Genomic DNA, 47,035 nt, shown 5'->3' on the forward strand with positions numbered 1-47,035 from the left:
ATAACTGGAAAGCTCAAGTTGCAGAAACGACCGAACAGGCCATTCACTTACTCGAGACACGCAGCGAAAGCTACGCACCAATTGTGGTTTCTTGTCTAACATCATCCTCAATCGACAAACAATGTGAGCAAATATCAGCGTTAAAGGCTCACTCTCCAAGTTTAAAAGCAATCGCTATCTGCAACCAACCACCAAGCCGCAACTTATCACTCATTAAGCAAACCTTTTGGGATTATTACCACCTGCCTATTGATACAGAATGGCTTTGTCGAAATTTAGGGCATGCGTATGGCATGGTAGACACCAAGCAAACTAAACCTACCTCGTGCCATGAATGTCAATTGGTAGGGCAATCCAGAACCATCCAACAACTTAAAAAGAAGATAGCCAAGATCGCTAACAACGATTTTCCAGTGCTGATTCAAGGGGAAACCGGAACAGGAAAAAGCCTATGTGCGCGTTTAATACATGAGGCCTCAGCCCGCAGTCAAAAACCTTTCATAGCTGTAAATTGTGGCGCAATTCCACAATCCCTGATTCACTCAGAGTTATTTGGCTTTGAAAAAGGCTCGTTCACGGGTGCAAACAAACGCTACGTCGGACACGTGGAAAGAGCGAATGGTGGCACGCTATTTTTGGATGAGATCGGCGACCTTGAACTGTCGCTGCAAACCTACTTACTCCACTTTCTAGAAAATAACTTGATAGAGCGACTCGGCAGTAACAACCAATTGCCCGTAGATTGCCGTGTGATTTTCGCCACCAACGTCAATATCGAACAAGCCGTTGCTGCGGGTAAATTTCGAAAGGATCTCTTTCATCGCATCAATGTACTTCCATTAGACCTAGTACCACTCAATGATCACAAAGAAGACATTGAGGATTTGGTTCGATTTGAACTGAAGCACAATTACGCATCCAAAACCAAACTGCCTAGTGACACCCTTGAGCAAATGAAACAGTACCATTGGCCAGGCAATGTCAGAGAATTATTCAACTGCATAAAAAGAGCGATTGTTCTTTCTAACTCAAGCGCCCTCTCTACTCGTCATATGGGAATTCAATTAAAAGACGCGTCGCCCGATACTGAGAGTGACGCACGACTGTCTTCAAAAAATGTTCGTCGAGTGATTCAGCAACACCACTACAATATTTCCCAATCCGCTAAAGCATTGTCTATTTCCCGAACAACCTTATACAAGCTGATTAAAAAACATCAGATAGTAATTTAAGTCGCCTAACTAGCTAACTAAATAACTAATAACTAATAACTAATAAAGCAGCCTAACAAACTAGGCTGCTTTGGAGTTTAGTTGTACTCAACTAATGAAAGTACTTATGGCTCAGGAACAGTAAATGGACAAACATCACAGGTTGCAATGTTCGATGTTTCCATAAATGCTTGTTGCAAGAACAGCGAGTCAAACGTTGCTGTCACTTGATTAGATAGCATTCCTGCAGTTCCGGTTGGTAACACATTTGGCGCATAAGTTTTACTTACTTGTGTACACACTTGGCCAATCGCATCACCAAAGTTCGGTATCCACTCTCCTTCACCTGTTTTACAAGCAAACAGCTCAGGGTCGGCACTTAATGCACTACACATATTACCAGCACCACATGTGGTCACATCCTCAAGATCATCACAAGGTAAAGCAAAGTCGAGGTAATAACTGCTGTTGACTACTTCAGTAGGTAAATCAGAACGGCTCAGAGAGTCATCCTTAGAATCCACCAGCGATTCAATGGCCAATGGGATATCACCAGTATTACATATTTCAACATCATAGGTTTTCTTAAGCACAACTTGACCGCCATCAACCTCTAAGAAGCTATTACACACCTTAGAAATTTCAACCATCGGGCTCAAGTCTATTGGTGGACAATTGTAGGCCACTGGCGCTTGAGCATTCACGATAAGCCCATCAAGATCCACCGCACCATCTATCACGCCGACGGCACCGTTATTTACAGACAGATAATTCCCCATGATTGCGAATGACTCACCGACACTCCACACTTCATCGCCGTTACCAACCACTGGAAGCGCACCTAAGATTGGTGACTCAGATAAAAAGGCCACTTCGTAGTCACCATTGGTGCCTAACGAACCAGGGCCAGTGTTGGTGACCGTCACGGTGTAATCTATGTTGAACATACCATCAACCGTAAAGCTGGTTGTGTTACAAGTCGCCGCTATATTGATGCTACATAAACTGAATGAACCGACAACGAAGTCAGCCAAAGATGCATCAATCGAACGAGAAGCTCGTGACTCCACTAAGAAGCTGCTGAAACAAGGAATATCCTCAATACCAAACTCATCATTCAACAGAGCTGACAAGTTTAATCGACCTTCCACAAAGCTTTCTGTCGGAATAGAGGTTGTTTCACCCGTTTTCGCGAGATAGTCCCAACCTTGTACATTGGGTAGAGCAATTGCCCCGATAGAATCATCATTTGAAATCGCACAGATCTTCTCGACACCGACAGCACCACTGCCACATCTTGCACCAACGAAGTCATTCGATTTAGGGTCACCGTCCGTTTGGAAAATTCTCGTCATGTTGTCGGTGACATCACCATTATTTAAATCCCACTGCAACACTTCTATATACGGATTACCGCCACTTGCTTGTGGGAATGAAATCAGCACAAGGATGTCTCCATTGATATGCTGTCCAACAAAGTCGCCCTTAGTTTTCCCATCCGGCAATCCTACTTGGTCTTGTAAGAACCAGAAGCCAATGTACATATCACCATTGTTCGCATATCGGTCTGCACCAAAGTAAATCAGCAAGTCACCTTCGCTTTCAAAAGCAGCGGCATACGCATTGGTAAAGTCATCTTTTGGTTGTGGTGACGCGGTACGAAATGCCCAATCTGTAATGTCGGAATCATCTTTTGACCCACCCTTCCAAAAGATTTGGTCGATACCATTACGGTCTTTTTGGAAAAATTCTGCAATCCCAACCATGCTGTTAGGATCATTTACGTCATCCCAATCGATAGCACTATTATCACTGGTCGCGTTACCATCGAGTTCCATCACATCAACAGTAGCCCACGCCAACTGGGGGCTACTAAACAACAAAAGCACACTAAGTAAATAATTTATAACCTTCATGTTCTCTCTCCATTTGTTCATACTTATGCTTTTAGGGTTTTCTGCCTGCCCAAATTAGAGAAAATCCTTTGGCAATTCGTAGGTTCGATAGAGCATATTCCAAGCCAAGTTCAACTAATTGATTTGATTGATGTTTATATATTGAAGGCACACCTTTATTGGACGCTTTGTTATCCTTTGTCCATAAACCCGAGATTTAACCAAACAATCAAGGACTTAAAAGGATGAACAAAGTGTCTACGTCAGACATTTTTTTAGCTTTGATACGAGGAGAGTGATCTTTAAAAGGTACAATCACGTAGCCATTGCTAGATTATTGAATAACAAGCGATTGAATTGACGGGTGCCGACTTAACGGGTAACTGAAGGTTCACTCGTGAAATGATAGGCGAACAGACGATGACACAACTTACGATATTTTACGATGGGACATGTCCATTGTGCGCAAAGGAGATGGCGGCACTTGCAAAGCATGATGTCGAGAATAAGATTCAAACCATCGATATCTACAGTGAAGCCTTTTCAGACTACCCTCAGATTGATGCCGACGCAGCCAACACCGTTTTGCATGCACTGGATGAGAATGGAAAACTGCTGCTAGGTTTAGACGTGACCTACCAAGCGTGGCGCTTAGTAGGAAAAGGTTGGCTATACGCCCCTTTACGTTGGCCGATATTCAAGCCAGTGGCCGATTGGTGTTATTTACGATTTGCCAAGAACCGATATAAAGTCTCTTTTTGGTTAACCGGAAAGTCGCGCTGCGATGGTAACAGCTGCACAAAATAGCGCTTGGTTAAGACATACCACTCGCGACTTTGTAATACACCACACCAAACAGCGCAGCAAAAACTAAAACGGTAACCGCGACTTTTAACCAAATAAACTTCATGTTTTGTCCTTTAAATTCTGTTTACTGTTTCGCGAGACAAGTTACCACAACAAAACATTCGGTTGGGTAATGATTTATAGAACTTTGTAGTCATACCAATCACAGTAAGTAAGTGGTCAAAAATAGCGCAGGGAAAAAGCTGGAGAACAAGGCGGCTCTTTTCGACAAGAAGTTTCGATAAGTAGTTATTCTACAATCAAAAAATCTAACGACGTTATCGAGATTTTTAACAAGCTAGGGTGAACAGTTATTTACTACGATTGGTATCAATCTTGATAACTAGAGAGAACCTTTATGTCGGCAAAAGAAAGAAATTTACCTACCCATCGTATTTCAAGATTCAGTAAGTTCGCCTCGCTGGCAACAAGGGTCGCGGGTAATGTGCTGACGGAAGGCACCAAGCAAATAGCACAAGGCAACAGGCCGAAAGCAAAAGACTTAATGCTGACGCCGCAGAACATTGCTCGCCTGACTGACCAACTCGCACACTTGCGCGGTGCAGCGATGAAACTCGGCCAAATGTTGTCAATGGACGCTGGCGATGTCCTCGAACCTGATCTCGCCGACATTCTTTCCCGCCTACGCTCAGACGCCGACCCACTGCCGACAAAGCAGCTCAACCAAGTGTTAGAAAGCTCACTCGGCATCAACTGGAAAGCCGAATTTCTTTCCTTCAACTTTAAACCGATCGCCAGTGCGTCCATCGGACAAGTTCACCAAGCCTACAGTGATGCGGGAGACAAACTTGCCATAAAAGTCCAATACCCAGGCATTCGAAAAAGCATCGACAGTGATGTAGACAACGTAGGTACATTGCTGAACATCGTTGGTTTGATTCCCAAGTCTGTCGATTACAAAGGCTTATTAGAAGAGGCAAAAAAACAGCTCCATGATGAAGCCGACTATGCTCGCGAGGCTGACTATGCGACTCGTTATCACAATGCATTAAAAGAACATTCTCACTTCGTTGTACCTAAAATTCACCCTCAAATGTCTTCAGAATCAGTGCTCGCAATGGACTTCATTGAAGGCGTCTCGATAGAGCAAATAGAAGGTTACGATCAAAGCACCCGTGATTTTGTAATGCACAGCTTGCTCGAACTTCTGTTCAGAGAGTTATTCGACTTCAAGATGGTGCAAACCGATCCCAACTTCGCCAATTACTTGTATGTGGAACAAACACGACAGATTGGCTTGTTGGATTTCGGTGCCACCCGTGAATACAGCGACCGCTTCAGTGATGGTTATCGAATGGCTTTCACATCTGTAGTTAATCATAATGAGCAGGGGTTAAACAAAGCCCTAGAGCAAATTGGATTTTTTAGCGAGACCATCCTCCCAGACCAACGCCAAGCGATTCTCAACTTAGTGACAATGGCCTGTGAACCCATGCTTGTCGATGAAGATTACGACTTCAAAACCAGTGGTTTGGCCCAACGGCTTCGTGAAGCAGGAACCATACTCAGCATGGAGCAAGAGTATTGGCACACACCACCAGCCGATGCCCTATTCCTTCACCGTAAAATCGGTGGCATGTACCTGCTAGCATCTCGCCTTGGAGCCAAGGTCAATATCAGGCGCTTGGTGGAACCCTATTTGCTAAGCGACAGCTGATACTGGAGCGATTCTGGTCTTTAAAGTGATCATTTCAAGTCGCTGAACAGTAATAACAGTTACGCCAACTAAAATGAGTCAGACTTATGAAACATTCACTGCTGTGCTCCACCGCCCTAATCGCGAGCCTAACAAGTCCATTCGCTTTTTCAGCAAGCTGCCCTGAGATACTCAACGGTAAACAACGGCTGTTAAATTCAAACGAAGAAATTGAGCTGTGTGAAGAGTTCCAAGGTAAGACTTTATTAATCGTGAATACGGCAAGCCAATGCGGTTTCACGCCTCAGTTCGAGCAACTAGAGCAGCTTCACCAAACGTATAAAGATGAAGGGTTCACGGTTGTTGGTTTCCCAAGTAATGATTTTCGCCAAGACAGAGGAAGCGAGAAGCAATCCGCAAAAATCTGCTACCTAGATTATGGCGTCACCTTTCCAATGATGGCGCGCGCGTCACTCTCTGGGCCAAACGCAAATCCAGTCTTTGCCGAAATCCAACAACAAGCCGGTATCAAACCGAAATGGAATTTCTACAAGTTCTTGGTCAGCAAAGAAGGCAAAGTGATAGCAACCTTCCCGAGTTCTACATCGCCAACCAGTAGCACCCTCAAAAATGCAATAGAGCAGCAGTTATGAGGTTAGATTACATGGAGACAACTCAAACACGCAACACCATGGCCAAGCTCGGTTATATGGGTTTAATCCCCTTTTTATTCGGCCTACTGTTATCACTCACCGACAGGCAATTCTTTAGCTTGAGCGGCGAAACACTCTTCATCACCTACAGCGTGGTTATCTTGAGCTTTTTGTCGGGCATCTTGTGGGGCAATGGGATAGAGAACTTCGAAAGCCAATCCAGCAACAAGGCTCTGTTTCTTAGCAATGTTATTGTGTTGGCAGCGTGGCTAGCGGTGCTACTCGGTGAGCAACAAGAGTTCCTCACCACTCTGATTCTGATCTTAGGCTACATTGCGGTTTGGCGAGCGGAAAGGTCAATGAGAGAAGAGAATCAAAGTGAAGGCCCCGACGGCTACTTTGATATGCGAACCCGACTGACCTCTAGTGTCGTATTAATGCACGGTATCGTGATGTTGACCTAGGCGTGCGTACGCCCATATTTAAACCGGCATCAAGATGCGGGCTCTAGATAGGCACTCTCTTCTTTAATGGCACCAAAACCATCGACAAATACAACTCACAAACCAGTCAATTCCTACTGACGACTCACCAATAAATTCGCACCAGACAAGGCAAGAAACACAGAACATGCTTTATTGAAACGCTTGGCCATCTGAGGTTTTGAAAACCAATGCCGTAGATATAAGCCAAAGGCTGCATAGATAGAAATTGCGAGCATTTCTAATACAAGAAACGTACTTCCCAAAACAAAGAATTGAGTATTTACGTTCGCAGAAACATCGACAAATTGAGGAAGGAATGCAGTGAAAATGAGTATCGCTTTTGGATTGCCCGCAGCGAGTGCGAACTCTTGTTTAACAAGACCAAACCAGTTCTTATTTCGCTCGATATCCGCGACCGGGCTGGCTTGAGATCGCCATAGGTTAAACGCGATCCACAACAGATACATTGCACCAAATAATTTGATCAGGAAAAACAGCGTTTCAGAAGTATAAAGCACAACCGCTAAACCAGATGCAGCCAAAGCAATCATGCCGGAAAAAGCAAGGATTCTTCCTAGACCAGCGACAAAGGAGGCCTGAAATCCGTAACAACGAGCGTTGTTCATTGATAACAAATTGTTTGGGCCCGGTGTCATGTTGAGCGCGAAACAAGCGGGGATGAATAGCATTAACTTCCAGATTTCCATTTTTCGTCCTTGTTAAAAACTTCGTAAATATTTAATCAATGAACGAATGCAGAAAGCTCTGTATTTACCGCTTCACATGCCGCAATTTTAATTAATCATTACTCGACAATATAATGCTCTTCGTCTGGTTCAATCAAATTCTCTGCAATACCAATTTCGCCCGCGATGAAAATCGCACTCGCTATCGTTTCTAATGTTTTATTCGGCTCTCTATCCGGTACTTCGCCCACTTCAGGAACGGGCTGCGATCGCGAGATTGAATTACAAACGACACTTTCACAAACGATATTGTGTTGTTCCTGTTGAGAAACTTCAGGTGGCTTAAAATCCGGTGAATTGAAGTCGGGAGCAGTAATACCCTCATTTGAAAACTCAGAGGCGCTGTATGAGGCAGCTGAAAACAGAGAGAGGAGCAGCATCCACTTATTCATATATCTTTCCATAGTTAGTATTCACTAGATTTATAAATACTATCTAATTAAAACAATTATGAACAGTGTTTTATTGTTAATAATTCATATTTCCCTAGACGCTTATCAGAATACCCTCGCTCTAGGTGAAATCGGTTCAACTTACGTGGGAATGTTTGCCTAACGTGAGCTTATCGAGCAACGCTTGTGGAACAGGAATAACAGAGTATCGAACAAAGGCGACTAACGTCACTATTGCCACAAAACTGCCTAAAACAAAGTCATGAACATCAACCAGCACCCAACCAAGAAGCTGGTCACTGGTAATCGCAAGTATGGCGATACTCACCGCAGCCATCCATTTACGATGTTCATAAGGCAAGTACTCCATCTTTTGACTCACGATATAGAGCAGTGACAGTCTCACGGCATAAGTGCCACAAAGCACCACCACAACGCCCCACACTCCATAACTCGGTGTAACAACAAAATAACCAATCGCAGCTAGAATCGCACACCCGCCTTGTATCCACATTTGCGATTGGCTTGAGTGACCGCTGAAACAACCAAGGTTGAGGTAATCTCCAGCGTTCTTAATCACACCAATCGCCAAGAGTGCTACAACAATCGTGCCTGCATATTGATAACTGCTTGGCAAAATCAATGTAATAAAACCAGGTACAGTAAGGATCATCAAACAACCCAATACAATGGCCAGATTAACACCGACTAGCGCTCTGTCCGCACACTCTTTCTTACCATCAGGTTGTTGCAACATGGCCACTCGATTTGGAAACCACCACAGAGCATAAGGCTGCAGTAGCAAGCCAAGCAGCAATGCAAACTTGCCACTGACCGCATAGATTGCAAGTTCTTCAACACCAACAAAGCTTGCCATCACCCAACGGTCTAGCCCTGTAATCATGTAAATCGAAGCGCCACCAACTAACGTGGGCAATCCAAATTTTAGGATCTTAGCGGAGTATTTGAGGCTGCCAAATGAGCCCATCTCCTGCCTTTGATAACGCAGTAAACACAGCATCAACAACACACTCGAAACAGCGGCAGATATTAGTACACCATCAATGCCATAACCTGCTTCAAGCAATGCAAACGTCATAGCAGCTTGCACACTCGCCTTCATTACATTTAGCATACAAAAGCGCTTAGCCATCGCATTCATTCGCATCAATGTTAGCGGGATAGAAATCGCACCATCTAACATGGTCGGTATTAGCAAAAGTAGGATTTGATAAGGTTGAAACTCGACGGGCAACATCAGTAACAACAACGGCATACTAAGAGCAATTAAAGCCCCTCCTAGCACACAGGCCAAGACACTCAACGTGAAACAGTTCGAGACCAGCTTTCTTTTTTCTTCACCCTCAGCAACGCCAACATATCGATACATGGCTTCAACAATGCCAAAGCTAAATAATATCGTCCCGATGTCAGCCAACAAGACGATGGCTTCTAAAGAACCGTATTCAGCCAACGTCATCTTATGGGTGATATAGGGGATCATCACCAGCGAGATCCCTTTCATCATCACAATGCCAATGGCGTAATAGGCAGACTGTTTTAGTGACCCCATAGCAGACACCTATTCCTTACAATGCAGGCATTAGGAAACTCTTACAGTCTCCAAGAAGATGTCGTAACGTTCGTTTTTGCGGAGCCAAAACTAACGAGCGAATACTGTATGAAATGGCCAATCGGTTTTGTTGTAAGCCTCTGTAATAGTCAGCGTAGCCTTCCAGTATTCTCGCCTTTGCGATTTTGAAGCTAGAAGTGGGTAGATTCCATCGTTGACTGTCATTTTGGTAATGTTGAAGAATGGTTTCTATAGATTGCAAATTTCTCAATTTAAGACTTTCAGTTTGGGTTACTGAACTCGCTCTCATCAAGTAACCAACCTGCACCGAGTTCAACACACCGATCTGATGGTTTTCACTCATTCGAAGCCACAGTTCCCAATCTTCCCCATACTTGATGTCAGCATTGAAACTGTCTGTTTGAGAAAACACATCTGCTTTCACCATGACCGTTGATGTTCCAATCACATTGTTTTCAATGATGAACTCCAACGGGTTTTCGATATTGATGAACAGCTCGTCTTGATCTTGAAACTGCGACCAGTAACTAAAGCAATCGACTATCACTTGGTAATCTTCCGTCAGGTGTTCGTAGTTAGTAAAGCTCATCGAGAGATCTGGGTAACGTTGATGAAATTCGAGTTGGCGCTCAATTTTTTCTGGAAACCAGAAGTCGTCCGCGTCTAAAAAAGCGATGTATTCTCCGGTCGCCTTTTCAATCCCTAGGTTTCTAGCTTGAGGCGCGCCAACACCCAAAGTTGATAATTTAATGATGCGTTCATCATGGATTGACGCGAGATACGTCGACGTTCCATCGTTGCTGTTGTCGTCAATAATGATCAACTCCACGTCTTGATGTGTCTGCTGCAGTACGCTGCCAATTGCCTTCGGCAGGTAATCCAAACAATTATAGGTAGGAATAACAACACTTACTTTAGCCATAATGACGCCCTCAGATTTATACGTTATATGGCTGACGTTGCATGTTCTATGCCGAGAGCGTCTTGCTACGAAATCAGCTCTATATCAGTCACCTACACGCCGATTCTCAAAATGACGACCAAACACAGATATTCAAAAAAACTGCACCTCCAATTTGATTATCAATTTGAGAAAACGAGCGACTTCTTTAGGGATAACCTTCAGAAAGCCCTCTAAAGCTAAGATTCGATCTTGGTTCGTATCTTGCTTTATTGGTTATTAACTTGGCTTGATAGCTTTAGTCATATGGATTTGAGGAGTAAGGAATGAAGAAAGTAGCATTTGTGGCACCAACCTACCCTGTACTCAGTGAGACCTTCATTCAAACAGAAGTCGACTCTGTGAAAGCGTGTGGGCACGATGTTTGTGTAATGACGTTCAAAATTGAAAACAGTGAAAAACAGTTCGACTACGACATTGTCCAAATAGGTAAAAACGTTCGGAAGGGTAAAGTCGCTAGCATTAACTGGATAGGGTTCATCAAGGCTGTCTCATTTATTTCTAAGCAAACCAGCATGCCCAAAAAGTCACTGTTCGCTTATGGGTTTAAATTAGCGCTGCAACTCGCGGAAAACGACGTCGAACACGTTCACGCGCATTTCTGTCAGCACACTACAGCACACACCATCGTCGCGGCAAAACTGCTGAATATCACCTGCTCGTTCGTTGCTCATGGTCATGATGTTTATGAGTTCGCTTATGACATTGAACATAAAATTTCATCGAGTGATTTTGTGGTTGCAGTGTGTAAAGACATGCTTGCTGACTTCAACACCATGGCGAAAGGAAACATTAAACTCTTGCATTGCGGAGTGAATACCAAACAATTCCAACTCAACCCAAAAACCGAAACGAAGCAACTTCGCTTTGTTTTCCTTGGCCGATTAGTGGAGCAAAAAGGTATCCACCATCTTATTGATGCATTGGCGCCGATTGCCGAACCTCTCGACATTCATCTCGATATCATCGGTACTGGCGATTTAGAGCAACAATTAAAATTGCAGGTCAAAGAGCAAGGGCTCACTCGAAACGTGACCTTTCTTGGCGCTAAACCTCACGAGTGGGTGAAAGAGAAACTATCGAACTATGACAGCCTAATCGCGCCCTTCTGTTTTTCCGAAACTGGGTGTGTGGATACAGGACCACTGGTTTTAAAAGAAGCGATGGCCGTGGGAACACCCGTCATTACCACCAACATCATGGGATGCAAAGAGATCGTCTCACCAGAGACGGGGTTTGTAGTCAGCGAAAAAAACGTTGAGGAATTAAGAGAAGCGATTGAGCGTTTTGCACAGCTAAGCAGTAACGATAAAACATCGATGGGGTTAAAGGCACGTGAGAGAGTGAAAGACAGTTTTAATTCGATCAAACAAGCTCAGCAATTATCTCGTTGGATAGAGAACCCGGCTCAATAAGGACTAACTCAGACAGCTAAGCATCATACTAACTACTCAGCACCATTAAAAACTAAGCACCATAAGAAAACGGAGCACCACAAAAACAAAAGAGCGCTACATCCATTTGAAATGTAACGCTCAACTTAGCACTGCCTAATGATGGCGACTTATGCTTTCAGTGACTTTCATTAGCTTTTCATTAAGAAGCCTAGCTAACCTGCTCGAAGTGCCAAAATAGACTCAAGATCTTCGATGTCACGATATTGAGCTAGCTCCTGCTCTTTCGATGAAATAGCCACAATCGACATTCTATCGGCCAATTCGTTACCTTCAATACCAACGTGTCCGTTCACATGGTAGATGGTGATTTTTGAAGCCAGTTCTTGGTAGAGAGCATACGCAGGCTTAATAATATCGAGGTTTTTGATCTCGCCGCCCGACTTAGTCCAGCCCTTTTTCTCCCAACCCGTTGCCCACTTAGTAATACAATCAATTGAGTACTTAGAGTCACAATAAATCGCTACAGAGAGACCCGCGTTTAGCTTCTCTTTTGCGAGCAAAAACGCCTGTTTAAGGCCATGTAACTCAGCGGTATTATTGGTTCCAACAGGTTGATACAAGCCATACCACAATTCGGTTAATTGGTTGTTTTGGTATACCGCTAAACCCGTCCCCGCTTCACCAGGGTTTGGTTCACACGCACCATCGGTAAAGATCTTGATATCAAAAGGCATATCTGTGATTTGCTGCTCCGAAAGAGGCGGCACCTTAGCTTTCGTCGCCTTCCCCGCAGAGCTTGGCTTTGTAGCCGAAGAACCTGACACAGACGACGTTTTACCACCGAAAGCAGACTCGGCCTCGCCTAGTGTTGGAAACGATTTATATCTCGCACCAGCAAAACCATCAACTTGCGACTTACACTCATTCCAAGTAGTAAAAATACCCGGTGTACGACCTTTCCAAACCACATAATACTTCTTAGCCAAACTAACTCCTTACCAAAACCTAAACACACAAATAGTGAATCAGTACATTAGATGCCACCAAGCTATACGTTGCAAGGTCTATCACTCTAAAACAGGTCTAAAAAAGCTGCGTTCATAACTCACGATGCAATCAACTTCGTCTGCAAATTCAAACGCTTTAATGCACTCAGCATCGCTCAGCGACTTAACCCGATATTCTTCGTAGGCAGTCAAACTTTCAAAGGTAAACAACGCCAATGCAATATTGTTCGCCCCTTCCGACGGTAAGAAATAACCGTTGTGTTGACCTCCGAATTTAGCGACCAGAGGAATCCACATTTTTGCGTATGCCTCAAACTCACTTACCTTTTTAGGATCAATTACATATCGAACATAACAAGTAATCATAGTTATTCAGCCCTTAAATAATAGGAGAAACACAAAGCCGAAGTTGACGTTGAAGCTCAAGAAAAAAGGTAATCAACCGCAACGAGGTTATAGAACAAAAACACGCCCATACTGACGCCAATCGTTAGCAGCACATTGCCTGTTTTCCAAATCAACAGACCTGTGACCACCGCGCCTATCAAGTATGGGTTTTCAAAGCTTGGCCAAAATGTTTGTTCAGGAGCAAATACAATCGGCCCCCAAATTGCGGTAAGCACAGCTGGGCTTGAATAGCGCAATAGACGACGCGTGGTTTGATTTAATCGAAGCGGGATTGCAGGCTCTAGAAACAGATACCGACTAAAGAAAACAATCGCTGTCATAAGTAATATCGTTAACCAGATCATCTCTATTCCCCTTCCACAATTGTCTTGTTGCCGTTGTTTCGCTCTTGGAACGATTCGCTGATAAAGCCCGCTAACATACCGGCAATCGCTGCAATCATTAGCCCACCCTCAATATTGTTAACCGACATGGCAACCGAAGTGACCAATGAAACCACCACACACACCACGACGGGTAGAGTTCGGATTAATGGGAACACCAAGGCGATAAAGGTTGCTGCGACCGCGAAATCGAGACCAATTTCATTGAGTGAAGGAATTTGGCTTCCCGCGACAATGCCAACAAAGCTCGCAATATTCCAAACGAGATAAAAACCGCCGCCTACACCCGCAGCATACCAGCGATTAAATTCTTGCTGAGACTGCCCACTACAAATCGCGAACAGCTCATCGGTGAGCCAAAATCCGAGTAATAGACGCCAACGCGCAGGAAGATGGCTGATTTTGTCACGCATCGATACGCTATACAGAAAGTGTCTAGACGTGATGAATAAGGTAGTCAACAACATGGTGCCTAGACCAATACCCGCTTTGAACATACCCGCGGCGACAAGTTGTGCTGAGCCAGCAAATAGAATAGCCGACATCGCTTGCGCTTGAAGCTGACTCAATCCTGCATCTATCGCATATGAGCCCGCTAGAATTCCCCAAGGGATTACCGCAATGCTCAAGGGCATTCCCGCTAAAACGCCCTTCCATAACTGTGTTCGTCTATCCATTGTTTCACTATCCATATAGTTCTTTTCTCTCTTCACATTGGCTATTCAATGTAAGAGGAGTTGAGTCGGTTCGATTGTACAAACTTGCTCGATTTCATGCCCCAATTCACCGTACCTTAACCGCACTTAACCGCACTTAACACAAGTTAGCCATGCCTTAGCCATGCAAGTTTAGAGCATTTTGATGTATTGCCCCGGCGTGTAACCATTGGCCTTTTTGAAATGTCGATGAAAATGGCTTTGATCATGAAAGCCACACTCTTGCGCGGTATCAGAAATGGTATGTCCTTGTTTCAATAACTTACGCGAAAGCCTTAACCGAGATTGGATTTGATACGCATGCGGCGGAAGACCAAATTCTTTCTGAAAAGAGCGCACTAAGTGAAACGGGCTCAATGCCGCTAACTTAGATAGTTCGTCTAGCGACACATCGGCTTGTGGGAAATCATCTAAAAACTCTTTCACCAACACAAGCTGGCGCTGAGTTTTCCCATCGAGTTGAGGGTTAAGCGGCGATTTTCCATGTCGACTAATCAGCTTAACCAACATCCCATACATCAAGGTCTCTCTTAACAGGCGATTGTCGGATTCATCAATCGTGTTAAAGACCAACCTCAATTGATTAGCGAGTTCAGGGTCTTCAACCACCGCTCTTGGGAAGTAAGGCGCACCGTAGTTCGGTAGGTTAAGCTCTTGAGTGATCTTGGCAAGTTGCTCTGGGAGAGGATACATGGCTCGATATGCCCAACCACCTTCAGTGGCAGAGTGACCGCTATGAACTTCGTCGGCATTGACCAGAATAATCGCATCTTGTGGTGCTATATGATGCCCGCCCGTTCGATAGAAACGCTGAGCGCCCTGCTCAATAACCCCAAGCGTATAGCCCTCATGGCTGTGGCGCGAGAAGTTCTGCTTTTCGTATTCAGCATTAAGGGTTTCAAGGCCACCGAGCTCTTCTGTGATCTTATATTCGGCCTTTTCTTTAGAGCGTTTCTTGTTCTCCATAACAATCCCCAAGCCTGTTAATTATCGAGCGACTTATCAGTCTACTCTATAGGCTCTTTCAGCTTTTGTACAAAATTGCGCTTTTGTTTGTTAATACTGTTTTTATCGTTGGCTTAATAACGCTTTCTAACTGGGAGGAAAGTCTTGGTCTATAACTAGTTGGCGAGAAATTGACAAATTAGTGGGGCAATCATGGCAATACTCTCTTCAAATCATCGGCAACAGATCTGATACACCATGAAAAATACGCTAATCCTTTTCTTTTTCCTGAGCCTAACTGGGTGCACTCATAACCAATCAAAAGCACTGAGCATGAACTCGTCATCGGTTAATTCATACCCACAATCGATGTCGAACCTGCAACTGTGCGACACCTTGTATTACGGTAGACCAAGTAACCAAACACTGGCTGCAATTGGTAGTGAGTTTAATCGAAGAGGATTATCAAAGAGTTGGTGTGATACCGAAACCAACAAGCTTTATCTAACAAAGACGATTGATTGGGTAACTGAAAAAGTCGAATACAAAGAAGATTCAGAGGAAGAAGCGTCTGCGGTGGTGCTACCTGCGAATTAAGAAAGATGAAACGTTCTTGAACAAGAAAAAGGCAAACTGCAGATAGCAAAAAGCCGCTCATTAAGAGCGGCTTTTTTAATGTGATGCTTGCAGGATAAGTCAGCATAACTCGAACCAACCATCAAAGACTTACAATACTATTTGCAGTATAAGTTCGCATAACATTGCATCGAAAGTCTGCAAATTTGAACAACGACTAAGATTCAACGTAGTAAATTTACTACGCTCCAATTAATCCTCTAGCAGACATAATCGACATGTGTGTAACAAACTTTTGGACAGAAGTCATTTAGGAAATGATGAAATGTTAGCAAATAATGGATAACTCGAAGTATTGCAAACCGCGTTATTGAATGCTAGCGCACCGGTTTACATGCGCTAGCAGGTTGTTGTGCGCCAAGAAAGCGAACGACAATCTATTCACACAGACTAGAGTCTAAAACATACGTCCGACTTGAGGATTTCAAAGCCACTTCTCTCTTTGTTGGGCATTCGACATAGCTGTTATCTCTGATTTCTTGCCTTAGCATAGAGTCAAAGTAGTGACCTAACACAGCAAAAACCAACGCTCCAAATAACATTAATTTAAGTGTTAATTTTGGTAGTTGTACATTTAAAAATATATTGAGTAGTGCCATTGGGATACAAGGAAGAAAAAAGCCAAATAGTACAAATGAAGATGTATTGTTAAAGTATCCCGATACTTTAATGATGGGCTCAATATCTACGCTTTTTACTAAATTGCTCAAGTCATAAACACCAAAAGCGCACCATAGCGTTATGGCGATAAAGAATAGCAAAGCAGAAAGCTTCTTCAGTAAGTCTGTCATATTAATCAATTAACTCTTCTACTGCTTCTTTCATTGGTTCGGTAAACTTATATTCGTCGTCTAAGTCTGAAATGTAACCACCAATCTTGAAGGCGGAATAAGCAAACAAGCCCAGCCCAACGGCAACTGGTAAAGAAAAACCAAAGAGCAACCCTAGTGCCGCACGTGAGCCGAGTAAAATACCTTGAGCGACTACACCTGCAACAACCCCCTTGACCACGTCAGCAGAATATTGACCGACAACCTCACCCAAGTTTTTTTCATCATGCAGTATGTAATCTACGGCATTGACTGCGCCACTGAAAACAAGTTCTACATAGATGTTACCTTTCACGAAATTAACATTACCTTTAACAGTATTCAGTGCGTAGCCGATTTTAAGCATTTGAGGTGTCGCTTCCTGCCAACGAATACCGAGATCTAAATATCGAGGCTTGTAGTTCTCAACCACAATATTCGTCACTCCATTGATATCGACCGCCTTAGCGGTTGCTCCCAATCCACCAAGCTCTTTGGCTACCTCATAGGCACCTTTTAAGCCCATACTTACGCCTGTGTAGTCTTTACCTGTAGAAAGCTCACCGTGAGTGTCTTTCATGAGTAAATCTAAATACTCGTTCGCTTCCTCAACAGTCATCACAGCAATGCTGACATTGGTTTGTTGAGACGTATCCCACTTATATTCTTTCGCTTGCTCTTGTAATTCCTTATTCCACTCTCTTTCAGTAAGATCGTAGGCCTGTTGTGCAGCAGCACGCTCTGCAAGAACGCGTTCTCTATCTTCAGCCCAACGTTTATAATCTTTTGCAGTATAGGTTAATTCCGCTCGGCGCTCTTGCCGGTGACGCTCCGCTCTTTCTCTTGTGGTTTCTTGTCTTTCTTCTGGAGCTACAGGAGCTGATTCATATCTCATGGGAGTCGGCTTAACTGATAAATAAAAAGGATAATAACAATATTTTCAGTAACTTATCATCCTTAACAAGATAATCCGACGATTTAACCAACTAAATAGGCAATCTAACAGGCCAAACAAGCATAATGGAGACTCAATCGTGTTGAGTTGAAATCTATCGGATAACTTTTTGTAGGGTAAAATGAACGACACAGATCTTATAGATTATTTGTTCTAGCGAATTTTGGGGCACAAACGAGTCAGACAAGCTTGAAGCTACAGTTATCACGTAAAATAGAAAATTGAGAATAATGTTTGCTGTCGGAAAGCCGCTTAGTAAAGCTTCCAACCCTGTTGGTTATCTGTCAATTTCACCGTGAAATCCGACAATAAAAAGCAACCTAAGCGCATGTTTTGTAACAATTAATTGTAGGTGCAAAAGTTGTCGTTTTTTTTAGAAAACGAATTCCGAACTGAAGGCGGTCAATACCAGCTACTATTGACCGCTGGTCGCGCGTAATGTAGTTATGGTCGTGTCTGTGTTTTAGACAAGCTAAGCTAGATCCCTTTAGATTTACCACGTAAATGTATGGTTTATAAATACTTTAAGGGGAAGAGAAGTTCATTCCGCAGGTTGCGATTCGCACACTGCGAAATGAGCGTCTAACTAGAAAAGGGGCAGATATGAGTTGTTGCAGAATCTGCAATCACTGAGCTTTCTCGTTGCTCGGGCAATTATTGCAACAGTTCAACTACCGAGGAATCCTCGATAGTTGCTTGATAAGCAATGTGCATATTTTGCACATTAGTTAGTTCTATTGCCGAAGCGACGAGATCAGAACCGGGTTGGAGCAGAGGTGATTTACGAAACAACCTGTTGGACAATTGTGAAACAGCTTGTTTCACAAAGAAATCTCATGGTGGTTTCTTGCGCTCTAAACACATCTTGGGGCAGAAGCAAGCTTGCCACATACAGTTCTTAGCTTTAAACTAACGTTGAGAGCCTCGGGTATCTCTGCTTTTTCTTGGATGTACTACTTACTGTCTGGCCAGAAGTAATTGTATCGAATTGAACTTGGCTTAATTGCAAAGCAGACCACCGAGGACATATGATAAGTCTAGGTGCTTTCCCTTCCATATACTTTGGTGATAAAACACCCGACGCTGCACACAGAATGTATTCCCTCTTCGTTTTGAATGACAAACATTCTGTAGCTGTTTACAAAGCCATAGGTATTGCCTGTGGCTTTGTCGTATCTGGGACTAAAAAACTGGTGCAACAGGCTTACACACAAATTAATCTATTGATAGTTTCTTATGCTCTAAACACGTTTAGGGGCAGAAATAATTCACGAAACAGGTTGTACCGCAATTGTGCAACAGGCTGTTTCACAATTAGAAGATTGGAGTTGTTGCAGAATTTGCAACAACTGAGTTTTTCCTCGAAACCTTAGTAATTGATACTAGAAAAGGATGTATCCGAGTATTAAGCCCACAACCATTATGATGATACTGGTTAATGTCATATTGTTGTCGACCCATTCATCAAGCTTATTCATTCGAAGTTCCTCTTTCTTTGCTAATCATGTCAAAACCATGTTCAATACCATGAGTTACTTCACGTAAGAGTGTCTTATTTGGTGAATTCAAATTAGCTATAACCCGACCAATTTCATTGCCCAAATCACAAAGCTCAATATCACCATCAGGAAGGCGATCAAGTGCTAACTTGAGGTTTGAAAGAAAAATATCTGGGTTCACCAAACCTGAACTAAGCTCATCGAAAACCTCATTTCGGTTAGCCATTAAATCATCTGTAATCCGCTCTACCTCGTCGGCGAAAGGCACCCAATCAGGCTTTGTTTCAGTCCTGGTGAGTAAATCACTGTGGGCATTATAAGGAGTAATCCCTTCTAACAGCTCTTTTTCGGTCAGCTTTTTCTTACTCATCTCATACAACCTAGCAGAAATTTTAGATAAGTTGCAGTATAGCAAAATCAGCTAGACTACCGTTAGAGTGAATGCGCTTAAACAAACTTCGCGGCATTTCCATGTTAGAAAGTGGGACGAATAAAACCGATTGTAAACAAACAAAAACCATCAAGCCTAAACATGATGGTTTTGATTATTAACTGCTTGTTCAGCAGGAAGGTTGCTTTCTTCCTGGCCTATTCTTAGCTGCCTATGCGGCAGGACACAAGGTAAGCAAGGTATTTCAAGACTATTTAGCTTTCTTAGCTGCCTATGCGGCAGGACACTGTTAACTATAGTCACTAAGCTTTTAATTCCACTGGCTTTACATCACAAAAGTCTAAAATACCCTTTTTATTATCGTGTCTGTAAGTCCTTGTTTTTACTTCTCCGAAAAAGAGCTTTAGAAAAAGGGTCAAAAACGTAACTCAGGTACTGTGCCTTTTCTTTCTTGATTGGTGGCTAAACCATAGCTATTAAAGTTTGCTGCACCACGCTCACCGACAAACTCCTTTTGTACAAACAACATATAATCTTCCCCAGATGAACCGCTGGAGATTGGTATTCGATGAAAACTATCGATGATTCGCTCTTCATTAGTGGCTGGTAACGATGGTTCAACACCAGATAGTTCGGCTCTCGCCATGCTACGTTTGATTCGACGTTTCTTGGAGCCCAGAAAACTTTTCCCAATCGTTTGATTACGGGTAAACCTCACCTCAACCGCAATGTCAGGCACCTCACAAACACTAGAGATCTCAAACAAACCTTCATTTACCATCACAGAGAAATAGGGCTGAAAAGAGAGTCCAATCATCATCTCTTTATCTTCAGCAACAAAGGCAATGGTTTGGCCAACTGTAGATTCGTTCCAGTCGGGAAAGCTCACACCTATTTTATTCATGGCTTGTCGGTTATTGACCATAAACAAGTGCATTTGAGAGATACAACGTCCTGCTAACAGCTCATAGTCGGCTTGAACAGGGGTATAACGTATACAGAAGTAGTAACGCGTCGTCATAGTCATCCTTACTTCGCTTTGGAACAATTGAAGAGACCACCTTTAATCAAGACCGACATAATAAAGTGCACGTCATTTGGGATGGTCTGAGAAGCGGTCATTGTCTCAATCCAATTCTCTGTATTTCTGACTAACTGGTAAAAGTCATTTCCATAGGAAACATGTCGCCTTGCTATAACGTACTCTCGGTCAGCTCCATACTCATTCACTCTTAAGGGTTTATCTGCGTTTTCATGCCACCAATCGTCAATCGATTGCAACGCGGCTCCAACTTTTTGACCATGAAACGCAACGGTTTCTTTTCCGTCCAATAGTTCGACAGTAGCTAACTGCTTAGTAGGAACACCATCTTCTCGGCTCTCTAAAAACTCTTGGCTTGGGTAAACCTCATCTCCCCAACCAACTCCAATTTTAGCTTTGACATCCATATAGAAATATTCGGTCGGGTCAGACAGGGCTCGCATCAAATAGGCTGTGAGCTTTTCTAGGCATTCTGCTGAAGCCTCATCCCAATGACCATACCAAGAAAGCTTTGTTGCGTTTTCTACAATCAGGGTTTGTGAATCACTGGTGGTCACTTCTATCAACAGCTTTCGACACTCTCTGTTACGCCAAAGCCAACTGCCAAGCAGGATATTTTTCGCGTATCGATGAGCGAGCTCCTGATACCCATTGAGCTCTTTATAAGTGTTAGCCAGTAACGAAAGTTTACTGCGCACTTCATCGTCACTACAGATATCAGGGGTTAGAGAATTTGCTCGAATTCGAAGGGGGAATGCACAGTAGATATCATCTACACCCGGCTTTACGTAACACTCTTCAATGAACTGAGGATTGGAGTAAGCTAAGTCTTGTGGAGCAACATTCTTTTTTACAAACTTGCCCCCTTTATAGGCTTCTGCATAACCCCCTTTTGGTGCGCGCAACCTAGTTCTATCAACTTCAAGGGGACACATCTCACCACTTTTAGAAAGATGGTAGAAATATGCTTTGCCAGCAGAGAGTGATCGAACGTAATTCAGCTGAGTGCAAAGTTCCATAAACGATTAATCCCTATAGTTTTTTATAAGAATAGTTTCGCTACTGCATTCTATCGACCAAAAGGCGTGGTTTAAAAAGTGATCTCTTCCACTAAAACGTACTTCTATGGGGTTAACTCGCTGAGCAAGTCCCATCGCATTCTCTGCATAAGCGTGACAACTAGTGATTGAGTTACCCCGTTTAGTTGGACGCTCTAACAAATGGTAGCCGATGGAAACTGGCAAGTTATCAGCGTCTTTAGTTATTAAACGTTCTAGCTCATCAAAATCACTCGGCTGGTTTTCACTTGGATATAACCATCGCCCATATGCTGGTAAACCTTTTATGACATGGAAAGCTCGCTCCTGCTAGTAAATGTCCTTAGCCACTCAATCTGCGTCGATAGCTGTGGTTGGTATAATGCCCCTCCGGCGAAAGCAACGGGAAGGGCCGTTTTAAGCGCAGTCTTAAAATCTGAAATTCGGCTGTCACTATGGACTCTAATAACTAAGTCTATTTCTAGGTCTGCCAATCGTTCACTACGAATAGTTGGTCGCTTCGCGTTAGAAACCGTTCGCGCTTTGGCGACTGAGTTGGGTTCGGTAAGCTTCGCTGTCGGTTGAATATTTTCACTTCGAACATAAAAAGAGAAACTCGAAAACTCAAACGGGGAATCACAATTAACTAGCTTATTAAACTCTCTTTGATAATGGTGCATGAACCCCCAAATAGCAGTCAAAGAAGGAGCACCACACAGATATGGGCTACTCATTGCGACCGCATCTTGCACTCTCATTGATGACAAATAGATATACTGCTCACCCGTTACCTTATCTTCATTGCCATTTGGTTTACTGATTTGTTCAAGTACCCATACGATTTGGGCTTTGACGACCTGCATAAGCTTAGGGTGATAGGCAAACTTCGCGGCATACTTGTTATTCTGAAACGTGAGATGCAAGCGACGGTTAAACTCACTAGCTAAGGAGCCTAGATCCGCTTCTGGTCGGGTCAAAAAGGCTTGAGCTAAAGTGTCATCATGTTCCAATTGCTGTTGGTTGGGGGCAGCGTCAACGATATCTCTTAACTCAATTAATGGAAGCATCCACAGGGCTATCTGCTTTCGCAATATCTTACTTCTAACCTTACGAGCGCTCTCTCTTTGCTTCTGTGTTTTTGATGGTTCTGATCCAATTAAGTGGTTTAACACCTGACAAATTTTGGCGTTAGTTACCTGATAGTCATCAAAGTAGTGGCCACTCTTTTTGCGACTTTCAGTTAACGTCCCACCCTGCGCTGGTTTGACGTCTAGCGGGTAGTTTAGGACTTTCATATGCCCACCTAAACTGCCACACAGATTCCCGATACTTGCCGAGTTTGGTAATGACGAAGATACAAAGCTGAGCTTACTTTCCTGACTTCGCGATCTCACTTCTAGCTCACTTTGAATAGCATGACTGACCACTGGTGTGACTGAAACATAATCATCCCCCCATGGAAACCGAAGTTGCTTGCTGTAAGTGCTGACACTATCGGGAAAACTATTCTCAGGGAGCTCTTCTGCCAGTGTATTTTGTAAGCGAGTAAGTGACTTAGCACTTAAACCAAATTCTTTGAGCAACCCAACCCAAATAGGGCTTTCTTGCTGTATAAGTGAAAGAATACATACGGACTGTGATTGCCAGCGGAAAGGATTCAATAACCACAATGTATGGCGATACACTGCAGAGTTATGCGCCCACCCCAAGCGTTGCTCTAATACTGCGCTTGAAATAAATGCCTCGGTTGTCACAAGAGGCTGTGCAATTATTCGCTGATCTTTAACTCGGCAGTCTGGAAACTTGAGATTATGAGTGTGGAACCATTTGATCTCATCAAGGGATGCCTCTAGGTTCTCAGCCGCTTTTAAATGCCTTTTAGCGCGGGTAATATCCAACCAATCCGAGCATCTATCCGCTTGATGGCTTGAACTGAGATTGAGCAAAATCGTTAACGCTTCTTTTTCACACCCTTCAACACAGACATCTTCCGTATAGGGCATGAACATCTTCTTTAAAGCAGACTGCTTTACTGCTTCGTCTTCAATTGTTAATAAGTCACTTAATTTCGTCATAATTACCACTCTGGCAAATACACATTTAAGCCATCACTTTCAGAGCTCATTCGAGTCAGCTTTGTCTCGATGACACTTCGTAAAGTAAACGCCGATTCATGACTCGCTATCTTTGTATGCATTCTCGGCCTAATAGCGGCTTTGATCTCACCAAACTCATACAACCGATATACCTCATCTGTGGTGCAAGAAAGCAATGTAGAAGCTTCTAAGGGGCTGAGCAGTACATCACCGATATTTCCTTTCGCGCTTGAAGGTACTGTTGCCATCAGCTGTGTAAAGTACGCTAACACCTGAGTAAGCACGATATTGTGATTCAACTGCCGACTGGGTAACTGACGGCAATCTTTAAGCAGAGCACCAAAGGCTTCATTGAAAAACATTTTCTTCCAATCTTTTACTCGAACAAGTTCTGCCTTCTCTTTCAAAGCATCGAGGTCTTGCCACAATGACATTGGCCAAGCGCCACAATATTCAATGAATGACTCAAAACTGAGGTCATCGATATCACCATAGCGATTTACATACCAAAGTAAAAAACCATAGCGCTCAGATAACGTCATTTCTGCTTTTAGTAATCCCAAGGGTTTTGAATCATTCCCTGACAACCATTGAGCAACTAATACCTCAACCTCTGGCGCATCTTCTACTGGCGAGTTTCGGAGTTCAAAACCACATTCACATTGGCTAATACTCTCGGTACTTTGGTATTCAAGTCTCGATTTACACTCAGGACAGTGATGAATCAGCTTACAGCCATGATGTTCACAAGCTTGGTGAGAGATAAATTGCCACTGCTGGCGAATGTAGGGTGCTTCATTAACACACAGAGGGCAAATAGGCGTGAAGCGTTTGCGAAGAAAAGCATAAGGGTAGTCAACACCAAATCTATGAACAGCTTTGTATTGCGGAGAAAATTGAGCTTTTGAATGTGATAACGCTAGACGCAGTGAACCAAAGTTGTTGAGCTTTAATTGGTTCTCAAGGTGAATAAGCACTCGCACCCTCATTTGGCTTGTGGTTTGAGCGTGGTAGATATTGACTTGATTTAGCTCTAAGGGGAAAGCACCAACCATCGCCTCATGCTGATCCATGGTGTCGAACCAGATATCTTCGGCGAAATGAGAAAATCGCTCGTAACCTTGCTCTTGCGATAAGCGCAACAAGAAGCTTTCGAGCGATTCGTCAGGGTAAAGTTGAATGTCCGTGTTCACATGTCACCACTAAAACTTAGAATTTCTAAGTTTTAGTATTGCCGTTAATCCGAATAATTCAAATTCTATGGAGCCAAATTGTGACTAGAAACTGTTCCCTTACTTGGCAGGAGATATATATAACCTAAAGAACCACGCACATCCTTTCTATATATAACCATTTTCTTCATGTTTCCGAGGTTCCGAACAAAACCATCGACTCTCAGACATAGCTCGGTACATAGCAGCAATTGGAGAGTTAATACTAGGGCGATTATTTGCCTTAATTTCGAAATCCTCTTGTATCACTTCTACACTGAGGTCTCGTCGATTCAAGGATATATCAACTGTATCAATTTCTGTAACGACTGCGTGTGCCACAAATAAAGCAAACTTGTCTGCGAGACCAAACTCCTTGAAATGGCTCTCTAACAGAGTCACTTCATCAGCATTCCATCCCACTGGAGGATCAACAAAAAATCTTACCTTAACCGGAGTTTCCTCTACGATTTCAGCTTTCAGCCAAAGCTCTTCATAATATTTACTAGAACTAAAGTATGGATGTAACACATGCTCTTCTTTCTTTGACAATAAAGATGCCCCCTTACCTTTATTGCACTTTGTACATGCAGGAATTAAATTTTGTGGGTCTACCGAAAAAGCTGGGTATCTAGCCTTAGGCAAATAGTGATCCAAGGTTTCAGCTTCACCTACTAAGCATATTGAACATCTTTCATCTGATGATAGTTTTATTCTGTTGTATATCGCACGACTAGCAGTACCTTTCTTAGAAAATACACCTTTATATAAGTCAACAAGGTCCCCTTTACTAACCCCTCCCCCACAGAAAGGTATTTTGTCTTGCGGGCGTGCTCTTTTTGAAGCTTTAAACTGATGCAAATCTAAAGAAGTTGCTTTTGATGAATAAGCCAGTGACTGTTTTACTAGGTCTGTTTTAGCTCGACTCAGTCTAAACTTATAAGCTAACTTAGACGCTGGCAGATCTGATAAGCATGAATCTAAACTTACACTATGAGTTTCTGATGGTAAGGGAAGCTTAATCATTTTTAGCATTCTCACGGTCGCGAATATCGACTAATATTCTAAGCAAGGTGACTCCCTCAGCTCCGATACGCCCGCCAAAAGTATTTTGGTAGATATGCTCAAACGTTCCTCCTGATTTTACAGCGTTATCAAGTACTGTTATGAAACCCGATTTCTCTACATCTAGACCAAATGCTTCTCGCGTTAAAATTCCAACATTCTCTCCGAAAGTCTCTCTTACTGGCCTAGAAACTGTCGTTTCTGTCTCACTCCTGATTACTTTCCATACACAGTTTTGGGGAATTTCTTGTAAGACAACTGGAGAATGGGTTGCGATGATAGAAACTCCGTTAACTTGATTTAACAACCAAGATAATGCTCGAATATAAGCGGCTAAAAGAGGAGGATGTAAATGACTCTCTGGTTCGTCGATTAAAACTAAGCTTTTATCGTCAACTGTCGCAATGAGATTAAGTGTACTCAATAAAACAATGGCATGCCCTGAACTCATCGGTGGAAGAATTTCAAGAAATCTTTCGCGACAAATCGTTCTAAACTTGTATTCATCGAATCCTGGATATTCGTTTATTAGTTCCACATACTCTTCATGATACTTTGTAAGATTCAATGATTTGATATTTTGGTCAAATTCCAATAACTCTATTACATACTTGAACCTAGCAAGTTTTTGTTGTTTGGGATCATAGAAACAATCCAGCATACTTTCGCATAAGTCTTCCCTCAACTCATCAAGAGTTTTGAGGGTGCCTTCTTTATCTGGGTTTTTAAGCCCTACATAAAAATAGCAAGTTCCTTTAGCTGGATTTGGCTGTTCTTTTGGAGGAGTAAAAGTATCGAACGCACTAAATGATACTGACGTTATACTACTAAAGTAATCTGAGCCTATCGGAGGTTTAGGTTCTAAATAACTATCCAAATCGATAACCTTCGAACCATCAGGAGTTGGGTTGATGATAGCCTCAACCATATTATTTAAAAAAGTAGTTTTACCAGTACCATTTTTTCCGATGATTGCATGTATATTTGTACTAGGCATTGAGTCATCAATAACATTAAACTCAAGTTGTTTTCCACCAAACATGTCACCTAGAGGTACAAATGCAAAATCATAAGGAGTGAGCTCTTTGAGCCCAGCTAATACACGACTGTATTTTCCTTTAACCGCAGCCATAGACGTATCACGCAACAATGCTGTACCAAACACATCCTGATCTTCTGCGATAGAAAGGTATTTCTGAGAGAAAACAACATCTCGAAGGGCATGAAGTAGTTTTTTTCGTAAACGATCATTCAGTTTATATAACTCTTCGTAGTATTCCGTATGCATTCCTAGCGAGAAAAAATCTGAAGGTAAGCCACCTTCAAATACATCGCCCAACTTTTCGTATGTGGCAGTTTCAACCGTTTGTCCTACGAAGCCAATTCTAACATTACCTATTTTATGAAAATCACCTTCTTCATCATGTAATGACACAGAAAATGTTGTAATAAATGAATAGTCATTCCAATTGTCGATCTCTAGATAGCAAGTACTCACTCCCTTTTGGGGAGCAAATGCATTTCGAGGTATCATTTTAAATTTCATTCGTAATTAACCCTTATAAAAAATCATGCACTCTGGCTCTCTTCAACCACAGCATTCGCATTCACTTTGCGAATCACTCCAAACAGCTCCACTACAGTTCCTTCATCGAAGAAGCCGTAGGCGCTTTCGCCGTGGTTATCAGTAAATGGTGGCTCGAAGAGTTGTGACATATCGAGAATGCCGTTATTAACTAAGTAATCGATCACTTGATCGACGAATTGAATCTGTTCCGCGTTGTAAGACTCTTCATCAAGGAAACTGCTGAATGCTTCTTTGGCTGCATTCATGTCTAAACCGATGAGTTCACGGATAAACGTGCCTAGCGGCTTCTCTTGTAAGATCTTCTCACGGTAAGCTTCCACATCACTCATACCGCTTGCATCCAGTAATAAGCCTTCTAGGACGTCTAAATCAGCTTGAGTGATGGATTTATTGCGCTTGAGCTTTTGAATCGTTAGCTGATCTTGGTGATCTTGAATATAGAGCTCAATTTTCTTGCGATACTGGGCTAAATCAACGCTTGGATTCTTGTACACATTTGTCACGTCATGGACACCTTGAACTTCATCTTCGAAGTTGGTGTACACCATCTCTTTTTTATCTTTGTCCAACGCAAACATTAGATTTCGTAACTTACGACGTAGCTCTTCAAGCGTCACTAAATGGATATCCTGCCAAAACTCTTGGGTCTGAATATCTTGGATAAGTTGCAGCTGCGCTTGTACTGCTGGAATCGTCGATTTCGCTTCAAGCTGCTCAGCAAACTCAACCACTCGTCCGCGGCTTGTTTCGGACAACATACCTTTCTCTAACAGGTCCAATTGCATGGTTAACACCAAGCTATCGAAGCGGTGTGATAAGTGATTAAGTTGCTCATCAGAATTAAACGCTTCAGCTTCAGTTGGTAGCGCAGAGATTTGGCTCTCTAGCTCTGTAAACTTGGTATCGTCAATATTGTCCCAATGATCTCTTTCTAAGAAGGGCTCTACCGCTTGGCGCTTTGGTCTTACGATAAAGTTATCGAGATTCATACCACTCACAAGGTGGTGCAACATGTCTAATTGATAACGGTTTAGCTCTGTATAGCGCTTACAGTCTTCAGGGTTTTGTTCGCGAAACTCTTCATTATTTAGCTTGTCATTGAGCAACGTACTAAATAGAACTCGTTTTTCAAATACTTGTTGAGTCACGGGTTTTGCTACACCCACAGCTATGCCTTCGGGGTTAGCATCGAAATACTCAAAGTTCTGACAGTAATCGAAGACCTTGAACGTCTTTTTGTCGTCATTTGGACCAAAGAGGTCTTTACATAAACGTGTGCCACGGCCAATCATCTGTGTGAATTTCACTTTAGAACGGATGACTTTGAAGAACACAAGGTTCACCACTTCTGGTACATCAATACCGGTATCCAACATATCCACAGAAATTGCGATACGGCAGGTTGGGTTCTTCGGATCAAACTCATCAATTTTGTTTTCGTCGCCACCGAACTCATCGATTAGGCTTTGTGCGTAGGTTTCTTTGAAGGTAATGACGCGTGCGAGCTTGCCTGCCCATTTCGGATAGTTCTTATTGAACATCTTCTCAAGAAAAACGGCGTGATCATTATTGGCTGCAAAAACGATGGTTTTACCAATGACATCGCCACCTTCAACATGGATACCACCGCGATCATCTTTACTCATTAACTGGGCAAACATTTTTTCTGCAGTATCTTCGTTAAACAAAAACTTATTCACTTCTGACGGCAACACTTCGTCACGGTCTTCGAGTTCGGCTTTATTTTCCCACTCTTCCTGCTCTTCGTCTGACAGGTCTTTATACTTCACGCCCTCACGTAAAAACTTAGTCGCAACAGAGATTTTGGTCGGTGGTACAAGGTAGCCTTGGTCATACGCTTTATCGTCTTCATAAGCGTAGGTTGGCATCCCTTTTTGTAGTTCGAAAATGCCATAAGTATCTTTTTCGACTTCATCTTTTGGTGTCGCGGTTAAGCCCACTAAGAAGCCGTCAAAATACTCAAAAATTTGGCGATACTTGGAATAGACTGAGCGGTGCGCTTCATCAACAATAATCAAATCAAAATGACCGACACCAAACGGGCGTTCATCTGAGCCACGATCCAATAGATTCTTCATGGTTGGGTAAGTAGAGAAATACAAACGGCTGTCGATGTTGTTCTTACTTTGACCTGAATCCAAAATAGAACAGCTTACACGAGGCAGTAGCTTAACGAAGTTCTTCTTAGCTTGGGTAAGCAATGCGTTACGGTCGGCAAGGAACAGAACGTTCTTAACCCAATCGTTTTTCACCAACAAATCGACAAGGCTAATCACGGTACGCGTTTTACCCGTACCCGTCGCCATAACGAATAGCCCTTTGCGCTCATGTTCTAGCTCAAAGTCCTGCAATAATTTGGTGATGGCTGACTTTTGATAGTGACGGTTGGTGATCTCGTTATTAATAACAAGATTGTTGTTAGGCATGCCGCTTTCGAAAAAGGATTTTCGGTCGGTACGACGCTTCACCATAAGCTCAAGTTCGGCTTTGGTGTAAAAGCCTTGAACTTGACGCGGCGGGTAGAAATGATCATCCCACAGATGGGTATCATAGCCATTGGTGTAGAAGATAACTGGGCGCACACCGCATTGCTCTGCTAGACAATTAGCATATAGTTCAGCTTGTCGCTTACCTTCTTCTGGACTGATGTTAGCTCGTTTTGCCTCCACCACCGCTAACGCTGTACCGTCGTCACCCCATAGAACGTAGTCAACAAACCCATTCCCATTAGGGTTAGCTTGCGAAATTGGCATACCTGATACAGGGTATTCACGGTCTCGCTTATGTTCTAGTTTCCAGCCAGCCTCATGAAGAAGTACATCGATAAGATAAGTTCGAGTTTCTTCCTCGTTATAGTCGTGCGCATCCGTGACTTTTTCAGCACTTTGCTTAGCTTGATCTATCTGTTCAAGTAATGCTTGGTTTGCCGCTTTTAACGTTTCGTTCTCTTTAAGCTGCTGTAAGTATGCCTCACGCTCGACTTTATCGTCTTGCTCTAGCTGCTTCTCTAGCTCTTTAACCCGTTTAATGCTGCTCAGAGCTTTGGTCGCCACGGTGGCATCAATCGACACTTGTTGTGGGATAAGTGCTTCATCAAACGGTAGAACCACAAACTGGTTACGATCGAACTCTCTGTTTGCAAAGGCGGGTGTATAAGTACGAATAAACCAATACAACACATGGTGCAGCTCTTTTACAGCTTGTAGGGCATCACGCTGTGGCAGCGTGATTCAAGTGTGTACCGCTTCGTTACCCACTTGAATCACCAGCTTAAGCTTGGGAAACAAGTGAGTTTCTAAATTTTGCTTAAAGTCCTTGTCATGAATAAGCGACATTAAAGTCGCATCATGACGTGGACGAGTAAGCCAATTATCAATATCAAATACGGTTTCAACCATTAGCTCCAATGCATTGCGGGCATAGAAACCAGCAATGCGCGGATCAGTTTTGATGTTGCTTTCCGCATTTTGGGCACGAGTTTGAATCTCGGCACAACGCGTGGTGTACACATCGTTGCCACCGTTAAGGGCAACATCCATAAAGCCGAAGTTGCTCGTTGAACCGTTAACCGTATCTGACATTGAATTTCCTTTTTACATCACAGCTCTTTTAAGTATGAGCTTTTAGTAATCGTTATAGGGTTAGCTCGCCTTTGAAGGCTTTTTGCATTAGGGCATTGAAGTTCTTATCTAGTTCTTTTAATTGCATCTGATTTTGCTCAATCAATACATTTACGTTTTCTATCACTTTACCAAACTCTTTCTGTAACTCCACTGGAGGACACAAAACAGGTGCATCATTGATAACTTTTTGATTAATTTTAAAAGTACCGTTCGTTGTTCTTGCCCCTCCTTCAATATGTTCACGCATAAGATCACTAGACCAGAGTGTATTAAAGTATCTGATATCTAAACATTCTAAATTTAACGTGGCAGCTATGACAGTGTCAGGAAATACTAAATCATCACGGCTCTGAGTAGGGTAGACACCTCGTCCTACAAGCTTCTTGTTGCCATTCCCTCGACATATTAAAAAGTCATTCTGAGTAACTTTCTTCGTGTTGTCTGGTTCAGAATTAAATGAGCCAACTTTACAAAATTCGTCGTTGTATCTACCTCGAGTAATTGCACTTAAGGTAAGAACTTTAAAATCAAGCTGACCACCTTTAGATGGAGAGATACCATTTCTAAGATTAACGATGAACTCCTTGAAAGATCGAACATCCCAACCCTTAGGATTTGTCACGGGATCACCAAACATATCAATAAAGACTGACTGAGCGAGGCTGTTTAGCTCTTGCTCCATCTGCTGACAGTCTTTACGCAGTTGATCGGCTTTTTCTAGCACCGCTGCGATTTGCTTTTGGGTTTCTAGTGGGGGGAGTGGGATTTGTAAGTTAGCAAAGTCATCTTTGTTAAAACCTGCTTGTGCCGCTCTAGTTCCAACAGACTTTAAAAAGCCTTGAAACTTTTCGGATACCAAAAAATAATATAGATATTTCTTATCTAACATACTTAGATCTGGAATTGTTTTAGTCAAAGCAACATTATAAGCGCCGGATAAACCAGAAAGGATCTTACCAATAGACGCACCGTATCTTGCGATTAGAATATCATCCTCCAGGCAAGTTTTAAGAGTCTTCTTCAGAGGTATAAATACCTTTTTGTCAGAGCGCTTAAAATCCTGAATCTGCAATAGCCTAATGTACCCATCTTGTGCTGTGTTTATAAATGTAGACTTAGGGGGCTGAGTGCCACCTTGGAAATCACAAACACTTAAGAACGAAACCATCGGCCAACTCATTTCAGTAACCCTTCCAAATCAGATACACCCTTCGCCATCTTGTCTTGCAAGGTTTTAATGCGTGTTAAAATGTCTTGCGGCGCATCATATTGCACTTCTTCGTACACAACTTCTTTGTAGCGATTGAGGCTTAGGTCAAAGTCGTTACTGGTAATCGCATCCACCGGCACCATAAAGCTCTGCTCTGTCTTTTTACGCGAGTATTCAGGGCTGTTGCTGTTTGGTGTGTTGTCTTCATTGGTTAGCGTGTTAAAGCGTTCAATAATATCAGCAATGTTGCTTTGCTCGTGGGTTGGCAGTTCACCATCTTTGAATAGCTGTGAGCGCTTGTCATCCAGTGAATAACCGTCAGCCAGCATATCGTAGAACCAAACTTTATCTGTACCGCCACTGTTAGTTTTGGTGAAGATAAGAATCGCAGTACTTACCCCAGCGTAGGGCTTGAATACACCAGAAGGCAGTGAAATTACCGCTTCTAATTTCTGCTTAGATACAATTTGCTCACGAATCGCTTTATGCGCTTTAGTCGAACCAAATAGCACGCCATCAGGGATGATAACCGCCGCACGACCACCCACTTTGAGCATGCGAAGAATTAGGGCTAAGAACAGCAGTTCTGATTTCTCAGTTGGCTTTTTCTTTTTCACCTCGACTTTAATGTCGTTACCGTTTTCGTCTTTTTCAATTTTGTATGTAGGCTTAGGTTGTTTGACTACAGGGTTTTTACCTAACGCTCGCAGCAAATCTGGCGCGACAATGTCAAAATCAACAGAGCCTTTAAACGGCGGGTTTGCAAGAATGAGGTTATAAGCTTCAGAGATGTTCTCGTCACCTTGGTCTTGCAAGCTGTCACGGTAATGCACGCTAGGGTTTTCAATGCCGTGAAGTAGCATGTTCATTGCGCCAATGCGTAGCATGTGTTTATCAAAGTCAAAACCAGTAAACATTTCATTATTAAAGTGCTTACGGTTATCGGGCTTGTTCACTTCTTTAGCGTGATGCTCTTCAACGTATTCAACTGCCGCCATCAAGAAGCCACACGTACCTGATGATGGGTCACAGATAGTGTCACCCACTTTTGGCTGCATCAACTCGACCATCATTTGAATGATGTTACGCGGGGTACGGAACTGACCATTCACACCCGACTGTTGCAGCTTGCTTAGTAGGTACTCGTACAGATCGCCTTTGGTATCTTTGTCATTCATGTCGATTGCACTAAGCAAATCCACTACCTGACTCAACAACTTTGAAGATGGGATCATAAAAATCGCATCTTTCATGTGCTCAGCAAAGCTACCTTCATTTTGTAGGGTTTTAATCTTTGGGAACACACGGTCGCGGACGATTTCCATCATCACATCTGGATCTTTGTCTTTAAAGTTGCTCCAGCGTAGAGCTTGCTCATCAGGCGTAAAGGTTGGGTTATTCAGTGGTAGACCTGTCGCTTGGCTGCGACGCTCAGCCGTCTTTTGCAATTCATCTAAACGACGAATGAACAGTAGGTAGGAGATCTGCTCGATAACTGAGATTGGGTTAGCGACGCCGCCTGTCCAAAACATTTCCCAAACTTGGTCGATCTGATTACGAATTTTGCCTGTTAGCATGGTGATTCTCTTTGGTAAATTGTTACCTTCTTAACAAGAAGAAAACAACTTAGTGATGTGTAGGTCTATCGCGCGATTTTATCATACATAGCCAGCTATACGTTAATGTGCATCACATTGAATTGATCATAAATAAAAGTGCTATTTTTTATTCAGTTAGATAGTATCTAGCGCATCGATTGTTGTTAAAAGTGAGTGATGATGACTAGAGGAACGCAACTCAAAATATACTTGGCGAACGGCTCTGTGACAGGTATTCGACATGCTGAAATTGTGAACTGGACAGGTCAGGCTATTGCGGTTCCTAGAGTACACATCAAAGAACTCTCTGAATGGGAAGAAACTCAGCGGCCCGGGGTTTACTTTTTATTTGGTTACAACGCAGAGAGTGGCAATAGCCTTGTTTACGTTGGAGAAGCTGAACATATTCAAAAACGCTTATCACAACATTTAGCAGGCAAAGAGTTCTGGAATGAAGCCATTTGCTTTACCAACAAAGATGAAAACTTAACGAAAGCACACGTTAAGTACCTTGAAGCTCGTTTGATCGAAATTATCTTAGAGTCAAAACGATATGACCTCGATAATGACAAGCAGCCACCGACATCTTCATTGCCCAGAGGTGAAAGAGATGCGATGGAGACTTTTATTGACAACATTCGCACTGTTATCGGTTCTTTAGGGCACAAGCTGTTGGAATCGAAGGTGTCTCAAACGAATGCTCCCTTACCAAGTGAACCAGAGAGTATGGTGCTGCAGCTCAAGGTAAAAAAAGTCAATGCTAAGGCAATGCTTACGGATGAAGGCATTGTCGTTTTGAAAGGGTCTCAGGCACTAACAATAGCTCAGCCTAGCTTATCTAAAGGCTATACGAAGCTACGTAGTAACCTAGAAGATAAGGGGATTCTAGCGTCATCAGGAGACCGCCTAGTAGCAGCCGAAGACATTCTATTTACTAGCGCCTCTCAAGCCGCCGCAGTGCTGCTTGGTTACCCTTGCAGCGGGCCCGATTACTGGAGAAGTGCTACAGGTAAAACACTGAAAGAGATTGAAGCGGAATCTATTTAGATAAATGCGGCGATAACTCTCTGTTTAAATTGGCCTAACCTCAGTTCATCAAATGCTAAAATGAACCCTGCATTATTTGAATTCATCATATCTGAAGTTTCTCCCCAACTGAGTAAGCTTGGTTGGGGTCGATTAGATTGAACGCTTTCCGATACAGTGCTTGATAGTAGGTGTTTTTCATCAATAGCACTCGGCAGATTATTCTCTTGTTTAATGTACATGCAGCTATCAGGAATATCCTGCTCAATTCTTTCAGAAAATCCAATCAAACTTTCTTCAGCAAAGGTATACAACCACGCTTCTTGGTTGGGGGAATCATTGATTCTTAAAATTCGTCCGAGCACTTGCCTGAAGTAAAGTTCCGTTTTTACCGAGCTCATATGGCAGCAAACCTGCAGCCTTGGAATATCGGTTCCTTCACTTATCATCCCAACACTGACTATCCACTGAACCGTTGAGTGACGAAAGGACTCAATCTCATTTAACGGATCATCATGGTGATAGGTCACTAAGCATGCTGATTGATTAAAGTGCTCAACAAGTCGCTTTTGAATGTCTTTAGCGTGCTTAATAGAAGATGCGACCACCAAGCCTCCGGCACTTGGGGACTCTTGCCTTATCTGCTCTAGCTTTTGGCAACCGTTATTTAATATGTAATTCATAGCTTCTTCGTTATGGATGACGCTTTGATAAGAGACATCGGATTGTTTAAGGCAATCAAGAATAGAGGCGAAGTGTTGATTGTCACTGCCAGCCTTAACACTCAGGTGTTCATTATCGATTAAAACGATTTTAGGGCGGCGGCACACTTTATCTTCAACGGCCTGTTGCAAACCGTATTGGTAATCGCAAACAACCTTGCCATCGGGGTCGGAATACTCAGCCATGACAATCGGTAGTCGGTCAGAACGCCAAGGAGTACCCGACAGCGCCAGAGTGTAACGAGCAAAACCTTGGATCTTAGAGACAATTTCTAGCCCCCATGAGTTTGACCGCCCCTCATCATCAAACGAACAATGGTGGGTCTCATCAAATATGACTAAAACTCGATATTTGCTGACGGTGTACCAAAAGTTTTCATCCAAAAAACGGACCGATTGATAGGTGTAAGACCCACCTAGAGACCCCAAGCCTCCATTAAAGGAACATTCGAGCTTCCATGAAAAGGTCTTTTGCATCCCTTCAGCAACAGTCAGAGAGGGCGAGAAGCACAGCACTAAGTCAATCATTCCTCTTTTAAATAACCGACTCGCAACCTCGGCGGCCATAACGGTTTTACCCGCTCCAGGAGTCGCTTGGCAGAAGAAGTGTGAATGCTTGTTTGAAGTGAATTTCTCGATAGCTTGGGCTGCACACTCGGCTTGCCATGCTCTTAACATTGAGGGGCCTTGCTTTGGGCGACTTGCATCCAGTTGGTTAGTGCATTAATTCTGCCTAATAGCTTGGCTGAGCGTTCTCTTGCTGCATTAAATAGCGGCTGCATATCGTGCTTGTTGTTTGGGAAACGCGTTAACAACGATTGGTATTCCTCAATCTCGCCTAGAGTAATCGCCAACTCGCCTTCATGCTGTTTCTTCTCTTGCTCTAGTGCATTTAGAGAGCACTCTGGAGTTTGAACAGCTATTGAATCGACTTTAGCTTTCCTATTTCTAGCCACTCTAGGCTCAATTGTGAGCGCTTTGAATTCGTTAGTCTGATGGTAGCGCTTGTCTCTGCGAGTCCCAATAACAGAAAGCCAACCTTTCTCCTCAAGTGATAGAAGTTGCTTATAAACATACTTTCGAGCGTCGTCCTTACTCGGGAAGGTTGAAGCACTGTTTAGCAAAGCATCCCTAGCTTCTGTGACGGAGAAGTTATCCATCCCTTTTTCAATCAATAGGTTAAACATGTGAGGGTTAATTCTGGTTACTTTCTTCATGTGACTCTTACAGGCAATAAAAACTTAGGATTGCTAAGTATACAAAAATCAGTAAAACTTAGACAATCTAAGTTATCTAAAGGTTGAAAAGAAATGTGTAAGTGCAAAAAGACAACCCCATCCCAGCGAGGCTCAAAGCTGCGCGTAAAAAAGCCAAGATCACCCAAAAAGATTTAGGGGTGAAAATTGGTATGGAGCAAAGTTCTGCGAGCGGTCGTATGAATCATTACGAGAAAGGCAGACATGTACCCGATATTGGTACGCTTGAACGTATGGCTGAAGAGTTAGATGTGCCACTAAACTACTTTTTCTGTAGGAGCGAATTGAGCGCTGAGTTAGCGTGCGCCATTGATAAGATGAGTGATGAAGAGAAGGCGGTGTTGTTGGAGAATCTGAATAAATAACAATGTGCGTATCACTGAGCTTTTAAAGGTGTCTTACTCAGCAACATATGAACTGGTAATAAATCAGTAAATGACCGACCTATTAATCGGTCTTCTTTAAATTGAGCACCTTTGTTGTACGAAGTTTCTGTTTTCAGTTCTACTAGCTTGAGTTCTGTTAACTTACACTCGAAAGGATTCTGTTTCGCATAAGGGTATTTAGTATCAAAACAAGCCGATAATAATGGTTTATCAATCGTATCCTTTGAAGATTGCAATGCATTAAGTAACGCATCTGCAAGAAAGTGCTTCAGCACACGGCATTCTCCACGACAGACTGAAAATAAAGGCAATAGAATTTCATCCCCAGTTAAGTTAGGGCGTTTTTCAAACCCCATCCTGCCAGCAAGTCCGGCAACAAAGCTTGCAAAATGCCGTTTCCCTTCTGCATCAGGAATATAACTTTTGTTATCGGCTTCGCTCAGCTTAGAAAGGTGAAAATAACTTAAGTGTCGCTTCCAGCCCAAACGAGAGTTCCATTGGTCTTCTTCAGCGAGCATAGTCGCATAGGGCATACCCACCAATACAAATGAAACTTGCGCTTCCTCACTTATCATCTTAAAAGTATTCGCTATTGTTTGTCGTTCATTAGCATCTTTGAATTCCATCAGCTCCTGAACCTCATTAACGATCACAAGCTTCACTTTTTTTTCAATTAAACTTTTGACGACTCCTTGTTCTAACGCTCCTTCTTTGTAAGGTCTCCTGCGGCGGCTAGAGGCTCGACTATCTAAGTCAATTAATAATCTTTCTAACGTATTTTGCTCACGAACTTTACTTGGGATGCGAGTTTTTAATACTGGCATTTCAGCCCATCGGCTCCCCTTAGTTGCAAACCTTGCAACATAATTATCAATCATCGCCGTCTTGCCAACACCTGTATCTCCCGTTAGCAATAATGACTCTTGTTCCCCTCCAAGAGAGCTATTCAATACCATTCGATCAAAGACGTTATAAATTTCCGTCAACTGAGGGTATTCTAAGAAACACTCTCTAAAAGATGTATATTGCTCTATTTGAAGATCACTAAGTATGTTCACTAATACCCCTCTATATCGCTGAGGTCATCACTAGCTGTACCAATATCTATTACTTCTTTTGGTACTTCACTGATAGGTTTAGGTGACGTAGTGACAATGGTACTAGGTCCTTCACTACCAACACCTCTTTGCTTTGCTATTTTTGAAGCATGAGTTGTTTTAGGAAGTGCCGATTTTTTGGACTTAGAACGACTCATACGTTCTATTGCTTCATCCATAGCCCTGTCCAAATACAATGACGCATCGGCTAATGATTCGTCTTGCTCTCCCAAACGGACTTTCAACCTTCTCAAACTGTTAATTCGTTGATGTTCATATAAAGATCGACCTTTTGTATAACCCGAATGATCGACTGCTGGGACTTTGATGTATTTTTTCTCTTCCTCAAGGTAAACGTAAATCGAGCTGATATCATTTGGGTCTGTCTTGGTTTTCACATAAGCGCTTTTTCTTGCACGACTAGAGTACTGCTTACCGTATTCTTCCAACTCATCAGATTGGTATTTGAGAGAATACAATTCAATAGCACCTCTTCTTATAGTCCGATGGTTTACAGCTCCAAGCTCAATCTTTAATTGCTCTGCTTCAGGGCCTTCACAAAAGATTATCGTTCCTTGCGACTCTGTCCATTTCTGGTAGGGAACTCTCTTGTACCTCGTGTCAGCTTTTTTATGATAAACGTCAATAAGCCACTTATGTAACAGCTCGAGAAAATCAGACACATTAATGACAGCGTCTCGCTTCGGGTTGTAGTCTTTTAACTGAGTAGGGTTGGTGAAGGTTTTTCCTGGGAAACGACTAAATAGTTTCTTGTAGAAGGTATCAAAAGACTTTTCAACACCCGCTTTTCGCCACGGTTTACCACGTTGATTATATTGAATATCTGTTACTAATGGCTTTAATGCTGACTCTAGGCTATCACTCCAAAACTCCGCACCGTTATCAACTATCAAATTTGTGATTTTTCCGTAACAAGGCCATTCAGATTTAATACTTGGGTACTTTTCTTTAATCCAATCCTTCTTAAGAACTGAATTAAGAAAAGCTGCTCGTACTGTCTCGTAGCTAGGATCTCTATAATTGACAGAAAGACCAACGATACAAGTGGAGTATCTATCATAAAGTATTGTTAAGTGTGGTCTGCCAAGAGGAAGCTCCAAATCATCATCAAGTAAAATCACAGGAGCTGTAGTGTGATCTATTTCTACATATTCCATTGGCCGCGTTGCCGGAATGATTGACCCAACAGTCTTGAACTTATTATCAGCATATCGTTTTCCATAACGAGCTAAAGCAACTTCATAGGGAGGCAGTGCATTTACACGATTGTAAAATGTCCGTTGGGAAATTGGCGCTATTTTAACTTGCGTTAGTTGTCGGTTTTCTTCAATAACTCGATATTTGTAGTACTCATAGGCGGTATTGACCGATACTCGCTCTTTGGTCATAAACTTGGTTTGAATCGCTTCTGTAACTAGATCAGATGAATCATTCTTTAGTTTTCTGTTTCCTTTTTTGCTATGCCCAGGAACAAGAGACGCTACATCTTTACCTGACTCGTAATAGAGCTTTTTCCAATCAGCAACCGTTCTGGATGACGGGACCGAAGTTTTCTTCAATAGAGCATACTCTTCCAAGAGCTTATCTAGGTTTTTGGGCGTCCAACCGCCTTTTACGCGCCTTTCCAAATAACGAATTAGATCCAAACGAAACAATGCCGTATCTTTGTTTGGCAAGTCACCAAATGCCAATTCAAGATTTTCGTCTTCTGCTAAAAATTCTGTCGGAAGCGTTTTATCATCAGCTACATCATTGTCGAAGCTATTAAATTCATCACTAAAACCAAAGAGATCATCATCACTCATTGACTAGCACCAAACAGAATTTTCTAAATCAAATTTTTTCTGATTAAAATCTGTTTGTATTTCACCTGAAGATAGCCAGCACAAAGCTGCTGTTAGTGTTTCATCTGGAGAAATTTTAAGTTGGTGTGAAAGATGATGAAGGGTCACGCTTCTATTAGCTTGAACAAACTGAAGCACATGTTTTTGAATGTCAGTGATTGTACGAATCCCTGAATAGCCATGGAGTAATTTAAGGTTACTAAGTAGAAAACCTGTTCGAATCTGCTTCTCGGTCACTAAGATAAGTTTTTTTCCATACTCAGCTTGAGCGACAAGCTGCTTTTCTTTAAACCTTGATCGAAAATCTGGTTTAAGGATCTGACTTGAATGCTTTACTTCAATCAGAGAAGGCGTATCTATGCTATCGAAAAGCTGGAAGTCTGGCGTGTAGCGGCAGTAGCGCCCATTGAAGTAGTACTCAAACCCATGTGGCTGAGATTCATATCTAACTATTTGAGGATTGTATTCAGCATGAAAACAAAAATCATACTCAAGCATGGACATTGTTCGAACAACTGAGTCATTTTTCAAACTCATGAATTTACAAATGTTGTGAACAGCTGATGATTTTTTGGTTTGGTCGTACATAGCACAAGCACTTTGTTGTAAACCTACAACAAAAAGTAGACCATGAAGACTTAAGATGCAAATAAGAAAAGAAGCCTGCAATTTATGCGAACATATATTGCAGGCTTCATAATGGGTGGAAGCCCCAGCCACATCCCGGCACACACGTCGCCTGCTGCGGCTGCTCCCTTCCAGGCCTGACCGAGTTCACAAGTTAGTGTTGCGGGAGGACCAGAGCCTCCATAGATTCTTTTTCTAAGAGGCTTGCCTCAAAGAGTGATTGGATTATTAAGCATCGCAGCAACCATTGCAAGCCCTTCCACCCTATTTTTGAACAATTGCGTTCTAAGTGCTTATCCTTTATTCAACCCATTCGCAAATCGCAGGTAAATTCGCCATTTACCTGCAGTTGAAAGGTTTGGTTACAGAAGAGCTAAATATCGATGTCTTCATTATCTTCGGTGCGAAGGATGTAGTCTGTCATCCAAGCGGTGCCCAACAAACATAACCACACCACAAAAACGGGACTAGGCACTTCGATACTTGGGGTTATCACCAAAGCCGCAAAACCGACTGTTGGCAATGTCCAACACAACAGCTTATTCCAACGGAAAGTTTTCAAGCGCGTCAGTGTTTCCATCGATGCCATGATACCCGTGACACACAAAGCAACCAAAGCGGCATAAGGTAAATCGGCCATCCATAATGGAAGTATTAAGCCTAATGACCACCAGCTGTGTCGACTGGCTGGTTTAAGATGATTTGCCGCCCACCAAATCACGATGATCGACAAGGTTTGCAGCGTGGTAACCCACGGAACGCCATCAAGCTTTCCTGCGGATTGCGTCACCATGATCCCGACTTGTAGCGTTGCGACGATCAAGCCAGAAATAATCACGACCGACAAACTGCTACGTTTTGAAAAGACCACCATCAATAGTGGGAATAACACCCATACACTGACAGAGAGCGTGATGGGTTGCAAAGGAAGGGTTAGACCGTAAGTGGTCATGGCAGCAAGCAAAGCTAAACCTGCGATACCGCCCTGCGGTAGAATCCATAATGCAGGAATGACCATTGCAAGTACTGGGATATCTCCCTCACTTAAACTGATTGCTCTCGCGCAAACAACCGCTAATAATGTGGTGATCAAGAACTGAAACGTTGAAAATACCATAGCCCTCTCCTTCTACCGATCCGTGGTACCATACCAATCGTAGTAATTAACTGGTCACCCTAGCTTGTTAAAAGCCTCGATAACCTCGTTAGATTTTTTGATTGTAGAATAACTATTTATCGAAACTTCTTATCAAAAAGAGCAGTCTTGTTCTCAAGCTTTTTCCCTGCGCTATTTTTGAACACTTACTTACTGTGATTGGTATTTATGAACTAGGAACATTTAGTATGGACCAATTTTTGCCCCAAATCTTTGCTGTGATTCACCAAATTCCATATGGGAAAGTAACAACTTATGGAGACATCGCACGTTTTTCAGGATTTCCGGGTTATGCGCGCCATGTGGGTAAAGCGCTGGGTAACCTACCAGAAGGAAGCAAACTGCCTTGGTATCGGGTGATCAATAGTAAAGGTGAGATCTCTTTGAAAGGGGATTCCTTTGATCGCCAGAAAAAGCATTTGCAAGAAGAAGGGATTGAAGTGAGTGACGCGGGAAAAGTTAAACTCAGAATATACAAATGGCAGCCCTAGAGCTGCCACTAATCGTCTATTCAACTGACTAAATTAGCTAATCAAGATGCCTTAACAGTGGCATCGATTTCGAATTAACGGACACCAACCAAACGTAGGTCTGCTTGCTGCGTGTTTTCTACGTCAGTAATCACTGACTTAATCGTGTCTGTTGTGAAACGCAGTTTGCCGTCAACGTGAATCGTTGCGCGCATGTTGTAACGGTGGTTAGCTTTAATCTTGTTGTTGTCGTAGCTCAGCTCGAATGCGAACGGAACTTGCTTACCGTCTGTGGTGAACTCTTGAGTCGCGATAACGGTCGATGGTGCGTCAGCCAGTGAGATGTCTTCTAGCGTAACAGTCACTACGGCATTCTCTGGCAATGCAATTCTTTCACGATAGCTTACTGTTCCTGAAATCACTTGAGTGTTCTCTGCAACCACTTCCTGAGAAGCACTGGTTTCTGATGTTGCTTGGCAACCTACAAGTAGGCCAAACGATACTAAAGACGTAATAAGAATTAGAGCCTTTTTCATATTCAATTTCTCTCAACATGTTTGCCGGACTCGGCAAATCTACTCACCAATTATAAGAGAGCTTTCATATTCTGTCTCGAAACCCTATGATTTATTGACAGATATCTGACTAAGCTGAATGATTAACACCATAATCTGACACCTATTTTACCAAGAGGCATGCTGGCGGTGAGTCAACCTTTAAATGAATTACTCAATTTACTTCAGCTAGAGAAACTAGAGGAAGGCCTGTTCCGCGGGCAAAGTGAGAACCTAGGTCTGCCACAGGTATACGGCGGTCAAGTATTAGGGCAAGCGCTTTCTGCTGCTCGTTATACGGTTCAAGACGACCGCAGTGTTCACTCGTTCCACAGTTACTTTCTATTTCCCGGCGACCCTGAAAAACCCATTATTTACGATGTTGAGAACCTAAGAGATGGACGCAGCTTTAGTACACGCCGCGTGAAAGCGATTCAAAATGGCCGCCCTATTTTCTATCTCACGGCTTCTTATCATGGTGATGCACCCGGCTTTGAACACCAGAATGAAATGCCAAACATCCCTGAGCCAGAGAACTTTGCATCAGAAACTGAGTTAGCGAGCCAAATTGCTGAATTTTTGCCTGAGAAACTGCGTAAGACTTTCTGTGGCGAAAAGCCAATTGAGATGCGCCCGGTAACAATAGTGAACCCGCTTAACCCTAAGAAAGCCGACCCAAAACAATACCTTTGGGTGAGAGCAAATGGCGCGATGCCAGACAACCAATTGATTCACCAATACCTGCTTGCTTACGCATCGGATTGGGGATTCTTGGTAACAGCACTTCACCCTCATGAAGTTTCTATCATGACGCCGAACTTCCAAGTAGCAACGATTGACCACTCTATCTGGTTCCACCGCCCATTCAAAATGGATGAGTGGTTGCTTTATGCGATTGAAAGCCCAACGGCAGCGAACACTCGTGGCCTAGTGCGCGGCGAAATTTTTAATCAGAAAGGTGAGCTCGTAGCGACAGCCGTTCAAGAAGGTGTGATGCGTTTTACTAAATAGCGATCAAGTAATACCAATCGTAGTAAATAACTGGTCATCCTAGCTTGTTAAAAACCTCGATAACTTCGTTAGAATTTTTGATTGTAGAATAACTACTTATCAGAAAATTCTGCCTTGTTCTCAAGCTTTTTTCCTGCGCTATTCCTGAACACTTACTTACTGTGATTGGTATAAATAGCGAATAAACGCTTTTTACAAGCTCCCAATATGTACGAGAAAAAAAGAGAGGCTAGGTTTGATACCTAGCCTCTCTTTTTAATGATGCTAACGACAAGCTGTCACGTAACAGTCCGTAATCTCTATTCAGCCTCTAGCAAGGGTTCGAATTCACCTTGTACTCGAGTTTTAATTCCATCACCAGCGTCTCGCAGTAGATTAAATGGCGATAACACCACGCCTTTCACTGCGCCTTCTGCGGCACCTTGAGCTAACTCTTTACTTTTATCTGCCAGCAAATTCGCTTGTGCCAAAATACCCGGAACTTCCGCTCGTAGCATTTCAGATTCGGCAACAACAGTGGGGATAGTTTGCTGGCGGTAAGATTTACTTTCAGCGAGCATCGGTGGCATCACATCGACACGGTATCGTTTTAATTCAGTCAATGTGGGCGGGATGACATCGGTTCTTACCTGCCCGACTTCCGTTCGGACATTTTTAACTTCATCTAATATCGCAGGGATTTTATTATCGACCGATGAAACGGTTTGATTCACTTTTTCGACGGTCTTTCTGACGTCTTCAACGGTATCTAACACCTGAGGAGCAAGCTCATTAACATGTTCAGCAAACGCTAATAGCTCTTCTACTTTTAGCCCTTTGGTAAGACCGGATAAATCTTCGATCACCTGCGGATAAGTATCAACGATTTCACCGACTTTATTGGTAAACGAATAGATGGTGTAACCCAAATAGAAAATGGCAACGGCCAGTACCAATTGGATAGCAGTAGATACTTTTGCAAACATGAATATTCCTTTTCTTTATCGCAGAGGCGAGATCTAAACTGAGAATATATCTAAACTGAAACGATAGTTAACTTTAGCTAGGTGTAGCTTAAAGAGGCAATGCCGTCGTGTACTTCAATGGCTCCATCGCAAACGTCGAGGTCACATTAGAGATACCATCAATGCTATTCACCAAGCGCTTGTAGAAATCATCAAAGCACTTCATGTCTTTCACCTGAACCTTCATCATATAATCATATTCGCCAGCCATGCGATAAAACTCCATCACTTCTGGAAATTCCGATACGGTGTTTACAAAACGACCATACCACTCATGAGAATGATCACTGGTTTTCACCAATACGAACGCTGTAAAAGCAAGTTCGAGCTTTTCAGGATTCAATAACGCCACTTTTTTTTCAATAATGCCGTTTTCTTCGAGGCGTTTAAGCCTTTTCCAACAAGGTGTTGTGGTGAGGTTGACCGCTTCTGAAATGTCGTTCAATGACAATGTGCTGTCTTCTTGTAACAGCCTTAATATTTTTTTATCTACGGCATCTATCACACTTTCACCAAATCGAATTTAAAGAGAATAATTTTCTACAATTTAAGCAAAACAAAGCAAATATGGCAAAGTTTTTCTCTCAAATTCTAGCTAAATTGGAACCATACCAATTACAAAGAATTCCTACACTCGATCAGGAGAACGCTTATGTGCACTGACCATCAATGGATTAACAACGCGATTCGTAAAATTGAAGCGGACTACCAACGCTCAGCGGATACGCACCTTATCAAGCTCGATCTACCAAGTATCGAAGGCATTGATGTTTACCTTAAAGATGAAAGCACACACCCTACAGGCTCTTTAAAGCACCGCTTAGCGCGTTCTCTGTTCTTATACGCTATCTGTAACGGTTGGGTTGGCCCAGAAACAACGATCATTGAATCTTCATCAGGCAGTACTGCAGTATCTGAAGCGTACTTCGCTCGCCTACTTGGCCTGCCGTTTATTGCAGTAATGCCAAAATGCACGGCGAAGAAGAAGATTGAGCAGATTGAATTCTACGGCGGCCAAGCGCATCTTGTTGACCGCTCAGATGAAATTTACGATGAGTCTCGTCGTTTAGCAGAAGAACTGAATGGTCACTACATGGACCAATTTACTTACGCTGAGCGCGCAACCGACTGGCGTGGTAACAACAACATCGCGAACTCCATTTTCAATCAAATGCAGATGGAAGATCACCCAGTTCCAGCTTGGGTAGTAATGAGCCCAGGTACAGGCGGTACTTCTGCAACTATCGGCCGCTTCATTCGCTACCAACAGCATGAAACTAAGCTTTGTGTTGTTGACCCTGAGAACTCGGTATTCCACGAATACTTCCAAACAGGCAATGCGAACGTGAAAGGCAGTACATTCAGCAAGATTGAAGGCATTGGTCGCCCACGAGCAGAGCCAAGCTTCATTCCTGGTGTGGTTGACGAAATGCGTAAAATTCCAGATGCAGCAAGCATCGCAACGACACATTGGTTATCTGACATTCTTGGCCGCAAGGTTGGCGCATCTACGGGTACAAATATGTACGGTGTGCTTCAACTGGCAAGCGAGATGAAAGCACGCGGTGAGACAGGTTCTATTGTGACTTTGCTATGTGACAGCGGTGAACGTTACCTAGACACTTACTTCAACGACGAGTGGGTGAACAACAACATTGGTGACCTACAACCGTACGCGGCGAAGTTAGAAGCTTTCTCGCAAACAGGTGAGTTGGCTTAACCACAGAGTAAGCACCGGCGCCAAAATTAAAAAGAGCCCTTGATGGGTAATGCCGTTCACTTAA

At 42.8% G+C, this 47,035-nt stretch carries 41 protein-coding genes, 1 other RNA gene and 2 pseudogenes (1 of these 44 running past the window's edge); 12 read left to right on the forward strand and 32 right to left on the reverse strand.

Annotated elements, in window-relative coordinates; all coding sequences use genetic code 11:
• On the forward strand, nucleotides 1-1,232 hold the 3' portion of the coding sequence (locus AB4180_RS02590; RefSeq protein ID WP_102249521.1) for a sigma-54-dependent Fis family transcriptional regulator. It extends 106 nt beyond the left edge of the window; the window shows 1,232 of its 1,338 coding nt (coding positions 107-1,338); the start codon falls outside the window, past its left edge; its stop codon occupies nucleotides 1,230-1,232.
• Nucleotides 1,233-1,336: 104 nt separating this feature from the next.
• Here AB4180_RS02590 and AB4180_RS02595 read toward each other — a convergent pair whose 3' ends face one another.
• Nucleotides 1,337-3,127 carry a hypothetical protein gene (locus AB4180_RS02595; protein ID WP_102249520.1) on the reverse strand — a complete coding sequence of 597 codons (1,791 nt, stop codon included), beginning with the start codon at nucleotides 3,125-3,127 and terminating at the stop codon, nucleotides 1,337-1,339.
• 399 nt (nucleotides 3,128-3,526) lie between these two features.
• On the opposite strand from AB4180_RS02595, the gene AB4180_RS02600 reads away from it, so the two are divergent.
• The 4 genes from AB4180_RS02600 (at nucleotide 3,527) to AB4180_RS02615 (ending at nucleotide 6,726) form a co-directional block, all read left to right on the forward strand.
• On the forward strand, nucleotides 3,527-3,913 hold the full coding sequence (locus AB4180_RS02600) for a thiol-disulfide oxidoreductase DCC family protein (RefSeq protein ID WP_102249519.1): 387 nt from the start codon (nucleotides 3,527-3,529) through the stop codon (nucleotides 3,911-3,913).
• Nucleotides 3,914-4,310: 397 nt separating this feature from the next.
• On the forward strand, nucleotides 4,311-5,630 hold the full coding sequence (locus tag AB4180_RS02605; RefSeq protein ID WP_102249518.1) for an AarF/ABC1/UbiB kinase family protein: 1,320 nt from the start codon (nucleotides 4,311-4,313) through the stop codon (nucleotides 5,628-5,630).
• Between the two features lie 86 nt (nucleotides 5,631-5,716).
• Nucleotides 5,717-6,262 (forward strand): glutathione peroxidase, encoded by a 546-nt coding sequence (locus AB4180_RS02610; protein ID WP_102249517.1) that lies wholly within the window; start codon nucleotides 5,717-5,719, stop codon nucleotides 6,260-6,262.
• Complete coding sequence (locus tag AB4180_RS02615) at nucleotides 6,259-6,726, forward strand: DUF3429 domain-containing protein (RefSeq protein WP_102249516.1); 468 nt, start codon at nucleotides 6,259-6,261, stop codon at nucleotides 6,724-6,726. Before AB4180_RS02610 ends, AB4180_RS02615 begins: the two co-directional genes overlap by 4 nt.
• Before the next feature lie 113 nt (nucleotides 6,727-6,839).
• Here the strand turns inward: AB4180_RS02615 and AB4180_RS02620 are convergent, their stop codons facing one another.
• From AB4180_RS02620 to AB4180_RS02635, 4 genes are all read right to left on the reverse strand, one after another.
• Nucleotides 6,840-7,454, reverse strand: coding sequence for a LysE family translocator (locus AB4180_RS02620; RefSeq protein WP_017104159.1), 615 nt, complete (start codon nucleotides 7,452-7,454; stop codon nucleotides 6,840-6,842).
• Nucleotides 7,455-7,552: 98 nt separating this feature from the next.
• Nucleotides 7,553-7,885 carry a hypothetical protein gene (locus AB4180_RS02625; protein ID WP_029223143.1) on the reverse strand — a complete coding sequence of 111 codons (333 nt, stop codon included), beginning with the start codon at nucleotides 7,883-7,885 and terminating at the stop codon, nucleotides 7,553-7,555.
• A 136-nt stretch (nucleotides 7,886-8,021) separates the two neighbouring features.
• Entirely contained in the window at nucleotides 8,022-9,458 is a 1,437-nt protein-coding gene (locus tag AB4180_RS02630) for a lipopolysaccharide biosynthesis protein (RefSeq protein ID WP_102249515.1), read from the reverse strand.
• Between the two features lie 16 nt (nucleotides 9,459-9,474).
• A complete protein-coding gene (locus tag AB4180_RS02635) occupies nucleotides 9,475-10,401 on the reverse strand; it encodes a glycosyltransferase (RefSeq protein WP_102249514.1) in 927 nt (308 codons plus the stop codon).
• 305 nt (nucleotides 10,402-10,706) lie between these two features.
• Between AB4180_RS02635 and AB4180_RS02640 the strand changes: the two genes are divergently transcribed.
• A complete protein-coding gene (locus AB4180_RS02640) occupies nucleotides 10,707-11,855 on the forward strand; it encodes a glycosyltransferase family 4 protein (RefSeq protein ID WP_102249513.1) in 1,149 nt (382 codons plus the stop codon).
• A 194-nt stretch (nucleotides 11,856-12,049) separates the two neighbouring features.
• Here the strand turns inward: AB4180_RS02640 and AB4180_RS02645 are convergent, their stop codons facing one another.
• The 5 genes from AB4180_RS02645 to AB4180_RS02665 form a co-directional block, all read right to left on the reverse strand.
• On the reverse strand, nucleotides 12,050-12,823 hold the full coding sequence (locus AB4180_RS02645; protein WP_102249512.1) for a viroplasmin family protein: 774 nt from the start codon (nucleotides 12,821-12,823) through the stop codon (nucleotides 12,050-12,052).
• Between the two features lie 81 nt (nucleotides 12,824-12,904).
• Nucleotides 12,905-13,210 (reverse strand): NIPSNAP family protein, encoded by a 306-nt coding sequence (locus tag AB4180_RS02650; protein ID WP_102249511.1) that lies wholly within the window; start codon nucleotides 13,208-13,210, stop codon nucleotides 12,905-12,907.
• Nucleotides 13,211-13,266: 56 nt separating this feature from the next.
• A complete protein-coding gene (locus AB4180_RS02655; protein WP_102249510.1) occupies nucleotides 13,267-13,596 on the reverse strand; it encodes an AzlD domain-containing protein in 330 nt (109 codons plus the stop codon).
• Nucleotides 13,597-13,598: 2 nt separating this feature from the next.
• On the reverse strand, nucleotides 13,599-14,327 hold the full coding sequence (locus tag AB4180_RS02660; protein ID WP_102249509.1) for an AzlC family ABC transporter permease: 729 nt from the start codon (nucleotides 14,325-14,327) through the stop codon (nucleotides 13,599-13,601).
• 156 nt (nucleotides 14,328-14,483) lie between these two features.
• Nucleotides 14,484-15,317 carry an AraC family transcriptional regulator gene (locus AB4180_RS02665; protein WP_102249508.1) on the reverse strand — a complete coding sequence of 278 codons (834 nt, stop codon included), beginning with the start codon at nucleotides 15,315-15,317 and terminating at the stop codon, nucleotides 14,484-14,486.
• 237 nt (nucleotides 15,318-15,554) lie between these two features.
• Here AB4180_RS02665 and AB4180_RS02670 point away from each other — a divergent pair, with 237 nt between their 5' ends.
• A complete protein-coding gene (locus AB4180_RS02670) occupies nucleotides 15,555-15,893 on the forward strand; it encodes a hypothetical protein (protein WP_102249507.1) in 339 nt (112 codons plus the stop codon).
• Between the two features lie 416 nt (nucleotides 15,894-16,309).
• Here AB4180_RS02670 and AB4180_RS02675 read toward each other — a convergent pair whose 3' ends face one another.
• The 12 genes and pseudogenes from AB4180_RS02675 to AB4180_RS02730 all read right to left on the reverse strand — a co-directional run bounded on the left by AB4180_RS02675 (nucleotide 16,310) and on the right by AB4180_RS02730 (nucleotide 34,056).
• Nucleotides 16,310-16,723, reverse strand: coding sequence for a hypothetical protein (locus AB4180_RS02675; protein ID WP_017098702.1), 414 nt, complete (start codon nucleotides 16,721-16,723; stop codon nucleotides 16,310-16,312).
• A 1-nt stretch (nucleotide 16,724) separates the two neighbouring features.
• Complete coding sequence (locus AB4180_RS02680) at nucleotides 16,725-17,636, reverse strand: hypothetical protein (protein ID WP_017098701.1); 912 nt, start codon at nucleotides 17,634-17,636, stop codon at nucleotides 16,725-16,727.
• Between the two features lie 1,530 nt (nucleotides 17,637-19,166).
• Nucleotides 19,167-19,565 (reverse strand): hypothetical protein, encoded by a 399-nt coding sequence (locus AB4180_RS02685; RefSeq protein ID WP_017098526.1) that lies wholly within the window; start codon nucleotides 19,563-19,565, stop codon nucleotides 19,167-19,169.
• A gap of 436 nt (nucleotides 19,566-20,001) precedes the next feature.
• On the reverse strand, nucleotides 20,002-20,607 hold the full coding sequence (cas6f, locus tag AB4180_RS02690) for a type I-F CRISPR-associated endoribonuclease Cas6/Csy4 (RefSeq protein WP_017098524.1): 606 nt from the start codon (nucleotides 20,605-20,607) through the stop codon (nucleotides 20,002-20,004).
• An 8-nt stretch (nucleotides 20,608-20,615) separates the two neighbouring features.
• Nucleotides 20,616-21,647 carry a type I-F CRISPR-associated protein Csy3 gene (gene csy3 / locus AB4180_RS02695; RefSeq protein ID WP_017098523.1) on the reverse strand — a complete coding sequence of 344 codons (1,032 nt, stop codon included), beginning with the start codon at nucleotides 21,645-21,647 and terminating at the stop codon, nucleotides 20,616-20,618.
• A gap of 6 nt (nucleotides 21,648-21,653) precedes the next feature.
• Nucleotides 21,654-23,740, reverse strand: a pseudogene (locus tag AB4180_RS02700) (type I-F CRISPR-associated protein Csy2).
• Between the two features lie 2 nt (nucleotides 23,741-23,742).
• Nucleotides 23,743-24,954, reverse strand: a complete 1,212-nt coding sequence (locus AB4180_RS02705; RefSeq protein ID WP_102249505.1) for a TniQ family protein — start codon at nucleotides 24,952-24,954, stop codon at nucleotides 23,743-23,745.
• A 147-nt stretch (nucleotides 24,955-25,101) separates the two neighbouring features.
• Nucleotides 25,102-25,998: an HNH endonuclease gene (locus AB4180_RS02710; protein WP_102582423.1), complete on the reverse strand. Its 897-nt coding sequence runs from the start codon at nucleotides 25,996-25,998 to the stop codon at nucleotides 25,102-25,104.
• Nucleotides 25,991-27,583: an AAA family ATPase gene (locus AB4180_RS02715; RefSeq protein ID WP_069188459.1), complete on the reverse strand. Its 1,593-nt coding sequence runs from the start codon at nucleotides 27,581-27,583 to the stop codon at nucleotides 25,991-25,993. Before AB4180_RS02715 ends, AB4180_RS02710 begins: the two co-directional genes overlap by 8 nt.
• Before the next feature lie 23 nt (nucleotides 27,584-27,606).
• Nucleotides 27,607-31,227, reverse strand: a pseudogene (locus AB4180_RS02720) (DEAD/DEAH box helicase family protein).
• A gap of 52 nt (nucleotides 31,228-31,279) precedes the next feature.
• Nucleotides 31,280-32,449, reverse strand: coding sequence for a restriction endonuclease subunit S (locus tag AB4180_RS02725; RefSeq protein WP_102249503.1), 1,170 nt, complete (start codon nucleotides 32,447-32,449; stop codon nucleotides 31,280-31,282).
• The gene (locus AB4180_RS02730; RefSeq protein WP_102249502.1) at nucleotides 32,446-34,056 is read right to left on the reverse strand and encodes a class I SAM-dependent DNA methyltransferase; all 1,611 of its coding nucleotides are present in this window, start codon (nucleotides 34,054-34,056) and stop codon (nucleotides 32,446-32,448) included. Before AB4180_RS02730 ends, AB4180_RS02725 begins: the two co-directional genes overlap by 4 nt.
• 201 nt (nucleotides 34,057-34,257) lie before the next feature.
• Here AB4180_RS02730 and AB4180_RS02735 point away from each other — a divergent pair, with 201 nt between their 5' ends.
• The gene (locus AB4180_RS02735) at nucleotides 34,258-35,124 is read left to right on the forward strand and encodes a GIY-YIG nuclease family protein (protein WP_016785748.1); all 867 of its coding nucleotides are present in this window, start codon (nucleotides 34,258-34,260) and stop codon (nucleotides 35,122-35,124) included.
• Here AB4180_RS02735 and AB4180_RS02740 read toward each other — a convergent pair.
• Nucleotides 35,121-36,503, reverse strand: coding sequence for a DEAD/DEAH box helicase (locus tag AB4180_RS02740; RefSeq protein WP_102249501.1), 1,383 nt, complete (start codon nucleotides 36,501-36,503; stop codon nucleotides 35,121-35,123). The genes AB4180_RS02735 and AB4180_RS02740 overlap by 4 nt on opposite strands.
• Nucleotides 36,497-37,042: a hypothetical protein gene (locus tag AB4180_RS02745; RefSeq protein WP_102249500.1), complete on the reverse strand. Its 546-nt coding sequence runs from the start codon at nucleotides 37,040-37,042 to the stop codon at nucleotides 36,497-36,499. The genes AB4180_RS02740 and AB4180_RS02745 overlap by 7 nt, the downstream gene beginning before the upstream one ends.
• Nucleotides 37,043-37,143: 101 nt before the next feature.
• Between AB4180_RS02745 and AB4180_RS02750 the strand changes: the two genes are divergently transcribed.
• Nucleotides 37,144-37,446: a helix-turn-helix domain-containing protein gene (locus tag AB4180_RS02750; protein WP_008220694.1), complete on the forward strand. Its 303-nt coding sequence runs from the start codon at nucleotides 37,144-37,146 to the stop codon at nucleotides 37,444-37,446.
• Nucleotides 37,447-37,457: 11 nt separating this feature from the next.
• On the opposite strand, the gene AB4180_RS02755 is transcribed toward AB4180_RS02750, so the two are convergent.
• The 5 genes from AB4180_RS02755 to AB4180_RS02775 form a co-directional block, all read right to left on the reverse strand.
• A complete protein-coding gene (locus AB4180_RS02755) occupies nucleotides 37,458-38,525 on the reverse strand; it encodes a TniB family NTP-binding protein (protein ID WP_102249499.1) in 1,068 nt (355 codons plus the stop codon).
• A complete protein-coding gene (locus tag AB4180_RS02760) occupies nucleotides 38,525-40,390 on the reverse strand; it encodes a Mu transposase C-terminal domain-containing protein (RefSeq protein WP_102249498.1) in 1,866 nt (621 codons plus the stop codon). Before AB4180_RS02760 ends, AB4180_RS02755 begins: the two co-directional genes overlap by 1 nt.
• 3 nt (nucleotides 40,391-40,393) lie before the next feature.
• Nucleotides 40,394-41,017, reverse strand: coding sequence for a TnsA endonuclease N-terminal domain-containing protein (locus AB4180_RS02765; protein ID WP_017098800.1), 624 nt, complete (start codon nucleotides 41,015-41,017; stop codon nucleotides 40,394-40,396).
• Nucleotides 41,018-41,136: 119 nt separating this feature from the next.
• Nucleotides 41,137-41,233, reverse strand: an RNA gene (ffs, locus tag AB4180_RS02770) — signal recognition particle sRNA small type.
• A 196-nt stretch (nucleotides 41,234-41,429) separates the two neighbouring features.
• On the reverse strand, nucleotides 41,430-42,173 hold the full coding sequence (locus AB4180_RS02775; protein ID WP_009847251.1) for a hypothetical protein: 744 nt from the start codon (nucleotides 42,171-42,173) through the stop codon (nucleotides 41,430-41,432).
• A gap of 227 nt (nucleotides 42,174-42,400) precedes the next feature.
• On the opposite strand from AB4180_RS02775, the gene AB4180_RS02780 reads away from it, so the two are divergent.
• Complete coding sequence (locus AB4180_RS02780; protein WP_009847252.1) at nucleotides 42,401-42,703, forward strand: MGMT family protein; 303 nt, start codon at nucleotides 42,401-42,403, stop codon at nucleotides 42,701-42,703.
• A gap of 74 nt (nucleotides 42,704-42,777) precedes the next feature.
• Here the strand turns inward: AB4180_RS02780 and AB4180_RS02785 are convergent, their stop codons facing one another.
• On the reverse strand, nucleotides 42,778-43,218 hold the full coding sequence (locus AB4180_RS02785) for a YbaY family lipoprotein (RefSeq protein WP_009847253.1): 441 nt from the start codon (nucleotides 43,216-43,218) through the stop codon (nucleotides 42,778-42,780).
• 159 nt (nucleotides 43,219-43,377) lie between these two features.
• Between AB4180_RS02785 and tesB the strand changes: the two genes are divergently transcribed.
• Nucleotides 43,378-44,247, forward strand: a complete 870-nt coding sequence (tesB, locus tag AB4180_RS02790; protein WP_198592251.1) for an acyl-CoA thioesterase II — start codon at nucleotides 43,378-43,380, stop codon at nucleotides 44,245-44,247.
• Nucleotides 44,248-44,546: 299 nt separating this feature from the next.
• Here the strand turns inward: tesB and AB4180_RS02795 are convergent, their stop codons facing one another.
• Together AB4180_RS02795 and AB4180_RS02800 are read right to left on the reverse strand one after the other, a co-directional pair.
• Nucleotides 44,547-45,212 (reverse strand): hypothetical protein, encoded by a 666-nt coding sequence (locus AB4180_RS02795; protein ID WP_102249497.1) that lies wholly within the window; start codon nucleotides 45,210-45,212, stop codon nucleotides 44,547-44,549.
• Between the two features lie 88 nt (nucleotides 45,213-45,300).
• Nucleotides 45,301-45,756 (reverse strand): Lrp/AsnC family transcriptional regulator, encoded by a 456-nt coding sequence (locus AB4180_RS02800; RefSeq protein ID WP_009847256.1) that lies wholly within the window; start codon nucleotides 45,754-45,756, stop codon nucleotides 45,301-45,303.
• 147 nt (nucleotides 45,757-45,903) lie between these two features.
• On the opposite strand from AB4180_RS02800, the gene AB4180_RS02805 reads away from it, so the two are divergent.
• Entirely contained in the window at nucleotides 45,904-46,971 is a 1,068-nt protein-coding gene (locus AB4180_RS02805; protein ID WP_017098794.1) for a PLP-dependent cysteine synthase family protein, read from the forward strand.
• The last annotated feature ends 64 nt before the right edge of the window (nucleotides 46,972-47,035 follow it).

Source organism: Vibrio sp. 10N.286.49.C3 (assembly GCF_041469545.1).
GTDB lineage: Bacteria > Pseudomonadota > Gammaproteobacteria > Enterobacterales > Vibrionaceae > Vibrio > Vibrio tasmaniensis_A.

Bases quoted from the DNA above. Each gene is read 5' to 3' on its own strand.
- AB4180_RS02635 (WP_102249514.1), bottom strand. From the start codon at position 10,401: ATGGCTAAAGTAAGTGTTGTTATTCCTACCTATAATTGTTTGGATTAC.
- AB4180_RS02665 (WP_102249508.1), bottom strand. From the start codon at position 15,317: ATGGAGAACAAGAAACGCTCTAAAGAAAAGGCCGAATATAAGATCACA.
- AB4180_RS02650 (WP_102249511.1), bottom strand. From the start codon at position 13,210: ATGATTACTTGTTATGTTCGATATGTAATTGATCCTAAAAAGGTAAGT.
- AB4180_RS02615 (WP_102249516.1), top strand. From the start codon at position 6,259: ATGAGGTTAGATTACATGGAGACAACTCAAACACGCAACACCATGGCC.
- AB4180_RS02785 (WP_009847253.1), bottom strand. From the start codon at position 43,218: ATGAAAAAGGCTCTAATTCTTATTACGTCTTTAGTATCGTTTGGCCTA.
- AB4180_RS02620 (WP_017104159.1), bottom strand. From the start codon at position 7,454: ATGGAAATCTGGAAGTTAATGCTATTCATCCCCGCTTGTTTCGCGCTC.
- AB4180_RS02640 (WP_102249513.1), top strand. From the start codon at position 10,707: ATGAAGAAAGTAGCATTTGTGGCACCAACCTACCCTGTACTCAGTGAG.
- AB4180_RS02740 (WP_102249501.1), bottom strand. From the start codon at position 36,503: ATGTTAAGAGCATGGCAAGCCGAGTGTGCAGCCCAAGCTATCGAGAAA.
- AB4180_RS02670 (WP_102249507.1), top strand. From the start codon at position 15,555: ATGAAAAATACGCTAATCCTTTTCTTTTTCCTGAGCCTAACTGGGTGC.
- AB4180_RS02760 (WP_102249498.1), bottom strand. From the start codon at position 40,390: ATGAGTGATGATGATCTCTTTGGTTTTAGTGATGAATTTAATAGCTTC.
- cas6f (WP_017098524.1), bottom strand. From the start codon at position 20,607: ATGACGACGCGTTACTACTTCTGTATACGTTATACCCCTGTTCAAGCC.
- AB4180_RS02605 (WP_102249518.1), top strand. From the start codon at position 4,311: ATGTCGGCAAAAGAAAGAAATTTACCTACCCATCGTATTTCAAGATTC.
- AB4180_RS02675 (WP_017098702.1), bottom strand. From the start codon at position 16,723: ATGACAGACTTACTGAAGAAGCTTTCTGCTTTGCTATTCTTTATCGCC.
- AB4180_RS02600 (WP_102249519.1), top strand. From the start codon at position 3,527: ATGACACAACTTACGATATTTTACGATGGGACATGTCCATTGTGCGCA.
- AB4180_RS02780 (WP_009847252.1), top strand. From the start codon at position 42,401: ATGGACCAATTTTTGCCCCAAATCTTTGCTGTGATTCACCAAATTCCA.
- tesB (WP_198592251.1), top strand. From the start codon at position 43,378: ATGCTGGCGGTGAGTCAACCTTTAAATGAATTACTCAATTTACTTCAG.
- AB4180_RS02685 (WP_017098526.1), bottom strand. From the start codon at position 19,565: ATGAGTAAGAAAAAGCTGACCGAAAAAGAGCTGTTAGAAGGGATTACT.
- AB4180_RS02610 (WP_102249517.1), top strand. From the start codon at position 5,717: ATGAAACATTCACTGCTGTGCTCCACCGCCCTAATCGCGAGCCTAACA.
- AB4180_RS02775 (WP_009847251.1), bottom strand. From the start codon at position 42,173: ATGGTATTTTCAACGTTTCAGTTCTTGATCACCACATTATTAGCGGTT.
- AB4180_RS02795 (WP_102249497.1), bottom strand. From the start codon at position 45,212: ATGTTTGCAAAAGTATCTACTGCTATCCAATTGGTACTGGCCGTTGCC.
- AB4180_RS02595 (WP_102249520.1), bottom strand. From the start codon at position 3,127: ATGAAGGTTATAAATTATTTACTTAGTGTGCTTTTGTTGTTTAGTAGC.
- AB4180_RS02805 (WP_017098794.1), top strand. From the start codon at position 45,904: ATGTGCACTGACCATCAATGGATTAACAACGCGATTCGTAAAATTGAA.
- AB4180_RS02730 (WP_102249502.1), bottom strand. From the start codon at position 34,056: ATGCTAACAGGCAAAATTCGTAATCAGATCGACCAAGTTTGGGAAATG.
- AB4180_RS02710 (WP_102582423.1), bottom strand. From the start codon at position 25,998: ATGATTAAGCTTCCCTTACCATCAGAAACTCATAGTGTAAGTTTAGAT.
- AB4180_RS02715 (WP_069188459.1), bottom strand. From the start codon at position 27,583: ATGAAATTTAAAATGATACCTCGAAATGCATTTGCTCCCCAAAAGGGA.
- AB4180_RS02630 (WP_102249515.1), bottom strand. From the start codon at position 9,458: ATGGGGTCACTAAAACAGTCTGCCTATTACGCCATTGGCATTGTGATG.
- AB4180_RS02655 (WP_102249510.1), bottom strand. From the start codon at position 13,596: ATGATCTGGTTAACGATATTACTTATGACAGCGATTGTTTTCTTTAGT.
- AB4180_RS02725 (WP_102249503.1), bottom strand. From the start codon at position 32,449: ATGAGTTGGCCGATGGTTTCGTTCTTAAGTGTTTGTGATTTCCAAGGT.
- AB4180_RS02745 (WP_102249500.1), bottom strand. From the start codon at position 37,042: ATGAAGAAAGTAACCAGAATTAACCCTCACATGTTTAACCTATTGATT.
- AB4180_RS02735 (WP_016785748.1), top strand. From the start codon at position 34,258: ATGACTAGAGGAACGCAACTCAAAATATACTTGGCGAACGGCTCTGTG.
- AB4180_RS02625 (WP_029223143.1), bottom strand. From the start codon at position 7,885: ATGAATAAGTGGATGCTGCTCCTCTCTCTGTTTTCAGCTGCCTCATAC.
- csy3 (WP_017098523.1), bottom strand. From the start codon at position 21,647: ATGGAACTTTGCACTCAGCTGAATTACGTTCGATCACTCTCTGCTGGC.
- AB4180_RS02765 (WP_017098800.1), bottom strand. From the start codon at position 41,017: ATGTACGACCAAACCAAAAAATCATCAGCTGTTCACAACATTTGTAAA.
- AB4180_RS02660 (WP_102249509.1), bottom strand. From the start codon at position 14,327: ATGGATAGTGAAACAATGGATAGACGAACACAGTTATGGAAGGGCGTT.
- AB4180_RS02680 (WP_017098701.1), bottom strand. From the start codon at position 17,636: ATGAGATATGAATCAGCTCCTGTAGCTCCAGAAGAAAGACAAGAAACC.